This is a genomic window from Streptomyces sp. NPDC102258 (assembly GCF_055584685.1).
The window spans coordinates 56,637-110,187 of sequence record NZ_JBVJLO010000022.1 but is presented as its reverse complement, the minus strand read 5'-3'; the positions used below and the strand labels follow the sequence as shown (position 1 = coordinate 110,187).

General features: G+C 74.4%; 53 protein-coding genes and 1 tRNA gene (2 of these 54 only partly in view). 29 read left to right on the top strand and 25 right to left on the bottom strand.

Features of this window, described 5'->3' with window-relative positions:
* The 10 genes from ACZ6ZT_RS29830 to lgt form a co-directional block, all read left to right on the top strand.
* On the top strand, positions 1-1,250 hold the 3' portion of the coding sequence (locus tag ACZ6ZT_RS29830) for an anthranilate synthase component I (protein ID WP_469723216.1). The gene continues 241 nt to the left of window position 1, outside the view; 1,250 of the gene's 1,491 nt are visible here — the last part of the coding sequence; its start codon lies off the left edge, out of view; its stop codon occupies positions 1,248-1,250.
* Between the two features lie 14 nt (positions 1,251-1,264).
* Positions 1,265-1,918, top strand: a complete 654-nt coding sequence (locus ACZ6ZT_RS29825; RefSeq protein ID WP_469723215.1) for a TIGR02234 family membrane protein — start codon at positions 1,265-1,267, stop codon at positions 1,916-1,918.
* Positions 1,919-2,044: 126 nt separating this feature from the next.
* Positions 2,045-2,296, top strand: a complete 252-nt coding sequence (locus ACZ6ZT_RS29820) for an HGxxPAAW family protein (RefSeq protein ID WP_469723214.1) — start codon at positions 2,045-2,047, stop codon at positions 2,294-2,296.
* Positions 2,297-2,349: 53 nt separating this feature from the next.
* Positions 2,350-2,883: a DUF2752 domain-containing protein gene (locus ACZ6ZT_RS29815; RefSeq protein ID WP_469723213.1), complete on the top strand. Its 534-nt coding sequence runs from the start codon at positions 2,350-2,352 to the stop codon at positions 2,881-2,883.
* 182 nt (positions 2,884-3,065) lie between these two features.
* On the top strand, positions 3,066-3,875 hold the full coding sequence (trpC, locus tag ACZ6ZT_RS29810; protein ID WP_469723211.1) for an indole-3-glycerol phosphate synthase TrpC: 810 nt from the start codon (positions 3,066-3,068) through the stop codon (positions 3,873-3,875).
* Positions 3,876-3,882: 7 nt separating this feature from the next.
* Positions 3,883-4,092 carry a tryptophan biosynthesis modulator TrpM gene (gene trpM / locus ACZ6ZT_RS29805; RefSeq protein WP_469723210.1) on the top strand — a complete coding sequence of 70 codons (210 nt, stop codon included), beginning with the start codon at positions 3,883-3,885 and terminating at the stop codon, positions 4,090-4,092.
* 207 nt (positions 4,093-4,299) lie between these two features.
* The gene (gene trpB, locus ACZ6ZT_RS29800) at positions 4,300-5,574 is read left to right on the top strand and encodes a tryptophan synthase subunit beta (protein WP_469723209.1); all 1,275 of its coding nucleotides are present in this window, start codon (positions 4,300-4,302) and stop codon (positions 5,572-5,574) included.
* The gene (trpA, locus tag ACZ6ZT_RS29795) at positions 5,571-6,407 is read left to right on the top strand and encodes a tryptophan synthase subunit alpha (RefSeq protein ID WP_469723207.1); all 837 of its coding nucleotides are present in this window, start codon (positions 5,571-5,573) and stop codon (positions 6,405-6,407) included. Before trpB ends, trpA begins: the two co-directional genes overlap by 4 nt.
* 131 nt (positions 6,408-6,538) lie before the next feature.
* Positions 6,539-7,483, top strand: a complete 945-nt coding sequence (locus ACZ6ZT_RS29790) for a DsbA family protein (protein ID WP_469723206.1) — start codon at positions 6,539-6,541, stop codon at positions 7,481-7,483.
* A gap of 88 nt (positions 7,484-7,571) precedes the next feature.
* Entirely contained in the window at positions 7,572-8,648 is a 1,077-nt protein-coding gene (gene lgt, locus ACZ6ZT_RS29785) for a prolipoprotein diacylglyceryl transferase (protein WP_469723204.1), read from the top strand.
* A gap of 67 nt (positions 8,649-8,715) precedes the next feature.
* Here lgt and ACZ6ZT_RS29780 read toward each other — a convergent pair whose 3' ends face one another.
* From ACZ6ZT_RS29780 to ACZ6ZT_RS29750, 7 genes are all read right to left on the bottom strand, one after another.
* Complete coding sequence (locus ACZ6ZT_RS29780) at positions 8,716-9,531, bottom strand: HpcH/HpaI aldolase/citrate lyase family protein (RefSeq protein ID WP_469723203.1); 816 nt, start codon at positions 9,529-9,531, stop codon at positions 8,716-8,718.
* Positions 9,528-10,733, bottom strand: a complete 1,206-nt coding sequence (locus ACZ6ZT_RS29775) for a CaiB/BaiF CoA transferase family protein (RefSeq protein ID WP_469723202.1) — start codon at positions 10,731-10,733, stop codon at positions 9,528-9,530. The genes ACZ6ZT_RS29780 and ACZ6ZT_RS29775 overlap by 4 nt, the downstream gene beginning before the upstream one ends.
* Entirely contained in the window at positions 10,730-11,704 is a 975-nt protein-coding gene (gene rbsK, locus ACZ6ZT_RS29770; protein WP_469723201.1) for a ribokinase, read from the bottom strand. The genes ACZ6ZT_RS29775 and rbsK overlap by 4 nt, the downstream gene beginning before the upstream one ends.
* On the bottom strand, positions 11,701-13,191 hold the full coding sequence (locus ACZ6ZT_RS29765; RefSeq protein ID WP_469723237.1) for an ADP-ribosylglycohydrolase family protein: 1,491 nt from the start codon (positions 13,189-13,191) through the stop codon (positions 11,701-11,703). Before ACZ6ZT_RS29765 ends, rbsK begins: the two co-directional genes overlap by 4 nt.
* Before the next feature lie 353 nt (positions 13,192-13,544).
* Positions 13,545-14,690 carry an ADP-ribosylglycohydrolase family protein gene (locus tag ACZ6ZT_RS29760; protein ID WP_469723200.1) on the bottom strand — a complete coding sequence of 382 codons (1,146 nt, stop codon included), beginning with the start codon at positions 14,688-14,690 and terminating at the stop codon, positions 13,545-13,547.
* 7 nt (positions 14,691-14,697) lie between these two features.
* Complete coding sequence (locus ACZ6ZT_RS29755) at positions 14,698-16,293, bottom strand: ADP-ribosylglycohydrolase family protein (protein WP_469723199.1); 1,596 nt, start codon at positions 16,291-16,293, stop codon at positions 14,698-14,700.
* Positions 16,290-17,276, bottom strand: a complete 987-nt coding sequence (locus ACZ6ZT_RS29750) for an ADP-ribosylglycohydrolase family protein (RefSeq protein ID WP_469723198.1) — start codon at positions 17,274-17,276, stop codon at positions 16,290-16,292. The genes ACZ6ZT_RS29755 and ACZ6ZT_RS29750 overlap by 4 nt, the downstream gene beginning before the upstream one ends.
* Positions 17,277-17,544: 268 nt before the next feature.
* On the opposite strand from ACZ6ZT_RS29750, the gene ACZ6ZT_RS29745 reads away from it, so the two are divergent.
* The 3 genes from ACZ6ZT_RS29745 (at position 17,545) to ACZ6ZT_RS29735 (ending at position 24,678) form a co-directional block, all read left to right on the top strand.
* Positions 17,545-18,276: a VIT1/CCC1 transporter family protein gene (locus ACZ6ZT_RS29745; protein WP_469723197.1), complete on the top strand. Its 732-nt coding sequence runs from the start codon at positions 17,545-17,547 to the stop codon at positions 18,274-18,276.
* Between the two features lie 407 nt (positions 18,277-18,683).
* Positions 18,684-23,225 (top strand): glutamate synthase large subunit, encoded by a 4,542-nt coding sequence (gltB, locus tag ACZ6ZT_RS29740; RefSeq protein WP_469723236.1) that lies wholly within the window; start codon positions 18,684-18,686, stop codon positions 23,223-23,225.
* A complete protein-coding gene (locus ACZ6ZT_RS29735; RefSeq protein WP_469723196.1) occupies positions 23,218-24,678 on the top strand; it encodes a glutamate synthase subunit beta in 1,461 nt (486 codons plus the stop codon). The genes gltB and ACZ6ZT_RS29735 overlap by 8 nt, the downstream gene beginning before the upstream one ends.
* A gap of 325 nt (positions 24,679-25,003) precedes the next feature.
* Here ACZ6ZT_RS29735 and ACZ6ZT_RS29730 read toward each other — a convergent pair whose 3' ends face one another.
* The 3 genes from ACZ6ZT_RS29730 to ACZ6ZT_RS29720 all read right to left on the bottom strand — a co-directional run bounded on the left by ACZ6ZT_RS29730 (position 25,004) and on the right by ACZ6ZT_RS29720 (position 26,532).
* Positions 25,004-25,546, bottom strand: a complete 543-nt coding sequence (locus ACZ6ZT_RS29730) for a GntR family transcriptional regulator (protein ID WP_469723195.1) — start codon at positions 25,544-25,546, stop codon at positions 25,004-25,006.
* 57 nt (positions 25,547-25,603) lie between these two features.
* Positions 25,604-26,029: a hypothetical protein gene (locus ACZ6ZT_RS29725; protein ID WP_469723194.1), complete on the bottom strand. Its 426-nt coding sequence runs from the start codon at positions 26,027-26,029 to the stop codon at positions 25,604-25,606.
* Between the two features lie 140 nt (positions 26,030-26,169).
* Positions 26,170-26,532: a cupin domain-containing protein gene (locus ACZ6ZT_RS29720; protein WP_469723193.1), complete on the bottom strand. Its 363-nt coding sequence runs from the start codon at positions 26,530-26,532 to the stop codon at positions 26,170-26,172.
* Between the two features lie 164 nt (positions 26,533-26,696).
* On the opposite strand from ACZ6ZT_RS29720, the gene ACZ6ZT_RS29715 reads away from it, so the two are divergent.
* Positions 26,697-27,986 (top strand): DUF1906 domain-containing protein, encoded by a 1,290-nt coding sequence (locus tag ACZ6ZT_RS29715; protein WP_469723191.1) that lies wholly within the window; start codon positions 26,697-26,699, stop codon positions 27,984-27,986.
* On the opposite strand, the gene ACZ6ZT_RS29710 is transcribed toward ACZ6ZT_RS29715, so the two are convergent.
* From ACZ6ZT_RS29710 to ACZ6ZT_RS29700, 3 genes are read right to left on the bottom strand one after another with little or no spacing between them, the layout of a single operon-like run.
* Positions 27,979-28,497, bottom strand: a complete 519-nt coding sequence (locus ACZ6ZT_RS29710; RefSeq protein ID WP_469723190.1) for a pyridoxamine 5'-phosphate oxidase family protein — start codon at positions 28,495-28,497, stop codon at positions 27,979-27,981. The two genes, ACZ6ZT_RS29715 and ACZ6ZT_RS29710, sit on opposite strands and share 8 nt — an antisense overlap.
* Positions 28,494-29,630 carry an acyl-CoA dehydrogenase family protein gene (locus tag ACZ6ZT_RS29705; protein WP_469723188.1) on the bottom strand — a complete coding sequence of 379 codons (1,137 nt, stop codon included), beginning with the start codon at positions 29,628-29,630 and terminating at the stop codon, positions 28,494-28,496. The genes ACZ6ZT_RS29710 and ACZ6ZT_RS29705 overlap by 4 nt, the downstream gene beginning before the upstream one ends.
* Positions 29,627-31,207: a FadD3 family acyl-CoA ligase gene (locus ACZ6ZT_RS29700; protein WP_469723186.1), complete on the bottom strand. Its 1,581-nt coding sequence runs from the start codon at positions 31,205-31,207 to the stop codon at positions 29,627-29,629. The genes ACZ6ZT_RS29705 and ACZ6ZT_RS29700 overlap by 4 nt, the downstream gene beginning before the upstream one ends.
* Before the next feature lie 167 nt (positions 31,208-31,374).
* Here ACZ6ZT_RS29700 and ACZ6ZT_RS29695 point away from each other — a divergent pair, with 167 nt between their 5' ends.
* Positions 31,375-31,953, top strand: coding sequence for a flavin reductase family protein (locus ACZ6ZT_RS29695; RefSeq protein ID WP_469723185.1), 579 nt, complete (start codon positions 31,375-31,377; stop codon positions 31,951-31,953).
* On the opposite strand, the gene ACZ6ZT_RS29690 is transcribed toward ACZ6ZT_RS29695, so the two are convergent.
* On the bottom strand, positions 31,872-32,477 hold the full coding sequence (locus tag ACZ6ZT_RS29690; protein WP_469723235.1) for a PadR family transcriptional regulator: 606 nt from the start codon (positions 32,475-32,477) through the stop codon (positions 31,872-31,874). The genes ACZ6ZT_RS29695 and ACZ6ZT_RS29690 overlap by 82 nt on opposite strands.
* A 148-nt stretch (positions 32,478-32,625) precedes the next feature.
* Here ACZ6ZT_RS29690 and ACZ6ZT_RS29685 point away from each other — a divergent pair, with 148 nt between their 5' ends.
* Genes ACZ6ZT_RS29685 through ACZ6ZT_RS29675 form a run of 3 tightly spaced genes read left to right on the top strand, consistent with a single transcriptional unit; the run spans position 32,626 to position 35,438 of the window.
* Positions 32,626-33,759 (top strand): LLM class flavin-dependent oxidoreductase, encoded by a 1,134-nt coding sequence (locus ACZ6ZT_RS29685; RefSeq protein ID WP_469723184.1) that lies wholly within the window; start codon positions 32,626-32,628, stop codon positions 33,757-33,759.
* 3 nt (positions 33,760-33,762) lie between these two features.
* The gene (locus ACZ6ZT_RS29680) at positions 33,763-34,491 is read left to right on the top strand and encodes an SDR family NAD(P)-dependent oxidoreductase (protein ID WP_469723183.1); all 729 of its coding nucleotides are present in this window, start codon (positions 33,763-33,765) and stop codon (positions 34,489-34,491) included.
* Complete coding sequence (locus tag ACZ6ZT_RS29675; protein ID WP_469723181.1) at positions 34,488-35,438, top strand: alpha/beta hydrolase; 951 nt, start codon at positions 34,488-34,490, stop codon at positions 35,436-35,438. The genes ACZ6ZT_RS29680 and ACZ6ZT_RS29675 overlap by 4 nt, the downstream gene beginning before the upstream one ends.
* A gap of 30 nt (positions 35,439-35,468) precedes the next feature.
* Here ACZ6ZT_RS29675 and ACZ6ZT_RS29670 read toward each other — a convergent pair.
* Positions 35,469-35,543 (bottom strand) — tRNA-OTHER (locus ACZ6ZT_RS29670).
* Between the two features lie 66 nt (positions 35,544-35,609).
* Here ACZ6ZT_RS29670 and ACZ6ZT_RS29665 point away from each other — a divergent pair.
* From ACZ6ZT_RS29665 to ACZ6ZT_RS29655, 3 genes are read left to right on the top strand one after another with little or no spacing between them, the layout of a single operon-like run.
* On the top strand, positions 35,610-35,942 hold the full coding sequence (locus ACZ6ZT_RS29665) for a hypothetical protein (RefSeq protein ID WP_469723179.1): 333 nt from the start codon (positions 35,610-35,612) through the stop codon (positions 35,940-35,942).
* A gap of 48 nt (positions 35,943-35,990) precedes the next feature.
* Positions 35,991-36,761, top strand: a complete 771-nt coding sequence (locus tag ACZ6ZT_RS29660; RefSeq protein ID WP_469723178.1) for a class I SAM-dependent methyltransferase — start codon at positions 35,991-35,993, stop codon at positions 36,759-36,761.
* The gene (locus ACZ6ZT_RS29655; RefSeq protein WP_469723177.1) at positions 36,761-37,153 is read left to right on the top strand and encodes a YrdB family protein; all 393 of its coding nucleotides are present in this window, start codon (positions 36,761-36,763) and stop codon (positions 37,151-37,153) included. The genes ACZ6ZT_RS29660 and ACZ6ZT_RS29655 overlap by 1 nt, the downstream gene beginning before the upstream one ends.
* Here ACZ6ZT_RS29655 and ACZ6ZT_RS29650 read toward each other — a convergent pair.
* The 3 genes from ACZ6ZT_RS29650 to ACZ6ZT_RS29640 are packed head-to-tail and all read right to left on the bottom strand — an operon-like array spanning position 37,090 to position 40,126.
* Positions 37,090-38,109 carry an acyl-CoA dehydrogenase family protein gene (locus tag ACZ6ZT_RS29650; protein WP_469723175.1) on the bottom strand — a complete coding sequence of 340 codons (1,020 nt, stop codon included), beginning with the start codon at positions 38,107-38,109 and terminating at the stop codon, positions 37,090-37,092. The genes ACZ6ZT_RS29655 and ACZ6ZT_RS29650 overlap by 64 nt on opposite strands.
* Positions 38,109-39,254: an acyl-CoA dehydrogenase family protein gene (locus tag ACZ6ZT_RS29645; protein ID WP_469723174.1), complete on the bottom strand. Its 1,146-nt coding sequence runs from the start codon at positions 39,252-39,254 to the stop codon at positions 38,109-38,111. The genes ACZ6ZT_RS29650 and ACZ6ZT_RS29645 overlap by 1 nt, the downstream gene beginning before the upstream one ends.
* Positions 39,254-40,126 carry an enoyl-CoA hydratase gene (locus ACZ6ZT_RS29640; RefSeq protein ID WP_469723172.1) on the bottom strand — a complete coding sequence of 291 codons (873 nt, stop codon included), beginning with the start codon at positions 40,124-40,126 and terminating at the stop codon, positions 39,254-39,256. The genes ACZ6ZT_RS29645 and ACZ6ZT_RS29640 overlap by 1 nt, the downstream gene beginning before the upstream one ends.
* A gap of 46 nt (positions 40,127-40,172) precedes the next feature.
* Between ACZ6ZT_RS29640 and ACZ6ZT_RS29635 the strand changes: the two genes are divergently transcribed.
* The 6 genes from ACZ6ZT_RS29635 (at position 40,173) to ACZ6ZT_RS29610 (ending at position 46,109) form a co-directional block, all read left to right on the top strand.
* Positions 40,173-41,321, top strand: coding sequence for an acyl-CoA dehydrogenase family protein (locus ACZ6ZT_RS29635; RefSeq protein WP_469723171.1), 1,149 nt, complete (start codon positions 40,173-40,175; stop codon positions 41,319-41,321).
* Positions 41,318-42,106 carry an SDR family oxidoreductase gene (locus tag ACZ6ZT_RS29630; RefSeq protein WP_469723170.1) on the top strand — a complete coding sequence of 263 codons (789 nt, stop codon included), beginning with the start codon at positions 41,318-41,320 and terminating at the stop codon, positions 42,104-42,106. The genes ACZ6ZT_RS29635 and ACZ6ZT_RS29630 overlap by 4 nt, the downstream gene beginning before the upstream one ends.
* Positions 42,107-42,121: 15 nt before the next feature.
* On the top strand, positions 42,122-42,736 hold the full coding sequence (locus tag ACZ6ZT_RS29625; protein ID WP_469723169.1) for a TetR/AcrR family transcriptional regulator: 615 nt from the start codon (positions 42,122-42,124) through the stop codon (positions 42,734-42,736).
* Between the two features lie 17 nt (positions 42,737-42,753).
* Positions 42,754-43,911: an acetyl-CoA C-acetyltransferase gene (locus ACZ6ZT_RS29620; protein ID WP_469723167.1), complete on the top strand. Its 1,158-nt coding sequence runs from the start codon at positions 42,754-42,756 to the stop codon at positions 43,909-43,911.
* Between the two features lie 202 nt (positions 43,912-44,113).
* Positions 44,114-44,320 (top strand): cold-shock protein, encoded by a 207-nt coding sequence (locus tag ACZ6ZT_RS29615; RefSeq protein ID WP_030707191.1) that lies wholly within the window; start codon positions 44,114-44,116, stop codon positions 44,318-44,320.
* A 103-nt stretch (positions 44,321-44,423) separates the two neighbouring features.
* Positions 44,424-46,109: a DEAD/DEAH box helicase gene (locus ACZ6ZT_RS29610; protein ID WP_469723166.1), complete on the top strand. Its 1,686-nt coding sequence runs from the start codon at positions 44,424-44,426 to the stop codon at positions 46,107-46,109.
* A gap of 88 nt (positions 46,110-46,197) precedes the next feature.
* Here the strand turns inward: ACZ6ZT_RS29610 and ACZ6ZT_RS29605 are convergent, their stop codons facing one another.
* The 5 genes from ACZ6ZT_RS29605 to ACZ6ZT_RS29585 are packed head-to-tail and all read right to left on the bottom strand — an operon-like array spanning position 46,198 to position 50,663.
* Complete coding sequence (locus ACZ6ZT_RS29605) at positions 46,198-47,118, bottom strand: tyrosine-protein phosphatase (protein ID WP_469723165.1); 921 nt, start codon at positions 47,116-47,118, stop codon at positions 46,198-46,200.
* A 30-nt stretch (positions 47,119-47,148) separates the two neighbouring features.
* A complete protein-coding gene (locus tag ACZ6ZT_RS29600) occupies positions 47,149-48,207 on the bottom strand; it encodes an NAD(P)H-dependent flavin oxidoreductase (protein WP_469723234.1) in 1,059 nt (352 codons plus the stop codon).
* A 28-nt stretch (positions 48,208-48,235) separates the two neighbouring features.
* A complete protein-coding gene (locus ACZ6ZT_RS29595; protein ID WP_469723163.1) occupies positions 48,236-48,976 on the bottom strand; it encodes a CoA-transferase subunit beta in 741 nt (246 codons plus the stop codon).
* Complete coding sequence (locus tag ACZ6ZT_RS29590) at positions 48,973-49,824, bottom strand: CoA transferase subunit A (RefSeq protein WP_469723162.1); 852 nt, start codon at positions 49,822-49,824, stop codon at positions 48,973-48,975. The genes ACZ6ZT_RS29595 and ACZ6ZT_RS29590 overlap by 4 nt, the downstream gene beginning before the upstream one ends.
* Entirely contained in the window at positions 49,821-50,663 is an 843-nt protein-coding gene (locus ACZ6ZT_RS29585) for an enoyl-CoA hydratase family protein (protein ID WP_469723161.1), read from the bottom strand. Before ACZ6ZT_RS29585 ends, ACZ6ZT_RS29590 begins: the two co-directional genes overlap by 4 nt.
* A 56-nt stretch (positions 50,664-50,719) precedes the next feature.
* On the opposite strand from ACZ6ZT_RS29585, the gene ACZ6ZT_RS29580 reads away from it, so the two are divergent.
* A complete protein-coding gene (locus ACZ6ZT_RS29580) occupies positions 50,720-51,484 on the top strand; it encodes an SDR family oxidoreductase (RefSeq protein ID WP_469723160.1) in 765 nt (254 codons plus the stop codon).
* A 1-nt stretch (position 51,485) separates the two neighbouring features.
* On the top strand, positions 51,486-52,397 hold the full coding sequence (locus ACZ6ZT_RS29575) for an SDR family oxidoreductase (protein WP_469723158.1): 912 nt from the start codon (positions 51,486-51,488) through the stop codon (positions 52,395-52,397).
* 21 nt (positions 52,398-52,418) lie between these two features.
* On the opposite strand, the gene ACZ6ZT_RS29570 is transcribed toward ACZ6ZT_RS29575, so the two are convergent.
* Positions 52,419-52,949 (bottom strand): hypothetical protein, encoded by a 531-nt coding sequence (locus tag ACZ6ZT_RS29570; RefSeq protein ID WP_469723157.1) that lies wholly within the window; start codon positions 52,947-52,949, stop codon positions 52,419-52,421.
* 69 nt (positions 52,950-53,018) lie between these two features.
* Positions 53,019-53,551, bottom strand: the 3' portion of a protein-coding gene (locus ACZ6ZT_RS29565; protein ID WP_469723233.1) for a DUF1062 domain-containing protein. The gene runs 16 nt beyond the window's last position; the window shows 533 of its 549 coding nt (coding positions 17-549); the start codon falls outside the window, past its right edge — the gene reads right to left on this strand; it ends in the stop codon at positions 53,019-53,021.

The window sequence follows — 53,551 nt, the reverse complement described above, 5'->3', positions numbered from 1 at the left end:
CCCCGCCCGTCGGCGTACCCACCGAAGGGGACCCCCTCGACGCGCTGCGCGCCACCGTCGAGGCCCTGCACACCCCCCGCGACCTCGCGGGCGGCATGCCCCCCTTCACCGGCGGCATGGTCGGCTACCTCGGCTACGACATCGTGCGCCGCCTGGAGCGCATCGGCGAGCACACCGTCGACGACCTGCGGCTGCCCGAGCTGACCATGCTGCTCACCTCCGACCTGGCGGTCCTGGACCACTGGGACGGCACGGTCCTGCTCATCGCCAACGCGATCAACCACAACGCCCTCGACACCGGCGCGGACGAGGCGTACGCGGACGCCGTCGCCCGCCTCGACGCGATGGAGGCCGACCTCGCGCGTCCCGCGCCCTACGTGCCCGCCGCGCTCCCGGAGTCCGCGCTGCCGCCCTTCGACGCCCTGTGGGGCGGCGAGAAGTACCAGGCCGCCGTCGAGGACGTGAAGGAGCGCATCCGGGCCGGCGAGGCCTTCCAGGTGGTGCCCTCGCAGCGGTTCGAGACCCCCTGCCACGCCTCCGCGCTGGACGTGTACCGGGTGCTGCGGGCCACCAACCCGTCCCCGTACATGTACCTCTTCCGCTTCGAGAACGGCTTCGACGTGGTCGGGTCCAGCCCCGAGGCGCTGGTCAAGGTCGAGGACGGCCGGGCGATGGTCCACCCCATCGCGGGCACCCGCCACCGCGGGGCCACCCCGCAGGAGGACAACGACCTCGCCGACGAGCTGCTGGCCGACCCCAAGGAGCGCGCCGAGCACCTGATGCTGGTCGACCTCGGCCGCAACGACCTCGGCCGGGTCTGCGAGCCGGGCTCGGTGGAGGTCGTCGACTTCATGTCGATCGAGCGCTACTCCCACGTGATGCACATCGTCTCCACGGTCACCGGCCGCGTCGCCGAGGGCAAGACGGCCTTCGACGTGCTCACCGCCTGCTTCCCGGCCGGCACCCTCTCCGGCGCCCCCAAGCCGCGCGCCATGCAGATCATCGAGGAGCTGGAGCCCTCGCGCCGCGGGCTGTACGGCGGCTGCGTCGGCTACCTCGACTTCGCGGGGGACTCCGACACGGCCATCGCCATCCGCACCGCGCTGCTGCGCGACGGGACGGCGTACGTACAGGCCGGGGCCGGTGTCGTCGCGGATTCGGTGCCGGAGCTGGAGGACCAGGAGTGCCGCAACAAGGCCGCGGCCGTGCTCCGCGCCGTGGGAGCGGCGAACCGCCTCCACCGCGGCTGAGGCCGTAGGGGATAGTGGGGTACGTGAGTGCCGTGCCCCCACCCCAGACCCCCGCCGCACCGGATGACGCCGAGAGCCCCGAGAGCAGGAGCGGCCGCCGCAGCGTGGCCGTCGCCCTGCTGCTCGGCGCGCTCGGCGCCACCGTCGTCCTGCTCGCCTCCGGCCGCGTCTGGGCCCGGGGCAGCGCCGCCGTGGGAGGCGGCTCGCTGCCCCTGACCGCGGACGGCCGGGCCGTGACCGGCCTGCCGGCGGCCCTGGCCATCGTCGGCCTCGCGGCCCTGGTGGCGGTGTTCGCCGTACGCGGCCGGGGCCGGCTGCTGGTGTCCGGGCTGCTCGCGCTGAGCGGGCTCGGCGGGGCGCTCTCCGCGGTCGCCGCCGCCGACGACCACCGGGCGCTCGACGAGCGGGCCGTCACCGCGACGGCCGACACCGCCGCCCGGGTGGGGGAGCTGACCCATACGGCCTGGCCGTACGTCACCGCCTTCGGCTGCGTGCTGATCCTGCTCGCCGGTCTGCTGGCGCTGCGCTTCGGCCGGAGCTGGCCCGCGATGGGGGGCCGCTACGAGCGGGACGGCAGCCCGCGCAGGCGCACGCCCGCGCCGGTGGACCCGGACCGGCCGGAGGACCTGTGGAAGGCTCTGGACCGGGGCGAGGACCCGACCCGCTGAGGAGCCCCTCCGGCGGAGGCCGCCTCCACGAAGGCCCCACCCCCTGGTGAAAGGGCCCGCCCCGTGCGGGACAATGACAGCGAGCGTGCGGCACCGCACGCGAGACAGAGCAACGAGGAGCAACTCATGGCGGGCACGAGCCACGGACACACCCCGGCCGCCTGGACCGGTGTCATCATCGCCTTCATCGGTTTCTGCGTCTCCGGCGCCTTCGTGGTGCTGGCGAACCCGATCGGGTTCTGGGCCGGCCTCGTCGTGGTCGCGCTCGGCGGAGTCGTCGGTCTCGCGATGAAGGCCGCGGGCATGGGCGCCCCGAAGGCCGACCACCGCGACCTCGCCGAGGTCATCGCCGCCAACCGGGTCCCCGCCAAGGTCTGAGCGCGGTACCCGCGGTTCGAAAGGCGCGGCCCGGTCGGGCTGCGCCTTTTGTCATGAGCGGAGACAATCACCCGGTGGAACCCTCTCGCACTCCCGCAGCCCAGGGCCTCGCACCGGTCCACGCGCAGGCTCCCGTACCGGCCCACGCACAGCCCGTACCGCCGCGCGCGCAGGCCCCCGTACCGGCCTCGCGGGCCCGGCGGCTGGCGGCGCCCGCGCTGACGCTGGCCGGGGCCGCGGCCGCCTTCGCGTACGTGGGCGCCGTGGACCCGAACGAGCCCGGCCACTACCCGCTGTGCCCGCTGCGACGGCTGACCGGCGTCCTGTGCCCCGGCTGCGGCGGGCTGCGCAGCGCGCACGCCTTCGCGCGCGGGGACCTGGCGGCCGCCCTCGGCTGCAACGCCGTGGCCGTCGCCGGCTACCTCGTCTTCGCCGGTTTCCTGGCGCTGTGGCTCGTCCGGGCCTTCCGCGGCGGCCCGGTGCCCCGGCTCGCGCTGCGGCCGGCGTACTGGTGGGCGATCGGGGCGCTGGTCCTCGTGTTCTCGATTGTCCGCAATCTTCCCTTCGGTTCCGCTCTGGCCCCCTGAGGCCATGGGGCGCCTCACGCGGGGCTACGGGAAGGCCATATTCCGACTGTCCAGTCCCTGGGACTCGGCGAAGTCAGTGCAGAGGCCTTGGAGACCTGCGGATACCATTTGAGAGTCGACCTTGCAGGGGAACGTGTCCGCAAGGCGGCCGACCGTCATCAACCCGGAAGGGGGCCGCTCGCGTGAGTGTGCTCGACGAGATCATCGAAGGGGTCCGCGAAGACCTTGCCGAACGGCAGGCCCGCGTGAGCCTCGACGAGCTCAAGGAGCGTGCCGCCAAGGCGCCCCAGGCCAAGGACGGTGTCGCGGCCCTGCGCGGCGACAGCGTCAAGGTGATCTGCGAGGTCAAGCGCTCCAGCCCCTCCAAGGGCGCGCTGGCCGCCATCGCCGATCCGGCCGGGCTCGCCGCCGACTACGAGGCGGGCGGTGCGGCGGTCATCTCCGTCCTCACCGAACAGCGCCGCTTCGGCGGCTCGCTGGCCGACCTGGAGGCCGTCCGCGCCCGCGTGGACATCCCGATCCTGCGCAAGGACTTCATCGTCACCGCGTACCAGCTGTGGGAGGCCCGCGCCTACGGCGCCGACCTCGTGCTGCTGATCGTCGCGGCCCTGGACCAGGAGGCCCTCGTCTCCCTCATCGAGCGGGCCGAGTCCATCGGCCTCACCCCGCTCGTGGAGGTCCACGACGAGGAGGAGATCGAGCGGGCCGTCGAGGCCGGCGCCAAGATCATCGGTGTCAACGCGCGTAACCTGAAGGACCTCAAGGTCGACCGCTCCACCTTCGAGCGGATCGTCGGCGAGATCCCGCCCCACATCGTGAAGGTCGCCGAGTCCGGCATCCGCGGACCGCACGACCTGATCGCCTACGCCAACGAGGGCGCCGACGCCGTCCTCGTCGGAGAGTCCCTGGTCACCGGCCGCGACCCGAAGGCGGCCGTCGCCGACCTCGTCGCCGCCGGCGCCCACCCCGCCCTGCGCCACGGCCGGAGCTGACCTTCCCATGCCCCCCTCCCGCCCCTGCGTCCGCACCCGACCGGGCCACGGCCCGGCCGGCGTGCCGACGGCGCACGCGCCCCTGGCGCGCGGCTGCCGCCCCCGCGGCTGCCGCGCCCCGGCCCGGCGCGTGCACGGCCGGCGGGTGCGCTACGTGATCGGCTCCGAGCCCGGACAGGTCAACGGCATGCGATGGCGCGGCGGAGCCGCGCTGTAGACGACGGCCGCCGGCCCGGTACGCACACGTGTACCGGGCGGCAGGCCACGGACGGCCCCCACGCCCGAGCCCCGGCTCGGGCGCGGGCCGCCGCGTCCGCACGGCCACGTACCCCTGGCGGGGCGCGCGGCCCGCGGACCTACGGCGCCCTACGGTGCACCCCAGCCCCCCGTCGCGCATTTCCGCCGTACACGTAGGAGTAGTGGCATGTCCACCAGCTCGTTCTTCATCCCGGACCCGGAGGGTCACGTCCCCAACGCCGAGGGCTACTTCGGTGACTTCGGCGGCAAGTTCATCCCGGAGGCGCTCGTCGCCGCCGTGGACGAGGTCGCCGTCGAGTACGAGAAGGCCAAGGGCGACCCGGCCTTCGCCGCCGAGCTCAACGAGCTCATGGTCCACTACACCGGCCGGCCCAGTGCCCTCACCGAGGTGCCGCGCTTCGCCGAGCACGCGGGCGGCGCCCGGATCTTCCTCAAGCGCGAGGACCTCAACCACACCGGCTCGCACAAGATCAACAACGTGCTGGGCCAGGCGCTGCTCACCAAGCGCATGGGCAAGACCCGGGTGATCGCCGAGACCGGCGCCGGCCAGCACGGCGTGGCCACGGCCACCGCCTGCGCCCTCTTCGGCCTCGACTGCACCATCTACATGGGCGAGATCGACACCCAGCGCCAGGCCCTGAACGTGGCCCGCATGCGCATGCTGGGCGCCGAGGTCATCGCCGTGAAGTCCGGCTCCCGCACCCTCAAGGACGCCATCAACGAGGCGTTCCGCGACTGGGTCGCCAACGTGGACCAGACCCACTACCTCTTCGGCACCGTCGCCGGCCCGCACCCCTTCCCGGCCATGGTCCGCGACTTCCACCGCGTCATCGGCGTCGAGGCCCGCCGCCAGATCCTGGAGCGCGCCGGCCGGCTGCCCGACGCCGTCGCGGCCTGCGTCGGCGGCGGCTCCAACGCCATCGGCCTCTTCCACGCCTTCATCCCGGACGCCGGCGTCCGCCTGGTCGGCTTCGAGCCCGCCGGGCACGGCGTGGAGACCGGCGAGCACGCCGCCACCCTGACCGCGGGCGAGCCCGGCATCCTGCACGGCTCCCGCTCCTACGTCCTCCAGGACGAGGAGGGCCAGATCACCGAGCCCTACTCGATCTCCGCCGGACTGGACTACCCGGGCATCGGCCCCGAGCACTCCTACCTCAAGGACACCGGCCGCGGCGAGTACCGCGCGGTCACCGACGACGCCGCCATGCAGGCCCTGCGGCTGCTCTCGCGCACCGAGGGCATCATCCCGGCGATCGAGTCGGCGCACGCCCTCGCGGGCGCCCTCGACCTGGGCCGGGAGCTGGGCCGGGACGGCCTGATCGTGGTCAACCTGTCCGGCCGCGGTGACAAGGACATGGACACCGCCGCCCGGTACTTCGGGCTGTACGACACCGACGGCGAAGTCGCCGAGGACGAGTTCTCCGAGGGGGACGACAAGTGAGCGCCACGCACGCGAACGGCACCGGCGGCAACATCGAGCTGCTCAGCGCCACCCTCGCCAAGGCGAAGTCCGAGGACCGCGCCGCCCTCGTCGCCTACCTCCCGGCCGGCTTCCCGACCGTGGACGGGGCCATCGAGGCCGTGAAGGCCATCGTCGCGGGCGGCGCGGACATCGTGGAGATCGGCCTGCCGCACAGCGACCCGGTCCTGGACGGCCCGGTCATCCAGACCGCCGACGACATCGCGCTGCGCGGCGGCGTGAAGATCGCCGACGTGATGCGCACGGTCCGCGAGGCGCACGAGGCCACCGGGGCCCCGATCCTCGTCATGACGTACTGGAACCCCATCGACCGCTACGGCGTCGAGCGGTTCACCGCCGAGCTGGCGGCGGCGGGCGGCGCCGGCTGCATCCTGCCCGACCTGCCGGTGCAGGAGTCCGCGCTGTGGCGCGAGCACGCGGCGAAGCACGGTCTGGCGACCGTCTTCGTCGTGGCCCCCAGCAGCCGTGACGAACGGCTGGCGACCATCACCGCCGCCGGTTCCGGTTTCGTCTACGCGGCCTCCCTCATGGGCGTCACGGGCACCCGTGAATCGGTCGGCGACGAGGCGCAGGAGCTGGTGCGCCGCACCCGGGCGACCACCGAGCTGCCGGTCTGCGTCGGCCTCGGCGTCTCGAACGCCGTCCAGGCCAAGCAGGTCGCGGGCTTCGCCGACGGCGTGATCGTCGGTTCCGCCTTCGTGAAGCTGCTGCTGGACGCGCCGGACGAGCGGGCCGGGCTGGACGCCGTACGGGCCCTGGCGGGCGAGCTTGCGGAAGGCGTACGCAGGTCCTGACGCCGGGCGGGCCCCGACGGGGGTTCTGTCGCCCGATCGGGTGGAAACGGGGGCGGGGAGGCACGCGAGTGCCTCCCCGTTTCGTTTGGCCGAACGTGAGCGAGAAGAACGACGGTGCGAACCGCGATGCGATGACGAAACGATCGGCCCGGGAGCGGCTCCAGCAGGAGCGCGAGCGGGAGAAGACCCGGGACAAGCGCCGGCGGACCCTCGTCGTGTCGGCGGCGGTGGTCGGCGTGCTCGGCCTCGCGGCCGTCGTCGGCCTGATCGCCGCCAACGCCGGGTCCGGCGGCAAAGCGGCGAAGAAGGGTCCGGTGGCCGCCCCGTCGGGGGCGACGGGCAAGGACTCGCTCGCCATCCAGGCCGGCCAGGACGGCGCGAAATCCCAGCTGACGATCTGGGAGGACTTCCGCTGCCCGGCCTGCAAGGCCTTCGAGACCGCCTACCGCGACACCATCCACGACCTGGAGGCCAAGGGGCTCCTCAAGGTCGAGTACCACCTCGTCACCCTGATCGACGGGAACATGGGCGGCACCGGCTCGCTCAAGGGGGCCAACGCGGCGGCCTGCGCGCAGGACGCCGGCCGGTTCCCCGCTTACCACGACGTCCTCTTCGAGAACCAGCCCGAGGAGACCAACGACGCCTACGGCAAGAACGCCAAGCTGCTGGAGCTGGCCGGCAAGGTGGACGGGCTGGACACCCAGGCCTTCCGCTCCTGCGTGCAGGACGGCACGCACAACAGCTGGGTCGGCAAGTCGCAGGAGGCCTTCGTGGCGGGCAAGTTCCGCGGCACGCCGACCATCCTGCTCGACGGCAAGGACATCTTCGCCGATCAGGCCGATCCGCTGACCCCGCAGAAGCTGCGGGCGAAGGTCGAGGCCAAGGCGGGCGGGGGCGCCGGGAAGGCGTCGCCGTCTCCGTCCGGGTCGCCGTCGCCGTCCGGGTCGGCATCGGGGGCGGCCGGTTCCGGTTCCGGTTCCGGGTCGGTCAAGGGTTCCGGGAAGGGCACGCCCTCGCCGTCGGGGTCGCCGAAGGGCCTGTCGAAGGGGACCTCGCAGGGGGCCCCGCAGGACTGAGCGGCGCCGTCGCCGGGTGTGGTTTTGGTTTCGGCTTGCCGGGCGGGTTGCGGTCCGTACCGCCCGGCAGGGTAGCGTCAGGTCTGCCATGACCCTTGCCTATATCCCCAGTCCGTCGACCGGCGTGATCCATCTCGGACCGATCCCGCTCCGCGGCTACGCGTTCTGCATCATCATCGGCGTCTTCGTCGCCGTCTGGCTCGGCAACAAGCGATGGATCGCGCGCGGCGGAAAGCCGGGCACGGTCGCGGACATCGCCGTGTGGGCGGTGCCGTTCGGCCTCGTCGGCGGCCGCCTCTACCACGTGATCACCGACTACCAGCTCTACTTCGGCGAAGGCCGCGACTGGGTCGACGCCTTCAAGATCTGGGAGGGCGGCCTCGGCATCTGGGGCGCGATCGCGCTGGGCGCGGTCGGCGCCTGGATCGGCTGCCGGCTGCGCGGCATCCCGCTGCCGGCCTGGGCCGATGCCCTGGCTCCCGGCATCGCCATCGCGCAGGCCTGCGGCCGCTGGGGCAACTGGTTCAACCAGGAGCTGTACGGCCGGGCCACCGACCTGCCGTGGGCGCTGAAGATCAGCGAGGGGCCCAACCGGGTCGCCGGGACCTACCACCCGACCTTCCTCTACGAGTCGCTCTGGTGCCTCGGTGTCGCCGCCCTGGTGATCTGGGCCGACCGGCGCTTCAGGCTCGGGCACGGGCGGGCCTTCGCGCTCTACGTGGCCGCGTACTGCCTGGGGCGCGGCTGGATCGAGTACATGCGGGTCGACGAGGCGCACCACGTCCTCGGCCTGCGGCTGAACGTGTGGACGGCGATGTTCGTCTTCGTCCTCGCGGTGGTCTACTTCGTGCTCTCCGCGAAGCTGCGGCCGGGCCGCGAGGCGGTCGTCGAGCCCGGTGGCACGGTCGAGGGGGCGGATGCCTCCGGCGGTGCGGGCGAGGTGGCGGCCGGGGGTGACCCCAAGGCGGTCGCGGCCAGGGACGCGAAGGGTGCCGACCTCACGAAGCCCGCGGAGGGCGCCGGGGCGAAGGGCGGCCTTGCGAAGCCCGCGCCGGTTGCGGACGCCGCCGGGGCGAAGGCCGCGCCGGTTGCGGACGCCGAAGGGGCGGTCAAGGCCGATCTGCGCAAGGCCGACGGCGCCGCCAACGGGGCCGACAAGAGCTGAACGGATTCCACCGGAGGGGGCGTCGCGCGGGTCGCGGCGCCCCCTCCGGCGTATCCGGTCACAGGGGTCACAGGGAAGCGGCGCGGCGGGACAGGGTCAGGGTGCGGTGGGCGGCGGCCACCACGGCCGGGTCCACGAAGCGGCCGTCGGGCAGGGCCAGGGCGCCCGGGGTGGCCCGGGCGGCGGTGACGATCTCCTCGGCGGCGGTGACCTCCTCCGGCCGGGGGAGATAGGCCTCCTCGATCACCGGGAGCTGGCGGGGGTGGATCGCCGACCGGCCGAGGAAGCCGAGCGCCCGGCCGCGCGCACAGGAGGCGGCCAGCGCCTCCAGGTCCCGGATGTCCGGGAACACCGACTGCGCCGGGGGTGCGAGCCCGGCGGCCCGGGCGGCCACCACCACCCGGGAGCGCGGCCAGTCGAGCCCCGCCTCCGCGCTGACCCCGAGGTCGGCGCGGAGGTCGGCCTCGCCCAGGGTCAGCCCGTGCAGGCAGGGGTGCGCGCGGGCGATCTCGTACGCCCGTTCCACGCCCAGCGCGGTCTCCAGCAGCGCGTACAGGGCCACCCCGCCGGCCCGGTCGGCGACCCGGGTGATCTGCTCCGGGGCGTCGATCTTCGGCAGCCGCAGGCCGGCGAGCCCGTGCAGCCGGGCCAGGGCAGTGAGGTCGGCCCCTGCCCAGGGCGAGCCGAGGGCGTTGACGCGGACGTGGACGGGGACCGGCGGGCGCTCGGTGAGCAGCTCGGCGGTGGCCGCGCGGGCGTACTCCTTGCGGGAGGCGGACACGGAGTCCTCCAGGTCCACGATGACGGCGTCCGCCCCGCAGCGCAGGGCCTTGGCCACCACTTCGGGGCGGTCCCCGGGGGCGTAGAGCCAGGTCAGGATCACAGGGCTCGCTCCGTTCGCAGGGCGGCGATCTCGGCCCAGGTCAGGCCGAGTTCGGTGAGGACGGCTTCGGTGTCCGCACCGTGCGGGCGGCCCGCCCAGCGGATCCCGCCGGGGGTTTCCGAGAGCCGGAAGAGGACGTTCTGCATCCGGATCGGGCCGAGTTCGGGGTCCTCGACCTCGGTGACCGTGTCCAGGGCGGCGAACTGCGGGTCGGCCAGTACGTCCCGGACGTCGTAGACCGGGGCCACGGCCGCCTCGGCGTCCTCGAAGGCGGCGATCACCTCGTCGGCCTTGTGCCGGGCGATCCAGCCGCCGACGGCCTCGTCGAGCACCTCGGCGTGGGCGGCCCGGCCGGAGCCGTCCGCGAACCACGGCTCGGCGATCAGCTCGGGCCGGCCGACCAGGCGCAGCACGCGCTCGGCCACCGACCGCGCCGAGGCCGACACCGCCAGCCAGCGGCCGTCCGCGCTGCGGTAGGTGTTGCGGGGCGCGTTGTTGGCGGAACGGTTGCCGGAGCGGGGCTGGACGTAGCCGAGCTGGTCGTACCAGAGCGGGTGCGGGCCGAGCGCGGTGAGGATCGGCTCGATGATGGCCAGGTCCACGACCTGCCCCTGCCCGGTGCGGTCGCGGCCGGCGAGGGCCGTCATCACGGCGTACGCGGTGGTCAGCGCGGCGATGGAGTCTGCGAGACCGAAGGGGGGCAGGGTCGGCGGGCCGTCCGGCTCGCCGGTGATCGCCGCGAAGCCGCTCATCGCCTCCGCGAGGGTGCCGAAGCCGGGGCGGTGGGCGTACGGGCCGTACTGGCCGAAGGCGGTGACGCGGGCCAGCACCAGCCGGGGGTTGGCGGCCGACAGCTCGGGCCAGCCCAGGCCCCACTTCTCCAGGGTGCCGGGGCGGAAGTTCTCGACGACCACGTCGGCGGTGGCGGCGAGGCGCAGCAGGGTGTCCCGGCCGCCGGGGGTGGACAGGTCGAGGGTGATCGTCCGCTTGTTCCGGCCCAGCAGCTTCCACCACAGCCCGACGCCGTCCTTGGCGGGGCCGTGGCCGCGGGAGGGGTCGGGGCGGCCGGGGTGCTCGACCTTGACCACCTCGGCGCCGAAGTCTCCGAGCAGGGTGGCGGCGAGCGGCCCGGCGAAGAGGGTGGCGAGGTCCAGTACGCGCAGCCCCTCCAGCGGGCCCGGGGAGGCGGCCGCGGGGCTCATGCGGTGCCCCCGGGCCGCGGCAGGGCCCCGGCGCCGACGTCGCGGGCGCCGGCTTGGGGGTCGGGGTTGGGTCCGGGTTCGGGCTCAGGGGCGGCGTCCAGTTCGGCGCGGGTGGGCATCGAGGGCTGGGCGCCGGGGCGCTGGACCGAGAGGGCGGCCGCGCGGGCGGCCCAGGCCAGGGCCTCCGGCATCGGGCGGTCCTCGCCGAGCGCCACCGCCAGGGCCCCGACGAAGGTGTCCCCGGCCGCCGTGGTGTCCACGGCCCGGACCCGGGGCGCGGGCACCGTCAGCGGCTCCCGTCCGCGCGCCGCGTACAGGGCTCCCGCCGCGCCCAGGGTGACCACCACCTCCGGCACCTCCCGCAGCAGCGCCTCGGCCGCCGCGCGGGGATCGGTGAAGCCGGTGAGGGTGGCGGCCTCGTGCTCGTTCGGCACCAGCAGGTCGATGAGCTCCAGCAGATCCCGGGGCAGCGGTCGGGCGGGGGCCGGGGTGAGCACCGTACGCACCCCGTGGGCGCGGGCGGCCGTCGCGCCCGCGACGACGGCTTCCAGGGGGAGTTCGAGCTGGAGCAGGAGGCAGCCGGCGGCGCCGATGCGGGAGTCGTCGCCCGGCTCCAGGCCGGTGACGTGCCCGTTCGCGCCGGGTACGACGACGATGCTGTTGCCGCCGTCGTCGTCGACGGTGATGTGGGCGGTGCCGCTGGCGCCCTCGACGGTGCGCAGCGCCGCCGTCTCGACCCCGGCGGCGGTGAGCGCGGAGCGCAGCCGTACGCCGAAGTCGTCGGTGCCGACCGCGCCGATCATCACCACCTCCCCGCCGAGCCGGGCGGCGGCCACCGCCTGGTTGGCGCCCTTGCCGCCGGGGACGGTGCGGAACTCCCGTCCGGTGACCGTCTCCCCGAGGCGGGGTGCGCGGGGCACGTAGGCGACGAGGTCCATGTTCGTACTGCCGAGCACGGCGATGGCCGTCATGAGCGGGCTGCCTCCTGGGCGGTGAGGTGGGCGAGGGTGTCGAAGCCGATGCCGTCGAAGCCGGCGACGGTCGTGGCGAGGCGGTTCTTCAGCGGAGCGGTCCAGCGCTCCGGAATGCGGTCGGGGGACCCGGCCAGGATCCCGGCGATCGAGCCGGCCGTGGCGCCGTTGGAGTCGGTGTCCCAGCCGCCGGACACCGCCCGGCACACGGAGTGGGTGAAATCGCCGTCGGCGTGGGTGAGGGCGGCGGCGATCAGGGCGGTGTTGGGGAGGGCGTGCACCCAGTGGTAGTGGCCGTAACAGGCGTGCAGCCGGTCCACGACCCGGTCGAAGTCGGCCTCCTCGCGGGCGGTACGGATACCGAAGCGCACGGCGTCGGCGAGGCGCGAGCGGGGCGGTACGACGGACAGGCCGGCCCGCAGCGCGCCGTGCACGTCGGCGCGGCCGCCGGCGGCCTCGGCGATGGTGGCGGCGGCGAAGAGGGCGGCGTAGACGCCGTTCGCGGTGTGGGTGAGGGCGGCGTCGCGGTAGGCCTGCTCGGCGGCAGCGGCGGGGTCGCCGGGGTGGGTCCAGCCGTGGACGTCGGCGCGGATGAGGGCGCCGATCCACTCCCGGAAGGGGTTGTGGTGGGTGGCGGTCTCCGGGGGCTCCAGACCGAGGAGCAGGTTGCGGTACGCGACGCGCTCGGCGGTGAAGGTGCGGCCGGCCGGGAGCTCGTCGAGCCAGAGGCGGGCGAGGTCGTCGGTGGTGAAGCGCTTGCCGTGGCGCTGGAGGAGGAGCAGGCCGAGGAGGGGGTGGTCGAGGTCGTCGTCCTCGGGGGCGCCGTCGATGTTCTCGGCGAGGGAGGTGGTGGCGGAGCGGCGGTTCCAGGGGTACCGGGCGAGTAGCTCCGGGGGGACGTGCCGGGCGGTGAACCAGTCGGCCAGCGGCCAGTTGCCGGCGGCGCGGGCGAGGGCCCGGATCCCCTCCAGCGGCAGCTTCTCCACGGGCTTGCCGAGCACACACCCCACGGCCCGCCCCACCCAGGCCGCCTCCAGCCGCCGCACCAGCCCGGCGTCCGCCTGCGGCGCGGGAGCGGGGTGGGGCGCGGCGGGGTGGGGCTCGGCGGGGTGGGGCGCGGCGGGGTGGGGGTGCGGGGTGGGACCGGCCCGGGGCGCGGGTGCGGGGCGCGGCGTGGGGTCGGTCTGCGGCGGGGACGCGGCGTGCGGCGCGGATCCGGGGTATGGCGCGGACCGGGTGGGTGGCGCGGGATCGGTCGGCTGCGCGGGTGCGGCGTGTGGCGGGTGTCCGGGGGGTCCGGGGTGCGGGGTGGCGGCCGGGCGGGGGCCGGGCGCGGGGTGGGGCGCGGGGGCCGCGTGGCGTCCGGGTGCGGGGTGTGGGGCGGCGGCCGCGTGGCGTCGGGGTGCGGCGTGTGGCGCGGGTTGTGCGTGCGGCCCGGGATCGGCCTGGGGCACGGGTGCGGTGCGCGGCGTGGGGCCGGCCGGCAGGGCGGATGCGGGGTGGGGCTGGGGGGCCGGCCCCGGTGCGGTGGTCGGGTCTGGTCGAGGGGCCCGGTGCGGGTCCGGGGCGGGGGGCCAGGTGGATTTGATGGCCGGCCAGGCGGTGGGTTCCGTGGCGGCCGTGGGGACCGGGAGGGCGGCCAGGTCGGACAGCAGGCGGGTGGCCAGGGCGCGCAGTCCGGGGCGGGGCGGGGCGGGGGAGGCGCCGGCGCGGGCCGGGGCCGGGTGGCCGCCCGCCGCCGTCCAGGCGCGCAGCGCCGGCCCGGCGTCCCGGCCGTCCTCGGCGGCCTGCCGCAGCTCGTGCCCGATCAGGTCCTCCGGCTGCGCCCAGCTGAGCCGGATCACCGCGGGGACACGAGGGCCGTGAAGGCCGCCTCGTGGGCGCGCCGGCGGGACCGGTCCAGGGCGAAGACGTCCCGGGCCACCGCGGCCAGCGTCACCGCCGGGCCGTGCAGGTCGAGCCGGCTCGCCTCGGCGACCTGCTTCGCCCAGCCCTCCGGCACGGCCCCGGCCCCGCCCAGCGCCCCCGCGACCGCGCCCGCCATGGTGGCGATGGAGTCGCAGTCGCGGCCGTAGTTGACGGCGCCGAGCACCGAGGCCTCGTACGCCCCGTCCGCGACGAGCAGCATGCCGAGCGCGACCGGAAGCTCCTCGATGGAGTGCAGCCGGGAGGGCCGGCGGGCGCCGAGGGAGGGCGCGCGGTAGTCCGGGCCGACCGAGTCGTAGGGGGCCACCGCCTCCCGGAGCGGGACCAGGGCCGATTCGAAGTCCCGGTGGCGGACGGCCACGTCCCGTACGGCGGCGATGGCGGCGCGGGTGCCGTCCTTGGCGAGGGACAGCGCGGTGTCCACCACCGACGCGGCGGTCGCGCCCGGCACGCACGCCGCCGCCACGGCCGCCGCGAACACGCCCGCCGCCTCCCGTCCGTACGAGGACTGGTGCGCGCCGGTGATGTCCAGCGCCTCGGCGTACGCGGCGGCCGGATTGCCCGCGTTGACCAGCCCGACCGGCGCCATGTACATCGCCGCGCCGCAGTTGACGATGTTGCCGGTGCCGGCCTCGCGGGGGTCGGCGTGCGCGTAGTGCAGCCGGGTCACCATCCACTTCTCGGCGAGGAAGACCCGCTGGAGGGGCAGGGCCTCGGCCTCCAGCTCCGGGATCCAGCGCGGGACCGTCATCAGGTCCGGGACGAGGTGGTCGGCGACCGCGTACGCGTCGAGGTGGTCCCGTACGGCGGCGTAGACGCGGATCAGCGCGTGCGTCATCAGGGTGTCGTCGGTGACGTGTCCGTCGCCCTTGTGGTACGGGGCGATGGGACGGGCGGTGCGCCAGTCCTCGTGCCAGGGGCCGACGACGCCGTGGACGCGGCCGCCGTGCCGTTCGACGATCTGGTCCGGGGACCAGCCCTCCACCGGGCCGCCGAGCGCGTCGCCGACGGCGGCTCCGACGAGGGCGCCGGTGACCCGGTCCTCCAGTGTGAGCGTCATGTCCGAATCATCCCTTGGGTGAGGTGAGTTCCGTACGGGTGAGCAGGGCGGCCAGTTCGACGAGGTCGGTGCCGGCCAGGCGGGGCAGGGCGCAGCCGGAGAGGGTGCGGCAGGCCGCGCGCCAGGCGGCGGGGAGGCAGTCGCCGCCGCCGAGGGCGCCGGTGAGGGCGCCGACGAGGGCGGGGGCGGAGTCCGCGACGCGGGAGAGGCAGGCGGCGGCGGGGACCGCCTCGGCGATGCGGCCGCGGGCGGCGGTGGCGAGGGCGAGGGCGACCGGGACGGTCTCGGCGGCGGCGATGCCGTAGCTGTAGACGTGGTCCACGATCTGGTGCTCCAGGAGCGGGACCAGGGCGAACGCCCCGGCCGTGTCGCCTCCGGCGCGGGCGAGGTGGACGGCGTGCCGGGCGTTGCGGCCGATCTCGGTGGCGGCGGGGAGCTGGGCGAGGGCGGCGTCGACGGCCGTGTCGGTGTCCGCGCCGGCCAGGGCGGTGGCGAGGGCGGCGGCCATGGCGCGGGCGCCGTGGACGCCATCGCCGTCCTGGGTGTAGCGGGCGTCGAACTCGGCGAGGTCCGCCGCCGCGCGGGGGTCCCCGGGGTGGACGACGGCCAGGACGCAGGCGCGGACGCAGGCGGCGTCGTCGAAGTAGTGCGGGTTGTCGTGGCCGGTGGCGGGCGGGCGCAGGCCGGCGGCGAGGTTGCCGAGGCCGGCCCGGACGGAGATGCGGGCGCGGAGGGGGAGCACGGCCGACTCGACTTCCGGGGCCCGCTCGGCGGCGGCGGCGACCTCGCTGGCCAGGGCGTTCCAGGCGAGGTCGATGGCGGCGCGCATCCGCCGGGACCGGGAGAGGTCGCTGAGCAGGGCCCCGGCGGCGGTGAGGACGGACTCTGCGGCGAAGGCGGCCCACTCGGCGTCGTCGGAGGGGCCGAGGCGCAGGGGTTCGGGGGGCTGGTTGAGGGCGATGGGGACGGGGAGGGTGGTGGTGGCGTTCTGCTCCGCGAAGGTGTCGAGCTCGCGGGTGAGGCGGCGGGTCCACTCGGGCATCCGGCTGGCCCGGTGCCGCGCGGCGGGCCACCCGGCCGCGTCCCCGGCGGCGAGCCCGAGCAACAGCCCTTCGATCCGCCGCTCGCCTCCGGCGGCTGGGGTACCGGGTGCCGTGCCGGTGCCGTCGGCGGGTGCGGTGGTACGGGGTTCCGTGCGGGTGCCGCCGGCGGGTGCGGCGGTGGCCCGGTACTCCGTGCGGGTGCCCGGGGTGGGCTCGGCGGTGCGGATCCCGCCGCCGGGTGCGGAGGCGGTACGGGGCGCGGCGGGGGTGCCTGCGGCGGCTTTGGTGGTACCGGGCGCCGTGCGGGTGCCGCCGGCGGGTGCGGCGGTGGCTCGGTGCTCCGTGCCGGTGCCGACGGCGGGTGCGGCGGTGGCCCGGTGCGCCGTGCGGGGGCCTGCGGTGGGCTCGGCCGGACGGGTCCCGTCGGCCGGTGTGGTGGTCGTACGGGGGCCCGTGCGGGGGGTGTTGGCGGCGGGCTCCGTGGGGGTGGTGGGGGGTGTGGGGCGGGGTTCGGGGTGGGTGGTCGGTGGGGGTGGGGCGGGGGCAGGGTCCGGGGTCATCGGGCGGGCTCGGCGTCGGGGGTGAGGAGGTCGGCGATGTCCAGGACGTGGTAGCCCCGCATCGAGGGGAGGCAGCTGCCCCGGACCGGGCCGATGGCCGCCGCCCAGGGGGCCGGGATCGCCGCCGCCCCCGACAGGGCACCGGCCAGGGCGCCCGCCACGGCGGCGGTGGTGTCGGCGTCCCGGCCCATGTTGACGGCCGTCAGGACGGAGGCGGGGAAGTCCCCCGCGCAGGCGGCGAACGCCCCGAAGGCGAGGCCCACCGCCTCGGGGGCGAGGTCCGTCCAGGGGTAGCCCCCGATGACCACCGCTGAGCGCACCGCCCGCTCGCCGCGCGGGGCGGCGGTGACGGCGCGGCGCAGGGAGCGGGCCGTCCAGGAGTCGGACGGGATGACCGACAGGGCCGCCGAGATCACGGAGGCGGGGGAGCCGCCCCCCATCGCCGCCGCGACCCCGGCCGCGACGGCCTGGCCGCCGTAGATGCCCTCCCCGTCATGGCTGACCGTGCCGTCGATGGCGACGAGCCGGGCCGCCTCCGCCGGACGCCCCGCCGCGAAGACGCCGAACGGGGCCGCCCGCATGGCCAGCCCGTCGGACCAGGCGTGCCGGTGCTGCGCCGAGATCGGGGCGGCGAGGCCGCGCCGGAGGTTCTCCAGGGTGCCCCGCTCGGAGAACCCGGCCCCGCGGAAGGGGCCCTCGTCCAGGTCGGCGATCCAGTGGTGCCAGGCCCGTTCGACGTGCGCGACGGTGAGCGCGGAGCCGTGCCGGGCCAGCAGCAGGCCGGAGAAGATGGCGTACTCGGTGTCGTCGGTGCCCGCCGGGTCGTCCGACACGAAACCCTCGATGCGGCCCCACTTCGCCCGGATCTGCGACGGCTTCATGTTCTCCGCGGGGGCGCCCAGCGCGTCACCCACCGCGAGGCCGAGAAGAGCGCCCCTGGCCCGTTCGAGGAGGACCTGCGGATTGCATGCAATCAGCTCCATGGCGCGCCTCTCCACTTGATGGGACTCATGATGAGCCCTTGGGGGATTTGTGCCACGGCATGTGGTTTGTCGCTCGCCGCGAAACACCCCCCGAACGCCCCCGTCACCCGGTCGCCGAGCCGCGAAAGCCCAGGTAAGTACGGCCTTCCTTGCTGGCGGGCAGCTCGAATCGTGCGTACTTTCGAGGTGTCAGGGGGAGTGCTCCGGGTGGGGCACGGCTGCGCGTGCTTTCGCGTACCCACTCGCGTCAAACGGGGAGATACGCCGCATGTCCATCATCGACACCGAAGCGCCACTGCACACCGCCCACCGCGACAACCACACCCACCGCGACGTCAACGGCGGATGGCTGAGGCCGGCCGTGTTCGGCGCGATGGACGGGCTCGTCTCCAACCTCGCCCTGATGACCGGCGTCGCGGGCGGCTCCGTCGCCACGCAGACCATCGTGATCACCGGCCTGGCGGGCCTGGCGGCCGGCGCCTTCTCGATGGCCGCCGGCGAGTACACCTCCGTCGCCTCCCAGCGCGAGCTCGTCCTCGCCGAGCTGGACGTGGAGCGCCAGCAGCTGCGCAAGCACCCCGTCGACGAGATGGAGGAGCTGGCCGAGCTCTACGTCTCGCGCGGGGTCGAGCCCGCCCTCGCCCGCGAGGTGGCCATGCAGCTCTCCCGCGACCCGGAGCAGGCGCTGGAGATCCACGCCCGCGAGGAGCTCGGCATAGACCCCGACGACCTGCCGTCGCCGCTGGTCGCCGCGGTGTCCTCGTTCGGCTCCTTCGCCCTGGGCGCGCTGCTGCCCCTGCTGCCGTACCTGCTGGGCGCGACCGCCCTGTGGCCGGCCGTGCTGCTGGCGCTCGTCGGGCTGTTCGGCTGCGGCGCGGTCGTCGCCCGGGTGACGGCCCGGTCCTGGTGGTTCAGCGGCGTCCGCCAGCTGGCCCTGGGTGGCGCTGCCGCGGGTGTGACGTACATCCTGGGAACCTGGATCGGCGGCGTCGTAAGCTAACCCCCGCAGGAGTGGGACACTATGCGGTAGGCCACATAAGTACTCCGTTACCCGGCGGTTTCGATTCGATGACCACGGGGCATCACACCAGGGCGCCCGGGCAATGATGCCCGCCTCGCGCCGGACCTCCGCCCCGTGTCGCATCCTGCAAGGGCCTCGCGAAAGGCCTTGTGGGAGCCCCGCAGCACAGCGAAGGTCCTCTCTTTCCCCCTTCGTGACATGTCCGCATGCTGGAACGCCGTATCCGCTTCTCGGGATTGGCGTCATCATGTAACCTGCACGAAATTTCGCAGAGGGCCAACGTCGTCCCTCGGCTATGCACATATGCCACGACGACGACGGGAGAGCCGATGCGTTCCGCGTCCACGCACTCCGCGACCGGCCCCAGCACCACCGCCTGGTCGCCCATGGACGGTCGCCCCGCCCAGCAGGGCATGTACGACCCGCGCAACGAGCACGACGCCTGCGGCGTCGGCTTCGTGGCCAACCTCAGCGGCGAGGCCAGCCACACGCTGGTCGAGCAGGCGCTGACCGTATTGCGGAACCTCGAACACCGCGGCGCCACCGGATCCGAGCCGGACTCGGGCGACGGCGCCGGAATCCTGTCCCAGGTACCGGACGCCTTCCTGCGCGAGGTCGTCCCCTTCGAGCTCCCCGAGGCCGGCGCGTACGCCGTCGGCATCGCCTTCCTCCCCGCCGACGGCCCCGCACAGGCCGTCGCCGTGGAGCGCATCGAGGCGATGGCCGCCGAGGAGGGCCTCACCGTCCTCGGCTGGCGCGAGGTCCCGGTCACCCCCGACCTGCTCGGCAACGGCGCCCGCGCCACCATGCCGGCCTTCTCGCAGTTGTTCGTCAGCGGGGGCGGCAGCACCGGCATCGAGCTGGACCGCAAGGCCTTCGTACTGCGCAAGCGCGCCGAGCGCGAGGCCGGGGTCTACTTCCCCTCGCTCTCCGCCCGCACCATCGTCTACAAGGGCATGCTGACCACCGGGCAGCTGGAGCCCTTCTTCCCGGACCTCTCCGACCGCCGCTTCGCCTCGACGCTGGCCCTGGTCCACTCCCGGTTCTCGACGAACACCTTCCCGTCCTGGCCGCTCGCCCACCCGTACCGCTTCGTCGCGCACAACGGCGAGATCAACACGGTCAAGGGCAACCGGAACTGGATGAAGGCCCGCGAGTCCCACCTGGCCTCCGGCGCCTTCGGCGCGGGCGCCCTGGAGCGCATCTTCCCGATCTGCACCCCGGACGCCTCCGACTCGGCCTCCTTCGACGAGGTCCTGGAGCTGCTCCACCTCGGCGGCCGGTCGCTGCCGCACAGCGTGCTGATGATGATCCCGGAGGCCTGGGAGAACCACGCCTCCATGGACCCGGCCCGCCGCGCGTTCTACCAGTACCACGCCACGATGATGGAGCCCTGGGACGGCCCGGCCTGCGTCACCTTCACCGACGGCACCCAGGTCGGCGCGGTCCTCGACCGCAACGGCCTGCGCCCCGGCCGCTACTGGGTCACCGACGACGGCCTCGTCGTCCTCGGCTCCGAGGTCGGCGTCCTCGACATCGATCCGGCCAAGGTCGTCCGCAAGGGCCGCCTCCAGCCCGGCAGGATGTTCCTCGTCGACACCGCCCAGAAGCGGATCATCGAGGACGACGAGATCAAGGACGGGCTGGCCGCCGCCGCCCCCTACGCCGAATGGCTGGAGACCGGCGAGATCGAGCTGACGGACCTGCCCGAGCGCGAGCACATCGTCCACACCCACGCCTCGGTCACCCGCCGCCAGCAGACCTTCGGCTACACCGAGGAAGAGCTGCGCGTCATCCTCGCGCCCATGGCCGCCACCGGCGGCGAGCCGCTGGGCTCCATGGGTACGGACTCGCCGATCGCGGCCCTCTCCGAGCGGCCCCGGCTGCTCTTCGACTACTTCACGCAGCTGTTCGCGCAGGTCACCAACCCGCCGCTGGACGCCATCCGCGAGGAGCTCGTCACCTCGCTGCTGTCCTCGCTGGGCCCGCAGGGCAACCTGCTGGAGCCGACCGCCGCGTCGTGCCGCAGCGTGACCCTGCCCTTCCCGGTGATCGACAACGACGAGCTCGCCAAGCTCATACACATCAACGCCGACGGCGACATGCCGGGCCTGAAGGCCGCCACCCTCTCGGGCCTGTACCGGGTCTCGGGCGGCGGCGAGGCCCTCGCCGCGCGGATCGAGCAGATCCGTACCGAGGCCGACGCGGCCATCGAGGCCGGCGCCCGTCTCATCGTCCTGTCGGACCGCCACTCGGACGCCGAGCACGCGCCGATCCCCTCGCTGCTGCTCACCTCCGTCGTGCACCACCACCTCATCGCCACCAAGCAGCGCACCCAGGTGGGGCTGCTGGTCGAGGCCGGCGACGTCCGCGAGGTCCACCACGTCGCGCTGCTCATCGGCTACGGGGCGGCCGCCGTCAACCCGTACCTGGCGATGGAGTCCGTCGAGGACCTGCTGCGCGCCGGCACCTTCCTGTCCGGCCTGGAGCCGGAGCAGGCCATCAAGAACCTGATCTACGCGCTCGGCAAGGGCGTCCTGAAGGTCATGTCCAAGATGGGCATCTCCACCGTCGCCTCCTACCGCGGCGCCCAGGTCTTCGAGGCCGTCGGCCTCGACGAGGAGTTCGTCGGCACGTACTTCAGCGGCACCGCCACCAAGATCGGCGGCGCCGGCCTGGACGTCATCGCCAAGGAGGTGGCCGCCCGCCACGCCAAGGCGTACCCGGCCTCCGGCATCGCCGCCACGCACCGCGCGCTGGAGATCGGCGGCGAGTACCAGTGGCGCCGCGAGGGCGAGCCGCACCTGTTCGACCCGGAGACGGTCTTCCGCCTCCAGCACGCCACCCGCAACCGCCGGTACGACATCTTCAAGAAGTACACCGAGCGGGTGAACGAGCAGTCCGAGCGGCTGATGACGCTGCGCGGCCTGTTCGGCTTCAACTCCGACCGGCCCTCGATCCCCGTCGAGGAGGTCGAGTCCGTCGCCGACATCGTCAAGCGCTTCTCCACCGGTGCCATGTCGTACGGCTCCATCTCCAAGGAGGCGCACGAGACCCTCGCCATCGCCATGAACCAGCTGGGCGCCAAGTCCAACACCGGTGAGGGCGGCGAGGACCCGGACCGCCTGTACGACCCGGCGCGGCGCTCCTCGATCAAGCAGGTCGCCTCCGGCCGCTTCGGCGTCACCTCCGAGTACCTGGTCAACGCGGACGACATCCAGATCAAGATGGCGCAGGGCGCCAAGCCCGGCGAGGGCGGCCAGCTGCCCGGCCACAAGGTGTACCCGTGGGTCGCCAAGACCCGGCACTCCACCCCGGGCGTCGGCCTGATCTCCCCGCCGCCGCACCACGACATCTACTCCATCGAGGACCTGGCCCAGCTGATCCACGACCTCAAGAACGCCAACCCGGCCGCGCGCATCCACGTGAAGCTCGTGTCCGAGGTCGGCGTCGGGACCGTGGCCGCCGGTGTCTCCAAGGCCCACGCGGACGTCGTCCTCATCTCCGGCCACGACGGCGGAACGGGCGCCTCCCCGCTCACCTCGCTGAAGCACGCGGGCGGACCCTGGGAGCTCGGCCTCGCCGAGACCCAGCAGACCCTGCTGCTCAACGGGCTGCGCGACCGCATCGTGGTCCAGACGGACGGCCAGCTCAAGACCGGCCGCGACGTCGTCATCGCCGCGCTGCTCGGCGCCGAGGAGTTCGGTTTCGCGACCGCGCCGCTCGTCGTCTCCGGCTGCGTCATGATGCGCGTCTGCCACCTGGACACCTGCCCGGTCGGCATCGCCACCCAGAACCCGGTCCTGCGCGACCGCTTCTCCGGCAAGCCCGAGTTCGTCGTCAACTTCTTCGAGTTCATCGCGCAGGAGGTGCGCGAGCTCCTTGCCGAGCTGGGCTTCCGCACCATCGAGGAGGCCGTCGGCCACGCCGAGCTCCTCGACACCAGCAAGGCCGTCACGCACTGGAAGGCGCAGGGCCTCGACCTGGAGCCCCTCTTCTTCGTGCCCGAGCTGCCCGAGGGCGCGGTCCGCCACGCCCTGATCGCGCAGGACCACGGCCTGGAGAAGGCCCTCGACAACGAGCTGATCAAGCTCGCGGCCGACGCGCTGAACGCGGAGACCGCCGAGGCCGCCCAGCCGGTCCGCGCGCAGGTCGCGATCCGCAACATCAACCGGACCGTCGGCACCATGCTCGGCCACGAGGTCACGAAGAAGTTCGGCGGTGCGGGCCTGCCCGACAACACCATCGACCTCACCTTCACCGGCTCGGCCGGCCAGTCCTTCGGCGCCTTCCTGCCGCGCGGCGTGACGCTGCGCCTGGAGGGCGACGCCAACGACTACGTCGGCAAGGGCCTCTCCGGCGGCCGTGTGGTGGTCCGCCCGGACCGCGGCGCCGACCACCTCGCCGAGTACTCCACCATCGCCGGCAACACCATCGGCTACGGGGCCACCGGCGGCGAGATGTTCCTGCGCGGCCGCACCGGCGAACGCTTCTGCGTCCGCAACTCCGGCGCCCTGGTCGTCTCGGAGGGCGTGGGCGACCACGGCTGCGAGTACATGACCGGTGGACACGCCGTCGTCCTCGGCGAGACCGGCCGCAACTTCGCGGCCGGCATGTCGGGCGGTGTCGCGTACGTCATCGACCTCGACCCGCGCAACGTCAACGTCGGCAACGCCGGGGCCGTCGAAGCCCTCTCGGACGCCGACGAGCGGTGGCTGCACGACGTGGTGCGCCGCCACGAGGAGGAGACCGGCTCGACCGTGGCCGCGAAGCTCCTGGCCGACTGGGCCACCGCCGTGGGCCGCTTCAGCAAGATCATCCCGACCACGTACAAGGCAGTGCTCGCCGCCAAGGACGCCGCTGAGCTCGCTGGACTCTCGGAGTCCGAGACCACCGAGAAGATGATGGAGGCGGCGACCCATGGCTGACCCGAAGGGCTTCCTCACCACCCCGCGCGAGACCGCCTGCTCCCGTCCCGTGGCCGACCGGCTGAAGGACTGGAACGAGGTCTACGTCCCGGGCTCGCTGCTGCCGATCATCAGCAAGCAGGCCGGGCGCTGCATGGACTGCGGCATCCCGTTCTGCCACAACGGCTGTCCGCTCGGGAACCTGATCCCCGAGTGGAACGACTTCGCGTACCGCGAGGACTGGTCGGCCGCCTCGGAGCGGCTGCACGCCACGAACAACTTCCCGGAGTTCACCGGGCGGCTGTGCCCGGCGCCGTGCGAGTCGGCGTGCGTGCTCGGCATCAACCAGCCGGCCGTCACCATCAAGAACGTCGAAGTCTCGATCATCGACAAGGCCTGGGACCGGGGCACCGTCACCCCGCAGCCGCCGGAGCGGCTGTCCGGCAAGACGGCCGCCGTCATCGGCTCCGGCCCGGCGGGTCTCGCCGCGGCCCAGCAGCTGACCCGGGCCGGGCACACCGTGGTGGTGTACGAGCGCGCCGACCGCGTCGGCGGGCTGCTGCGGTACGGCATCCCCGAGTTCAAGATGGAGAAGGTGCACATCAACCGGCGCATCGAGCAGATGCGCGCGGAGGGCACCAAGTTCCGTACCGGTATCGAGATCGGCCGCGACCTGACCGCCACCGACCTGCGCAAGCGGTTCGACGCGGTCGTCATCGCGGCCGGCGCGACGGTCTCCCGCGACCTGCCGGTCCCGGGCCGCGAGCTCAAGGGCATCCACTTCGCGATGGAGTACCTGCCGCTCGCGAACAAGGTCCAGGAGGGCGACTTCCTGGCCCCGCCGATCACCGCCGAGGGCAAGCACGTGATCGTCATCGGCGGCGGCGACACCGGCGCGGACTGCGTGGGCACGGCCCACCGCCAGGGCGCGGCCTCGGTCACGCAGCTGGAGATCATGCCCAAGCCGGGCGAGGACCGCACCGCCAGCCAGCCCTGGCCGACCTTCCCGATGCTGTACAAGGTCACCTCCGCGCACGAGGAGGGCGGCGAGCGGATCTACTCCGTCTCCACCACCCACTTCGAGGGCGACGAGGACGGCAACGTGCAGTCGCTGCACCTGATCGAGGTGGAGTTCAAGGACGGCAAGCTGGAGCAGAAGCAGGGCACCGAGCGCGTCCTGCCCGCGCAGCTGGTCACCCTGGCGATGGGCTTCACCGGCACCGACCAGGCCAACGGGCTGGTGGAGCAATTCGGGCTGGAGCTGGACGAGCGGGGCAACATCGCCCGCGACGCCTCGTACGCCACCAACGTCGACGGCGTCTTCGTCGCCGGCGACGCGGGCCGCGGCCAGTCCCTGATCGTCTGGGCCATCGCGGAAGGCCGCTCGGCCGCCCGCGGCGTCGACCGCTTCCTGACCGGCACCAGCGCCCTCCCGTACCCGATCAAGCCGACGGACCGCTCCCTGATGGTGTAACCCGGCCCCGCCCTCCGGGGCGGAGCCCCTCATACGGTCCGTACAACGAAGTACGGAAACCCGACACCCCGCCCGCCATGACCTTTCTTGGATGCCGGGCTCGCACCGCTCGGCCGCAGGCGGCCTCCCGGGCTTCGCCCGGCTGCGCCGACCTCCGGCCGTCGGTGCCGCAACCCCCGCCCTCCGGGGTGGGACCCCTCATACGGTCCGTACAACGGTGTGCGGAATTCTGACACCGCGCCCGCCATGTCCCCGACCAGGGATGGCGGGCGCGGTGGCGTTCGGGGGCGGGGGCGTTCGTGGGTGGGCCGGGCGCAGGGCGCGTTCATCCGATCCTGATCTCGTACCGGAGCTGCTGGCGGGTGGCGGGCATGAGCATGACGTCGGCCTGGATCGGCCGGTCCCGCGCGTCGTAGGTGGTGCGGGAGAGCTGGAGTACGGGTTCTGCCTCGGCGAGGTGCAGGTGCGCGCGCTCGGGGCCGTCCGGCATCCGCGCCGTCACGTTCTCGACGACGCGTACGCCGGTGTGCCCAAGGGCCGCGAGCAGCGTCACGGCGCCGCCGCGGATCTTTCCCGTGGCGGAGAGGGGAGTGCCGGAGGCGATCGCCGACGGGTAGTAGGTGTCCGTCAGTTCGGTGGGTGCGCCGTCGAGTTCGATGACCCGGCGGCGTACTACGACGGGGCTCCCGTCCGGCAGGCTGAGCATCAGCGCCACGGCCGGCGGGGCCGCGACCTCGCCCGCGTGCACGATGCGCTGGCTTCCCCGCCGCCCGGCCCCCGCGGCTTCCTCGCTCCAGGCATCGGTGGCGCCGGGAGCGCGGGGTGTCAGGTACGGCATCGACGTGCTGGTCCACTTGCTGCCGCTCACGATGCCTCCCGGCGTCCGGTGCGCTGCCTCGGCCCCACGGTATGCGACCCCTCGGCGCTACTCGGGCTGGGTGACCGTGGCGGACCAGCGGGTGGTGGGGGTGGAGGCGGTGACCGTGGCGCCGAAGCCGCCCTTCAGGTTCGTGCCCAGGGGGACGGTCACGGTCGCCGGGGTGCCCGTGGGGCAGTCCAGGGTGAAGGGGGCCGGGTTGCGGTCCGGGTAGGAGTCCAGGCGGAAGGCGACCTCGATGGTGCCGCCGCCCTCGCAGGCGAAGGTGGTGAAGGTGTCCAGGTTGGAGTTGAGGCCGCCCGAGACGAAGCCGCTGGATCCGATGGCCTCGGGGACCCAGATCACGCCGTCGGGGCCCGGGTGGGGGAGGAGTTCCGCCGCCGACGCGGAGGCCTGGCCCGGCCCCGCGAGGAGGGTGAGGGCGGCGGCCGCCGCGGTGAGGGCGGCTTTGGCGTGGGTGTGCGTGAGCTTCATGGTTCCCCCGGAGTTCCGTGATCGCGTAGACCCCGTTCACGGTAGGGGGCGGCACTGACAACGGCCGCCGAGCCTTTCGGGGTGAGCACTCCGGGGAGCCGGCCGGGCCTGCCCGTCCTGGGCGGTCCCGCCGCGTGCGGTCAGCCCTGGGACCTCAGGTGGTCGAGGACGGTCGCGAAGGCTTCCGTGGGGGAGAAGTCCACGTACTCGCAGTCCTCAAGGGCCACGGGGGCGTGTCCGGGCGGCCAGTAAAAGGCCTGGCCCGCTTCGTAGATCTCCTCCCCGTCCTTCGTCACCATCTTCAGCCGCCCCTTGAGCATGTAGCCCCAATGGGGGCAGGCGCACAGCCCGTCGGGCAGTCCGGTCAGGGCCGGTCTCAGGTCGGTGCCCTGCGGGAACCGGACGAAGGCCACGGACAGGTCTTCCCCGATCACCCGCGTACGGAGCTCGACGCCTCCCCCCTCGATCGCGACCGGCGTGTCATCGCGCGTCACAGCCGTCATGGCCGCCTCCATTCGCCAGGGCCGAGGGGAGTGTCCTCCCTCCATGCTCGCCCCGGCGGCCGGACCCCGCCACGCCACCGGCGGGGGTGGCTGCGGGGCCGGTTGGCGTAGCGGGGGTATGGGGTCGGGGAGTTGCGGAGGCAACGGGTGTAGCAGTGGGGGTCATGTCTCCCCGAACGCTGCTGCGGTGCCTGCTCGGTGCCGCCCTGCTCGTGCCCGTGGTCTGCCTGTCGCCCGCCGTCGCCGCCGACGGCGGGCGGAGCGTCGAATACCGGGGGCTGCGCATCGCCCTCCCCGCCGGGTGGCGGGTCGTCGACCTCGACCGGCATCCCGGCGCCTGCCTGCGCCTGGACCGCCCCGCGCTCTACCTCGGGCACGCCGGCACCCAGTCCGAGTGCGCCTCCGGCCGGGCCGTCGTCACCCGCGCCGACACCCTGCACCTGGAGCCCCTGGCCGGCGCCCCGGCGCGCGCCGACATCCCGACCCACCCCGTGGAACCCGGCGCCGCGCTCCCGCCCGCCCGGGGGGCCAGCGGCGAGGTGCGGTACGCCCTGCGCGGTACGGGGGTGATGGCCACCTTGTCGTACGGGGCGGACCCGGCCCCCGTACGGGAACTCCTCGCCCGCGCCGCCACCCCCGGGGGCCCGGCCCCCGCCCCGGCCGCCCCCGCCCCGGGCCCGCCGCCGGTGCCCCGCGCCGGCCAGGAGGCCTTCACCGGCACGGGCTTCGACGCCTGCACCGCCCCGACGCAGACGGCGATGGACGCATGGCGGGACGGGTCCCCCTTCGGCGCGGTCGGCGTCTACATCGGCGGCCGCGCCCGGGCCTGCGCCCAGCCGCAGCTGACGGCGGACTGGGTCCGCAGGCAGACCGGGGCGGGCTGGCACCTGATGCCGATCTGGGTCGGCCCGCAGCCCTGGAGCAGCTCCAGCACCGGGCTGTCCACCGACCCCTCCGATGCCAACGACCAGGGCCGGGAGGCCGCCGAGGGCGCGGCCGAAGCCGCCCGCTCACTCGGCCTGGCCCCCGGTACGGCGCTCTACAACGACCTGGAGAACTACTCCGACCGCGCCACCTGGGACGCCCCCGTCGTCGCGTACCTCACCGCCTGGACGGTCCGGCTGCACGAGCTGGGCTACCGCTCGGCGGCGTACGTCTCCGCCGGCTCGGGGGCCAAGGCGCTCAGCGCCCACTACGAGCAGGCCCCCGAGGCCATGCCGGACGTGCTGTGGGTGGCCCGCTGGAACCAGTCGGCCTCCGTCACCGACGCCGACCTCGGCCTGCCCGAGGGCACCGCGCAGTGGGCCGGGCCGCGCCGGGCCCACCAGTTCCGGGGGGACCACGACGCCTCGTACGGCGGGGTGACGATCAACATCGACCGCAGCTGGGTCGACGTGGACCCGGCCGCCACCGCCCTCGCCCCCGCCGGCCGCCCGGCGGCGCCGCTCAGCTGACGGGGTCCTCGCGGGCCGGCTCGTCGTCGTTGCCCCGGCGCAGGGTGCGCAGCCCGCGCGCCGGGGTCCACGTCCGCAGCACCAGCTCCTCGCCCTCCACCTCGGTGCGCACGACCTCCGCCAGCTCGGTGCGGAACAGGTGGAAGGGGTGCGGCGACCGCGTCTCCTCGGCCTCCTCGGCGTACCGGTGCAGCTCGGGCGGGTCCACGACCTCCACCGCCCGCCCCGAGACCCGGACGTCCCCGCCGGACATGGCCTCGCCCTCCCCGGGGTTGGTGTGCAGGGCGAAACGCGGATCGCGCCGCAGGTCCCGGGCCTTCAGCGACCCCGGCATCATGCCGAGCCACAGCTCACCGCCCCGGATGTCGACGTTGAGCCCGGTGAGGCGGGGCGAGCCGTCCGCGCGCAGGGTGGCCAGGACATGGTGCGGGAACCGCGCGAAGCGTTCCCGCACGACTGCCGCGAACTCCGGCTCGGCCTTCTCGAACGCTGCCCAGTTGTTCGTCGTCATCCCCCCATCAAACCGTCTGCGGGGCCGCCGCCGCCCGGCTCGTAGCCCAGGTGGGCGGACAGCCGGCGGCGGTGGGCGGTCGGGGGGCCGAAGAGGTGGGTGGAGGCGTGGGCGCGTTTGAAGAAGGTGTGGGCCTCGTGTTCCCAGGTGATGGCGATGCCGCCGTGCAGCTGGATCATCTCGCCCGCGACGTGCGTGAACGCCTCCGCGCAGGCCGACGCGGCCGCCGCCGCCAGGGGTGGGGCGGCGTCGGCGGCGGCTGCCGCCAGGGCGAGGGCGCGGGCCGTCTCGACGGCGGTGTACAGGTCGGCGAGGCGGTGCTTGACGGCCTGGAAGGAGCCGATGGGCCGGCCGAACTGGACGCGCTCCTTCACGTACCGGACCGTCACCTCCAGGGCCCGCGCGGCGGCCCCCGCCTGTTCGGCGGCCAGCGCGGTGCAGGCCAGGTCCCGGACCCGGCCGAGGACGGACGCGCCGTCGGGGGACAGCAGCCGGGCCGGGGTGCGCGCCAGGGTCAGCGAGGCCAGCGGGCGGGTCTGGTCCATGGTGGCGCGTACGGTGAACTCCGCCGGCGGGGCGGTGAGTTCGTAGAGGGCGAGGCGGCCGGTGTCCGCCGCCCGGGCGAAGGCCAGCAGCAGCCCGGGGCGCCCCGGGCCGGTCAGGACGTACCGCTTGGCGCCCGTGAGCAGCCAGCCGGTACCGGCGCGCTCGGCCCGGGTCATCAGGTGCCCGGCCTCCCAGCCGCCGGGGCCGCACCGGCCCTCCTCCGCCCAGGCCAGCGCCCCCACCAGCGAGCCGTCCGCCAGCCCGGGCAGGTGCCGGGCGCGGGCCTGCGCGTCCCCGGCCGCGAGCAGCGCCTGCACGGTCAGCACCGCCGACCCCAGGTACGGTACGGGGCTCAGCGCGCGGCCCAGCTCCGCCAGCACCACCCCCGTCTCGGCGGGTCCGCAGCCCAGCCCCCCGTACTCCTCGGGGACGGCCAGCGCGGCCACCCCGACGCGCTCCGTCAGCGGCCCCCAGGCCGCCGCGCCGGGGTGCCGCGCCAGGACCGCGCGTACCGCGTCGCGCAGCGCGTCCTGCTCGGCGGTCGCCGCCAGGGACACCGGGGGCGCGGCGGCAGCCGGACCGCTCATGCCGACTCCCCCCGGGCCGCCCGGCGCAGCGGGGCCTTCAGCAGCTTGCCGCCGGCGTTGCGCGGAAGTTCCTCCAGCACGGTGAACCTACGGGGCACCTTGAAATTGGCCAGCCGCTCCCGCGCCCAGGCGGTCAGCTCCTCGGCGGTGACCGGCGCGGTGGTGACCAGGTAGGCGACCCCGACCTCGCCGAGGCGTTCGTCCGGGGCCCCGACCACGGCCGCGTCCGCGACGGCGGGGTGCGTGAGCAGGACGTTCTCCACCTCGGCGGGGTAGGCGTTGAAGCCGCCGACCACGTACATGTCCTTCAGCCGGTCGGTGATGGAGAGGTAGCCGCGCCCGTCCAGCACCCCCACGTCCCCGGTGCGCAGCCAGCCGCCGGGCAGGATCGCCTCGGTGGTGGCGGCCGGGTCGTCGAGGTAGCCGGAGGTGACGTGGTAGCCGCGCACCTGCACCTCGCCGGGCTCCCCGGCCGGCAGCACCGCGCCGAGCGGGCCGGCGATCCGTACCTCGGTGCCGGGCAGCGGCGGCCCGACGGTAGCGGCGAGCGTCGCGGCGTCCGCGTCGGTGGGGCAGACGGAGACGACCCCGCCCGACTCGGTCAGCCCGTACGCGGTGAACACGTCGGGCGCGCCCAGCGCGCTGCGGATCTCCGCCACGAGGGAGGCGGGGACGCGGGCCGCGCCGGTGCCGGCCAGCCGCAGGGCGGAGAGGTCGTGGGCGGCGCGGTCCGGGTGGCGGAGCAGGCCGTGGAAGACGGTCGGCGGCCCCATCAGGCAGGTGACGCGCTCCTCGGCCATGCGCCGCAGGATGCGGTCGGCGTCGTAGCGGGCCTCGGGGAGCATGGTGACCCCGCGCAGCAGGCAGGCGAGGACGCCCGCCTTGTAGCCGAAGGTGTGGAAGAACGGGTTCACCAGCAGGTACCGGTCGCCGGGGCGCAGGGTGACCAGGTCGGCCCAGGAGGCGTAGAGCCGCAGGGTCTGGCCGTGGGTGTACGGGACGCCCTTGGAGCGGCCGGTGGTGCCGGAGGTGTAGAGCACGTCGGCGATGTCGTCGGGGCGGACCCCGGCGGCCCGCTCCGCCCGCTCGGCGTCCGGGACGCGGTCTCCGGCGCGCAGGTACGCCTCCCAGGACTCGGCTCCCGCTCCGCCGCGCAGGAGCACGGTGGAGGCGAGGGCCCCGAGGTCCTCGCCGGAGGCGTGCAGGTCGCGGGCGAGGTCGGTGCCGAGGAAGCCGCGTTCGGTGAACAGCACGCGGGCGCCGCTGCGGCGGATGACGTCGGCGGCCTCGGCGGGTTTGTAGCGGGTGTTCACCGGGACGAGGACGGCGCCGACGCCGACGGCGCCGAGCGCGGCGGTGATCCACTGGCGGCTGTTGGGGGCCCAGAGGGCGACCCGGTCGCCGGGCCGGATGCCGTGGGCGAGGGCGGCCCGGGCGGCGGCGGCGACCTCGTCGGCGAGCCGGGCGAAGCTCCAGCGGACCTCACCGTCGGCGAGGGCCTCGCGCTCCCCGTACGCGGCGGCGGCGTACGCGGGGAGCAGGGCGAGGGTGGCGGGCGCGGCCGGCGACGCGGGCACCGGCGATGGGACCAAGGGCGGGGGAGGCGGGGGCACTTGCGGGGTCTGGCGGGGGCTGGTCACGAACCCTCCCTACTTGACGAGCGAGCGTGGGCGGTATCCAATCACAGCTGTTTCGGTTAGGCATATACCTAGTAGGAACAACTTCCTGGATCCCGGAGGTCCCCGTGCCGATCCCCCGCGCCACCGCCGCCGTCACCGCCACTGCGTCCGCCGACGCCATGAAGGAGGTCCTGTCGAGTTACTGCACCGGAGTCGCCGTCGTCACGGCGCCCGGCAGCGGCGGCGACGACCGCCCCGCCGCGATGGCCGTGCAGTCGTTCTCGTCCGTCTCGCTCGACCCGCCCCTGGTCTGCTTCTGCCCCGCCCGCACCTCCACCACCTGGCCGCGGATCCACGCCGCGCGGGCCTTCGCCGTCAACGTCCTGGCGGCCGGTCAGGTGGAGCTGTGCCGCCGGTTCGCCGTCACGGGCGGCGACAAGTTCGCGGGCGTGCCCTGGCGGCCGGGCGCGAACGGCGCGCCGCTGCTGGACGGGGTGCTCGCCACCGTCGAGTGCGTACTGGAGGACGTGCTGGACGGCGGCGACCACCTCATCGCGCTCGGCCGGGTCACCGCCGCGACGGCGCACCGCGAGGGAGCGCCGCTGCTCTACTTCCGCCGCGGCTACGGGCGCGGGCCGGGCTCCGCCGCGAGCGCCTCGATGTCCGCCAGCATCGCGGCGGTCAGGTCCCGCTCGGAGGCGTAGTACCGCTCGGCCCACTTGAGGGTGAGCGTGGGGTACGCCCACGCCGCCTCGTCCTGGGCGCCCGCCACGTCCGCCACCGCGCGGCGGCGCATCTTCTCGGCGAACTCCTGGTGCTGGAGCAGGACTTCGCGCATCTGTTCCGGTTCCAGCAGATGGCCCAGCCACAGCCGGAGCATCGGCCCGTGCTTGAGCACCGGCGGGTCGACCGGCGCCTCGCGCGCCCAGGTGCGTACGGCGGCCATGCCCGTGTCCGTGATCCGGTAGACGCGCTTGTCGCGGGTGCCGGTGTCCTGGGCGACCATCCGGGACGAGGCGTAGCCGGCCTTCTCCAGCCGCTTGAGCTCGCTGTAGATCTGGCTGAAGGACGGGCTCCAGTAGAAGAAGCGCAGCGACCAGTCCGACCACTTCTTCATGTCATAGCCGGACAGTTCCTCGCCGAAGGAGAGCAGCCCGAGCACCGCCCAGCTGGTCGCCGGGAGCGCGCGCGGGTTCGTCTCGTCCTTCTCGTCTGCCACGCCCCGCAGTCTACGACCGGGACGACCGGTCCCGGCGGTCCCCTTCCCTCCGCTAGGTATGACTGCTAGAAGTATTTCTATTAGAAATACACCTCACCTAGAGGTACACCTCACCTCACCCGCCGCCCACCCGATCCCCGGATGGAGGGACCGCACCGTGAAGTTCTCGATGATCTTCGAGGCGCAGCTCGTCGACCCGACCCCCGCACGCGAACGCCAGGTCATCCACGACTGCGTCGAACAGGCCGTGTTCGCCGAGGAGATGGGCTTCGACCGCATCTGGGCGGTGGAGCACCACTCCCTGACCCAGTACGCGCACATGAGCGCCTCCGAGATCTTCCTGACCTGGGTCGCCGCCCGGACCAGGAAGATCCGCATCGGCCACGGCGTGGTCACGATGCCCTTCGGCTACCAGCACCCCGTCCGCGTCGCCGAACGCGCCGCCATGCTCGACGTGCTGTCGGGCGGACGCGTGGACGTCGGCGCCGGGCGCGGGGCCACCCGCCAGGAGATGTCCATGTACGGGGTCCGGCCCGAGGACACCTACCCGCAGATGGAAGAGGCCCTGCGGATCTTCGCCGCGGCCTGGCGGGAGCCCGAGTTCGAATGGCACGGCACCCTCGACATCGGCCCCGGCGCGATCCTGCCCCGCCCGGTCCAGGAGCCGCACCCGCCGCTCTTCATGGCCTGCTCCAAGCACGACACCCTCAAACTCGCCGCCGAACTGGGCATCGGCGCGCTGGTGATGGGCTTCGCGGGAGCGGACGACGTCCGCACCATGCGCAAGGTGTACGACGAGGCCATCGCCACCCGCACCGGCGAACGGTTCGTCTCGGACCGGGCCAACGACCACCTCTCCGCGCTCTGCCCCACGATCGTCCTCGACGACGCCGGGCGCGCCCTGCGCCTGGGCACGCGCGGCCAGCGCTTCTTCGCCGAGTCCATCGCCCACTGGTACGGGAACGGACCCGTGCCCACCGGTCACGCCGAGGACGAGGACCACGCGGGCGCGCTCGCCCGGGGCCGCGAGGAGCTCGTCGCGCGGCTGCACGAGGCGAACATCCCGGCCCGGCCCGTGGATACCGGCACCTACAACGCCGAGCACGCCTACGGCAGTGCCGAGACGGCCATCGCCTACGTCGAGCAGCTGCGCGAGATCGGCGTCGACGAGGTCATGTGCCTGATCCAGATGGGCACCGTCCCGCAGGAGGTCTGCATGGAGACCATCCGGCAGTGGGGCGAGAAGGTCATCCCGCACTTCCGGGCGCTGGAGCGGGACGGGGAGGCCTGAGCCGTGATCGCACTCGACGGGAAGGTCGTCGTCATCACCGGCGCCGGCCGCGGACAGGGGGCCGAGGAGGCCCGGCTGTGCGCGGCGGCGGGCGCGCGGGTCGTCGTCACCGACATCCGGGAGGAGGAGGGCCGGGGGGTCGCCGCCTCGCTCGGCGGCCAGGGGCTCTACGTACGGCACGACGTGGCCGACGCCGACAGCTGGGCGGCGGTGGTACGGGAGGCGGTGGCCGCCTTCGGGACGGTCTCGGCGCTCGTCAACAACGCCGCCCTGTGGCGCACCGCGCACGTGGAGCGGCAGAGCGCGGAGGGATTCGAGGAGCTGCTCCGGGTCAATCTGCTGGGGCCGTTCCTCGGCATCCAGGCGGTGGCGCCGGTGCTGCGGGCGGCCGGGGGCGGCTCGGTCGTCAACATCTCCTCGACGGCCGGCCTGGTCGGCATACCGGGCCACGCGGCCTACGGCTCCACGAAGTTCGCGTTGCGCGGGCTGACCCGCTCGGCGGCGCTCGACCTCGCGGCGGACGGCATCCGCGTCAACTCGGTCCACCCCGGGGCGATCGACACCCCGATGGTGGCCGACGCGGTGGCCGGCCGGGACTGGTCCCACGTGCCGCTGGGGCGGATGGGCGAGCCCCGGGAGGTCGGGGAGCTGGTGCTGTTCCTCTGCTCGGACGCGTCCTCGTACGTGACGGGCACCGAGTTCGCGGTCGACGGGGGGATGACGGCCGGATGAGCGGAACACACTCCGATGCCCGGGACGGCCACGAAGCCCCGGGCGGCGCCCCGGGCGATGGCCCCGCCGCGGACGCGCTCTCGCCCGGGGCGCGGCGGCTCTGTGACGCCATGGCGGCCGGGTTCCCCGGGCCCGGGGACGTGGCCGCCCTGCGGGCCGCGGCCGTGCCCGGGCCGCCCGGGCCCGAGGTGGCCTCGGTGCGCGACACCGTCGCGGCCGGGGTCCCGGTCCGGGTGTACGACCCCGCGCCGGGGGGCGCCGGCCGGCCGCTGGTGGTGTACCTGCACGGTGGCGGCTGGGTGATGTGCGGGCTGGACACCCACGACGCCACCTGCCGCGCTCTGGCCGCCGCCTCCGGCGCGGTGCTCGTCTCGGCCGACTACCGGCTGGCCCCGGAACACCCCTGGCCGGCCGCCCGCGACGACGCCCTCGGGGTGCTGCTGTGGGCGCGGGCCGAAGCCGCGGCCCTGGGCTGCGACCCGGCGCGCGTGGTGCTGGCCGGGGACTCCAGCGGCGGCAACCTCGCGGCGGTCACCGCCCTGCGCGCGCCCGAACTCCTCGCCGGACAGCTGCTGGTGTACCCGCCGCTGGACGCCGCCATGGACTCCGCGTCGGTGACCGCGTACGGCCGGGGCCACTTCCACACCGCCGCGCACATGGCCTGGTACTGGGAGCAGTACGGCGGCGACCCCGCCCATCCGCACGTCTCCCCGCTGCGCGCGCCGGACGCCGCGCTGCCCGCACTGCCGCGCACCCTGGTCGTCCTCGCCGACTGCGACCTGCTCCGCGACGAGGGGCTGGCGTACGCGCGGCGGCTCGCGCGGGCGGGCGTGGACTGCGAGGTCCGGCTCTACCCGGGCGTCTTCCACGGCTTCCTGGGCCTGCCGCTCCCGGCGGGCCGCGCGGCCCTGACGGCGGCGGCGGCCTGGCTGGCGGCCACGCCGTAGGGGGCAGCCGTAGCGGGAAGAAGAGAGAGGGGCGGGGCGGCCGGATTCGAACCGGCGTCCTCCTCCATGTTGTGTAGGCGCACTACCTCTGTGCTACGACCCCGCCTTGCGGTGGATCTTACGGGCGCCGCGGGCGGGTGCGCACGCGGGTTTCCCCGGCATGATGTGCCCATGCCCGGCTTCCTGTTGCGCGCCAGCCTGCTGCTCCTCGTCGAGGCGGCCGCGGCCCTGCTGCTGACCGGGGCCGGAGCGCCCTGGATCCCCGTACTCCTCGGGGTGTTCGTCCTCGGATCCGCCGTGCCCCACGGCACCCGGGCGGAGTTCGGGGGACGCTTCCTCGTCGCCTGCGTGGCGGTGGGGGCGGCCCTCGCGGGGGCGGCGGCCTGGGACGGATACGGACAGACGGGCACCGCTCTCGCCGACTGGCCGGTGCGCGGCGCGACGGCGGTACTGCTCCTCTTCCAGACCGCCGTCCTGCTGCGCCTGGCCCGCGCCGGCCGCTGACCCCATAAGGGCTGGTCAGGGGGGAGGGGAAGCGCAAACAATGACCGCATGACGACACGCGCCCGCTCCTTCGACTCGGCCGCCTCCCTGTACGCGGCCCACCGCCCCGGCTACCCCGATGCCCTGTACGACGCCGTCGAGGAGCTGTCCGGGCGGCCGCTGGAGGGGGCCAGGGTGGCCGACGTGGGGGCCGGGACCGGGCTCGGTACCGGGCCGATGCACCGGCGCGGGGCCCGGGTCGTCGCCGTCGAGCCGGGGGACGGGATGGCCGCGGAGTTCCGGCGGGCGCTCCCGGGCGTCCCCGTCGTGCGCGGTGACGGGGACCGGCTGCCGCTGGCCACCGCCGCCTTCGACCTCGTCACGTACGCCCAGGCCTGGCACTGGACCGACCCCGCGCTGGCCGTCCCGGAGGCGCTGCGCGTGCTGCGGCCCGGAGGCTCCCTCGCGATCTGGTGGAACGACACCGACGGGTCCGTCCCATGGGCCGCCGCGCAGGACGAGCGGATCCGCACCTTCTTCGCGGCGGCCGAAGCGGCGGGCGACCCGGCCGGCGGCGCCGTGGCCGGCGCCGCCCACTTCCGCACCCTCCCGCAGGGCCTCCCCTCGGGCTTCACCACCCGCACCGTCGCCTGGTCGCGCCGCATCCCGCTCGACGCGCACCTCGCCAACCTCTCCAGCCACTCGGCGTTCCTGCTCCTCGGCGCCGACCGCACGCGCGCCTTCATGGACGCCGAACGCGCCCACCTGGCCCGGGTCTTCCCCGACGGCACGGTCGAGGAGCCGTACACCGTCAGCCTGCACGTCGCCCGGACCGGCTGATGGCCACCGTGCTCCGCGTGCTGAACGACCTCCTCGCCTTCGTCCTGGAGGTGACCGCCCTGGTCGCGCTCGCCCTCTGGGGTTACGACTGGGGCGGCCGCCTGGTCATCGGCGCGCTGATCGGAACGGTGGTGGCGGGCGCCGCCGCCGTCCTGTGGGGGGCCTTCGCCGCCCCGCGCGCCCGCTACCGGGTGCCGTTGCCGGCGGTGCTCGCGGTGAAGGCCCTGGTGTTCGGCTGCGCCGCGCTCGCCATCGCCGGGCTGGGGCGCGGGCACGAGGCCCTGTGGTTCGCCGCTCTGGTGCTCGTCAACACCGCCGCCGTCACCCGCTACCGCTCCGCAGGCCGCTCCGAGGACCGCTCGCCGGACCGCTCCGCCGACCGCAGCACCTGAGCCCGGCACAGCGCCGGCGTCCCCCACGCGTCGCGCAGCGGGCGGGCCTTGCGCAGCCACAGCGACAGGTCGAGCTCCTGCGTGTAGCCGACGGCCCCGTGCACCTGGAGCGCGGTCAGCGCGGCCGCGTACGCCGCCTCGCCCGCGGCCAGCTTCGCCGCCGCGACCTCGCCGGGCTCCAGGGACAGCGCCGCCGCCCACAGCAGCGGCCGGGCGAACTCCAGGCCGAGCAGGGTGTCCGCCAGCCGGTGCTTGACCGCCTGGAAGGCGCCGATCGGCGATCCGAACTGGGTGCGCTGGCGCGCGTACGCGACGCTCTGCCCGAGCAGGGCCTCGCCGACGCCCAGGCACTGGGCCGCCGTCAGCAGCCGGGCCCACTCCAGGGCCTCCCGGGCCGCCGCCGTGACGGCGGGCCCGGCCGCGAGCAGCTCCCCGCCCGCCACCGGCCGGGACAGCGCGCGGGCCGGGTCGAGGGAGGCCAGCGCGCCGCCCCCGCCCGGCGCGAGGCGCAGTTCCCCGGCCGCCGACACCGCGAAGCGGTGCTCCACCGCGTCGGCGTCCAGGGCGTACGGGGAACCGCCGGGCAGCGTCAGCGTGGCGAGCGCGGCGCCCGACGCCAGCCCCGGCAGGAACCGCTTCGCCGGCGCCCCGTCCCCCAGCCGCGCCAGCAGGACGCAGACGGCCGCGGTCTCCACCACCGGCCCCGGCACCCCGGCCCGGCCCAGCTCGACGTAACCGAGGGCCAGTTCCACCGGGAGCGGCCCCACTCCCTCGTACGCCTCGGGCACGGCCAGCGCGGCCAGCCCGGTGCCGGCGAGCCGCGCCCACAGCGCCCGCCCGGGCCCGTGGTCGCCGTCCGCCCAGGCCCGTACGGTCCGCGGCACCCCGGCTCCGGCGAGCAGGGAGCGCAGGCCGGCGACGTAGTCCGACTGTTCCGCGGTCGGCAGGAAGCGCATCAGCGGCGGCCCTTCGGGAGGCCGAGCAGCCGCTCGGCGATGATGTCGCGCTGGATCTCGTTGGTGCCCGCGTAGATCGGCCCGGCCAGGGAGAACACCCACGGCTCGGCCCAGTCGCCGTCCGCCAGTTCGGCGTCCGCGCCCAGCAGGTCGAGGGCCGTCTCGTGCAGGGCGATGTCGTACTGGGACCAGAACACCTTGTTCAGGCTGGACTCGGCGCCGATGGCCGTCCCCGCCGCGAAGCGGGAGGCGTTGGTCCAGGTGAACAGCTCGTAGGCGCGGGCCCCGACCAGTGCGTCCGCGACCCGGTCGCGCAGCGCCGTGTCGGCCGGGTCGCCGCGCTCGCGCCACAGGGCGAGCAGCCGGTCGGCGCAGGCCAGGAACCGGCCGGGGGAGCGCAGGGTCAGCCCGCGCTCGTTGCCGGTTGTCGACATGGCGATCCGCCAGCCCTGGCCCGGTTCGCCGATCACGTCGGCGTCCGGTACGAAGACCTCGTCGAGGAAGAGTTCGGCGAAGGCGGGCTTCCCGTCGAGGCGGCCGATGGGCCGCACCGTCACCCCGGGCGCGCGCAGGTCGAACATCAGGTACGTGAGCCCGTGGTGGGGCCGGGCCGCGCCGGGATCCGTACGGAAGATGCCGAACGCCCGGTCGGCGAAGGCGGCCCGCGAGGACCAGGTCTTCTGCCCCGACAGCAGCCAGCCGCCCTCGGTGCGCACGGCCCGGGACTTCAGCGAGGCCAGGTCGGAGCCGGCCTCCGGTTCGGACCAGGCCTGGGCCCAGATGACCTCGCCGCTCGCCATCGGGGGCAGGACGCGGGCCCGCTGCTCGGGGGTGGCGTGGTCGAAGAGGGTGGGGGCGAGCAGGCTGACGCCGTTCTGCGCGACCCGGCCGGGGGCGCCCGCCGCCCAGTACTCCTCCTCGAAGACCAGCCACCGCTCGATGTCGGCGCCCCGGCCCCCGTACTCCTCGGGCCAGGACACCACCGACCAGCGGCCGGCGTGCAGCCGGGCCTCCCATTCCCGGTGCGCGGCGAAGCCCTCGGCGGTCTCCAGCGAGGGCAGGGGCCGGGCCGGGACGTGGGCGCGCAGCCAGTCCCGGGCCTCGGCCCGGAAGTCCTCCACGTCCGCCGCGTGGTCGAGGTCCATCAGCGGTTCGCCTCCTTCATGGCCGCCACGTCCATGCCGCCGAGCGGGTCGGCCGCCGTCTCGGCGTTGTGCGCGTGCGCGAGGTGGTGCAGGCCGAAGGCGGAGTCCATGCCGCTGTGCAGGCCCTGGAGGTCCTCGGCCTGGTTCACGGCCCGTTTGGTCAGGGCCAGTCCGAAGGACGGCATCTCCGCGACGCGCAGGGCCAGCAGCTCGGTGGCGGCGTCCAGGCCGGCGGGGTCGACGACCCGGTTGACCATGCCGATCTCGTACGCGCGGCGGGCGGACATACGGTCGCCGGTGAAGAGGAACTCCTTGGCGACGCGGGGCGGCATCACCCACGGGTGGGCGAAGTACTCGACGCCGGGGATGCCCATGCGGACGACCGGGTCGGCGAAGAAGGCGTCCTCGCTCGCCACGATCAGGTCGCAGACCCAGGCCAGCATCAGCCCGCCCGCCACGCAGGCCCCCCGCACGGAGGCGATGACCGGCTTGGGCAGCTCCCGCCAGCGGCGGCACATGCCGAGGTAGACCTCCGACTCGCGGGCGTAGCGGGACTCGGCGCCCGTGCGCCGGGAGTGGTCCCACCACAGTCCGGCCCGGCGCGGGAAGGGGAGGTGGGCGTCGCGGGCGGGGGTGCCGATGTCGTGGCCCGCCGAGAAGTGGGCGCCGGCCCCGGCGAGGACGACCACCTTCACCCCGGGGTCGTCGGCGGCCCGGTAGAAGGCGTCGTCCAGGGCGTAGGTCATCGCGCCGTTCTGGGCGTTGCGGTAGCGGGGGCGGTTCATGGTCACGTACGCGAGGGGGCCGCGGCGCTCGTAGAGCACCACGGGCTCCTCCTCGCGGGCCTCGTCGGAGGCGGGGTGAGCAGGCATCCACGGATCCTTCCCTAACAAGTGTTTGGTAGGTTAACGTACGGCCATGAGCAGCGTCGAGGAGTTCCGCAGCGAGGTCCGCGCGTGGCTCCGCACCCACCTCACCGGGGAGTTCGCCGCCCTCAAGGGCCGCGGCGGACCCGGCCGCGAACACGAGGCCTTCGCCGGACGCCTCGCCTGGGAACGGCACATGGCGGACCACGGCTGGACCTGCGTCGGCTGGCCGGTCGCCCACGGCGGACGCGGCGCGAGCGTCGCGGAGCAGATCGCCTTCCACGAGGAGTACGCCCTCGCCGACGCCCCCGCCCGGGTGAACCACATCGGCGAACAGCTCCTCGGCCCCACCCTCATCGACCACGGCACCGAGGAGCAGAAGGCCCGCTTCCTCCCGCCGATCCGGGCCGTCGAGGAACTGTGGTGCCAGGGCTACAGCGAACCGGGCGCCGGCTCCGACCTCGCCGCGGTCCGCACCCGGGCCGCCCTCCGCGACGGGCACTGGGTGCTCGACGGCCAGAAGACCTGGACCTCCCTCGCCCACGAGGCCCACTGGTGCTTCGTCCTCGCCCGCACCGAGCCCGGCTCCCGCCGCCACCGGGGCCTGTCCTTCCTGCTCGTCCCGCTCGGCCGGCCGGGCGTCGAGATCCGGCCCATCGTCCAGCTCACCGGCACCTCCGAGTTCAACGAGGTCTTCTTCGACGGCGCCCGCACCGACGCCGCCCACGTCGTCGGCGCCCCCGGCGACGGCTGGGCCGTGGCCATGGCCACCCTCGGCTACGAACGCGGCGTCTCCACCCTCGGCCAGCAGGTCGGCTTCCGCCGCGAACTCGAAGCCCTCGCCGCCCTCGCCCGGGCCAACGGAGCCCTCGACGACCCCCTCGTCCGCGACCGCCTCACCCGCGCCTGGACCGGCCTGGAAGCCATGCGCGCCCTCGCCCTGCTCCCCGGCACGCCGCCCTCCCTGGCCAAGCTGTACTGGGCCCGCTGGCACCGCGACCTCGGCGAACTGGCCATGGACGTCCGCGGCGCCGCCTCGCTCCTGGCCGCCGGCGCGCACGGGGACCCGTACGACCTCGACGACTGGCAGCGCCTCTTCCTCTTCTCCCGCGCCGACACCCTCTACGCCGGGTCCGACGAGATCCAGCGCACCATCGTCGCCGAGCGGATCCTCGGCCTTCCCAAGGAGGTACGGGCATGAGCGCCACCGCACCCGCCCGCGTCCCGGCCCACGGCCTGCTCGACGGCCGCACCGCCGTCGTCACCGCCGCCGCCGGAGCCGGAATCGGCGGGGCCACCGCCCGCCGGTTCCTGGAAGAGGGCGCCCGCGTCCTCATCGGCGACGCCCACGCCCGCCGCCTGAAGGAGACCGAGCACGCCCTCGCCGAGGAGTTCGGCGCCGGCCGGATCGCCTCCCTGCCCTGCGACGTCACCGACGAGGACCAGGTACGGGCCCTGTTCGCGCGGGCCGGGGAACTCCACGGCGGCCTCGACGTCGTGGTCAACAACGCCGGGCTCGGCGGCACCGCCGACCTCGTCGACATGAGCGACGAACAGTGGACCCGCGTCCTCGACGTCACCCTGAACGGCACCTTCCGCTGCACCCGCGCCGCCCTGCGCTCCCTGAAGGCGGCCGGACGCGGCGGCGTCGTCGTCAACAACGCCTCCGTCATCGGCTGGCGCGCCCAGCGGGGCCAGGCCCACTACGCCGCCGCCAAGGCCGGGGTCATGGCCCTGACCCGGTGCGCCGCGTTGGAGGCCGCCGCCTTCGGCGTACGGGTCAACGCGGTCGCCCCGAGCCTGGCCATGCACCCGCACCTGGTGAAGGTCACCAGCGAGGAACTGCTGACCGAGCTGACCGCTCGCGAGGCCTTCGGCCGCCACGCCGAACCCTGGGAGATCGCCAACGTCATCGTCTTCCTGGCCAGCGGCTACTCCTCGTACATGACCGGCGAGACCGTCTCGGTCAGCAGTCAGCACGCCTAGCCGCAGAATGGGCCCGTGCCAACGAACAAGAAGAAGACGCAGGTGACGGCCTCGCCCGAGCGCCGTCGCGAACTCCTCGACACCGCCGCCGAGGTCTTCGCGGCCCAGGGGTACAACGCTACCACCGTCCGCAAGATCGCCGACGCCGCCGGGATGCTCGCCGGGAGCCTCTACTACCACTTCGATTCCAAGGAATCGATGCTGGACGAGATCCTCTCGGCCTTCCTGAACGAGCTGTGGGCGGGCTACGACACCGTCCTCGCCGCCGGCCTCGGCCCCCGGGAGACCATCGAGGCCCTCGTCACCGAGTCCTTCCGGGAGATCGACCGGCACCGCGCCGCCGTCGCCATCTACCAGAAGGAAGCCCGGACCCTGTCCGCGCAGCCCCGCTTCCACTACCTCTCCGACTCGCAGGTCAAGTTCGAGAAGGCCTGGCTCGGCACCCTGGAGCGCGGGGTCGACGCCCGGGTCTTCCGGGCCGACCTCGACATCCGCCTCACCTACCGCTTCGTCCGCGACACGGTGTGGGTCGCCGCCTCCTGGTACCGGCCCGGCGGCCAGCACAGCCCCGAGGAGATCGCCCGCCAGTACCTGTCGATGGTGCTGGACGGGATCGCCGTACGCACGTAACCCCCAGAGGAGTCCCGATGCCCGAGGCCTACATAGTCGATGCCGTACGCACCCCGGTGGGGCGGCGGGGCGGCGGCCTGTCCGCCGCGCACCCCGCCGACCTCGGCGCGCACGTACTGAAGGCGCTGGTCGAACGCACCGGGATCGACCCGGCCGCCGTCGAGGACGTGGTCTTCGGCTGCCTCGACACCGTCGGGCCGCAGGCCGGGGACATCGCCCGGACCGCCTGGCTGGCGGCGGGCCTGCCCGAGGAGGTGCCGGGCGTCACCGTCGACCGCCAGTGCGGCTCCTCCCAGCAGGCGGTCCACTTCGCGGCGCAGGGCGTCCTGTCCGGCACCCAGGACCTGGTCGTCGCGGGCGGCACCCAGAACATGTCGATGATCCCCATCGCCTTCGCCTCCCGGCAGGCCGCCGAACCCCTCGGCCTCACCGAGGGCCCCTACGCCGGCTCCGCGGGCTGGCGCGCCCGCTACGGCGACGCCCCCGTCAACCAGTTCCACGGGGCGCAGCTCATCGCCGAGAAGTGGGGCATCACCCGGCGGGACATGGAGGAATTCGCGCTGCGCTCGCACCAGCGGGCGCAGCGGGCCATCGACGAGGGCCGCTTCGCGCGCGAGTGCGTCCCGTACGGGGACGTACGCGCCGACGAGGGGCCGCGCCGGGACACCACCCTGGAGAAGATGGCCGCCCTGAAGCCGGTCGTGGCGGGCGGCACGATCACCGCGGCCGTCTCCTCCCAGGTCTCCGACGGCGCGGCGGCGATGCTCATCGCCTCCGAGCGGGCGGTCGCCGCACACGGCCTCACCCCCCGGGCCCGGATCCACCACCTCTCCGTCCGCGGCGAGGACCCCATCCGGATGCTGTCCGCGCCGATCCCCGCGACCGCGTACGCCCTGAAGAAGACCGGCCTGCCCCTCTCCGCCATCGACCTGGTCGAGATCAACGAGGCCTTCGCCCCGGTCGTCCTGGCCTGGCTGAAGGAGACCGGCGCCGATCCCGACCGGGTCAACGTCAACGGCGGCGCCATCGCCCTGGGCCACCCGCTGGGCGCGACCGGCGTCAAGCTGATGACCACGCTCCTGCACGAGCTGGAGCGCACGGGCGGCCGGTACGGCCTCCAGACCATGTGCGAGGGCGGCGGCCAGGCCAACGTGACGATCATCGAACGGCTGTAACCGCAGGTCAGCGGGCCCGGACGAAAATCGGTACCCCGTCCGGGCAGCGCGCTCCGGGGGAGGTGTGCTAGCTTTGGGGGCGTTGCAGTTGTGGTACCCATGAACTTTATGTGCGCCTGACGGGAATGCTCCGACAGGCGCTTTAATTGTTTTTACCGGGATCTCCGGATGGGGCCCTTGCCGCCTATTCAGGAGATTCAACATGGCACTTGGCACCGTGAAGTGGTTCAACTCGGAAAAGGGCTTCGGCTTCATCGAGCAGGACGGTGGCGGCCCGGACGTCTTCGCCCACTACTCGAACATCGCCACCCAGGGCTTCCGTGAGCTCCAGGAGGGCCAGCGCGTGTCCTTCGACGTGACCCAGGGCCAGAAGGGCCCCCAGGCGGAGAACATCCTCCCCGCCAACTAAGTACGTCAGCATGCCGGGGTCCGCGCCGCGAGGTGCGGGCCCCGGCTTGTCTGCTGTTTCACCCGTTTGTCGTACCTGCCGGTTTCAGGAGGGCTTTTTCCGCATGACCAGCTCCAGCTCCGCACGACCCAGCCGCCGCCCCACCCGGGGCCGAGGTGCGGCCCAGGGACGTCCGAAGGCTGGCGCGGGACGGCAGAAGTCCGCCCCCGCCCCCCGGCCGCAGGAATTCACCATGCCCGAACCGCTGACCCCGGCCCTCCCGCCGGTGACCGCGTTCGAGGACATGGACATGCCCGAGGCGCTGCTGAAGACCCTCGCCGCCCAGGGCGTGACCGAGCCGTTCCCCATCCAGGCCGCCACGCTGCCTAACTCCCTCGTCGGCCGTGACCTGCTCGGCCGCGGCCGCACCGGCTCCGGCAAGACGCTGGCCTTCGGCCTGGCGCTGCTGGCCCGCACCAGCGGCCGCCGCGCCCAGCCGAAGCAGCCGCTCGCGCTGGTCCTCGTACCGACCCGCGAGCTGGCGCAGCAGGTCACCGACGCGCTGGCCCCGTACGCCACGTCGGTCAACCTGCGCATCGCCACCGTCGTCGGCGGCATGTCGATCAACCGGCAGTCCGGCGCCCTGCGCCGCGGCGCCGAGGTGCTCGTCGCCACCCCCGGCCGGCTGAAGGACCTCATCGACCGCGGCGACGCCGACCTCTCCCAGGTCGCCGTCACGGTCCTCGACGAGGCCGACCAGATGACCGACATGGGCTTCATGCCGCAGGTCACCGCGCTGCTCAAGCAGGTCGCGCCCGGCGGTCAGACCATGCTCTTCTCGGCCACCCTCGACAAGAACATCGACAAGCTCGTCAAGATGTTCCTGACCGACCCGGTCGCCTTCTCCGTCGACCCGTCCGCCGGCGCGGTCAGCACGATGGAGCACCACGTCCTGTACGTCATGGACGAGACCGACAAGAAGGCCGTGGCCACCCGCATAGCGGCACGCGACGGCCGGGTGATCATGTTCGTCGACACCAAGCGCGGGGTCGACCGCATGGTCAAGAAGCTCCTCGCGGACGGCGTCCGCGCCTCCGGCCTGCACGGCGGCCGCTCGCAGCCGCAGCGCAACCGCACCCTGGACTGGTTCAAGACGGGCGAGGTCACCGCGCTGGTCGCCACCAACGTGGCCGCCCGCGGCATCCACATCGACGACCTCGACCTGGTCGTCAACGTGGACCCGCCGACCGACCACAAGGACTACCTGCACCGCGGCGGCCGTACCGCCCGCGCGGGCGAGTCCGGCAGCGTCGTCACCCTGGTCCTGCCCGACCAGAAGCGCGACATGACCCGGCTGATGTCCGACGCCGGCATCACCCCGCGCACCGCGCAGATCAAGTCCTCCGACGCGGAGCTCGCCCGCCTCACCGGCGCCAAGGAGCCCTCGGGCATCCCCGTGGTGCTGGAGGTGCCGCAGGCCACCCCGCCGAAGGCGCGCTCCGGCTCGGGCTCCGGTTCCGGTTCGGCGCGCCGCCGCTCGGGCGGTCCGCGCACCGGCTCCGCCACGGGCGGCGCCCCGGCGGGCGGCGGCCGTGGCCGCCGCACCGGCGGGGGCGGTGCTTCCGGGCAGGCTCCCGCCGCCTCCGGCTCGGGCCAGGCCCGGCGCGGGCAGGGCGGCCAGGGCGGCTCCGGTTCCGGCGCCGCCGGCCAGGGCCGGCGCACCGGTGGCGGTGCCTCCGGCGGCGCCGCCGCGGCTTCCGCGCGCAGCCGCGTCGGCACCGGCGGCCAGGGCCGCCGCCGCGCCGTCTGAGCGGTCGCGCGAGGACGTACGTACGAAGGAGCCGGGCGGCGCGTCATGCGCCGCCCGGCTCCTTCGTTTTCCGCCCGCCGCCGGTGGCTCAGCGGACCATCTTGGACTGGAGCCGCGCCAGCGTCCCCAGGTCCAGGCCGAGGCCCTTCGTCAGGTAGCCGTAGAAGCTGCCGTAGTCGGTCTCCATCCGCGCGGTCGCCGCGTCCAGGTAGTCCTGGCGGACCTCCTGGAGCGGGATCAGCAGGTCCGGGTCCTGCATCCGGCCCGACTGCTTGAGGGCCGCCCGGACCTGGGCGTCGTAGGCCCCCCGGAAGGTGTTCGACGCCAGGTAGTCGGACGCGGCGCTCCGCTCCGGCACGCCCAGCGCCCGCAGCAGTACGTAACTCATCCAGCCCGTACGGTCCTTGCCGGACGTGCAGTGGTACAGCAGCGGGCCCTGGCGGCCGTCCGCGATCTCCCGCAGCGTCGCCGCGAACCGCTCCCGGTTCTCGGGGCTGCTCACGAAGGTGCGGTAGATGTCGCGCATGTAGGCCTCGGCCCGGCCGCCGCCGAGCATCTGCTCCTGCTGGACGGGGTCACCGCTGCCGATCACGGTCAGCAGGGTCCCGTACAGGCCCAGGTCGCTGACCGGGCGGGCGGTGGCGGAGAGGCCGGGCGGCAGCCGGTCGGCGCCGTCGTACTGGACCTCCATCGGGATGCGGAAGTCGACGGCCTTGGTGAGGCCGAGCCCCGCGACGGTGGTGAGGTCCGCCGGGGTCAGCTTGCCGAGCGCGTCCGAGCGGTAGACGAGCCCCTGGCGGACCGTGCCGCCGGTGTACGTGGAGTAGCCGCCGACATCGCGGACGTTGACGGCTCCCTGGAGGGGGATCTGGCGGATCGCCCGGACGGCGGGCTGTCGGCTTGCCGCCGTGGGGGCCGCCGTGGCGGGGGCGGCGGCGGGCAGGGCGGTGGCGAGGGCCAGCGAGGCGACGGCCGCCGCGGTCGCCAGGCGGGTTCGGGCACGGCTCATGGATACGACTCCCGTGACGGAGAAGGGGGATCACCCTGGTGGTGGCAGGGTGCGGAGCGTGTGCAGTACCGCGTGTGCCTCGGCCATGACGCGGCCGACGAGCTCCGCACAGGACGGCAGATCCTCGATCACCCCCGCGACCTGGCCGGATGCCATGACTCCGAGGTCCGTACGGCCCTCGACCATGGACGCCTTCAGGAGCATGGGGGTGTTGGCGGCGAGCAGGACCTGGCTCCAGGACAGGTCCTTGCCGTGCTTCATGGCCAGCCCGTCGCGCACCATCCGCGACCAGGACAGGCCCGACAGCTTCCGGAACCCCGCCGCGTGCCGCACCGCCCGCGCCAGAGCCCGGGCGCGGCCCGCCCGCTCCAGGGCCTCGACCAGCTCGGTGCGCAGCATCCGGTGCGGCAGCCCGTCGACGGCGGTGGTGACGGTGACGTCCCGGACGCCCGCCTTCAGGTACTCGGCCTTCACCGCGTCCGGGACGGTGGAGTCCGAGGTCAGCAGGAAACGGGTGCCCATGGCGATGCCCGCCGCGCCGTACGCCAGCGCCGCGACCAGGCCGCGGCCGTCGTGGAAGCCGCCCGCCGCGACCACCGGGATGTCCACGGCGTCGACCACCTGCGGCAGCAGCACGGTGGTGGCCACGTCGCCGGTGTGGCCGCCGCCCTCGCCGCCCTGCACGATCACCGCGTCCGCGCCCCAGGCCGCGACCTTCTCGGCGTGCCGGCGCGCCCCGATGGAGGGGATCACCACCACGCCCGCGTCCTTGAGGCGGGCGATCAGCTCCCGGGAGGGGGCGAGGGCGAAGGACGCCACCCGTACGCCCTCGTCGATGATCAGCCGGGCGCGCTCGGCCGCGTCCCCGGCGTCCGCGCGCAGGTTGACCCCGAAGGGCGCGTCCGTACGGGACTTCACCTCGTGGACGGCCGCCCGCAGCTGGTCCAGGGTCATGGTCGCCGAGGCGAGGATGCCGAGGGCCCCGGCGTTCGCCGCCGCCGACACCAGGCGCGGGCCGGCCACCCAGCCCATGCCGGTCTGGACGAGGGGGTGGCGGACGCCGACGAGTTTGGTGAAGGCCGTCTCCAGGGCGGGTGCCTGTGTCCCTTCCGCCATGTCAGGCCCGCACTTCGCGTGCGCGCAGGCCCTCGGGGTCGATCACCTCGCGGATCAGCCGCAGTTCGCCGGCGGTCGGCTCGCGGGTGTACGGGACCTGCCCGCCGTCGGGCAGCGCGAGGGCGAACCCGGTGGCCGCCCGGACCTGGTCCAGGGTGACGCCGGGGTGCAGGGAGACCAGCCGCATGGTGTGCTCCGGGCCGCCGAAGTCGAAGACGCCGAGGTCGCTGACCACGCGCGGCAGGCGGTGGAAGCGGGTGACCCCGGCCGCCCCGGCGCGGTCGTAGCCGACGCCGCTGACCATGTCGACGCGCTCCACGAAGACCCGGGGGGAGTGCTTGGGGATCCAGTAGCTCACCGGGTTGTTCAGGGTGTTGACCGGCGCCCCGCGGACGCCCAGGAGCTGGCGGGCGGGCCGCTCCCAGTCGCCGATGCAGGAGATGTTCTGGTTGCCGTACCGGTCGATCTGGCTCGCCCCCATCATCACGTGCCGCCGCCCGCCGGTGACCATCGTCAGGTGCCTGCGGTACGGGATCCAGCCCTCGGGCGTGCCGTCCAGGCCCACCAGGGTGGCTTCGCCGTCGGTGAGCAGCAGGTCGGGGGAGAAGGTGCGCTTGGCGAGGCGGGCGCCGAAGGCGGGGATCAGGCCCATCGGGCTGGCGAGGACCTCGCCGTCGCCGCGCCAGGCCTCGGCGCAGGCGATCACGCAGTACTCCGGGCGGCTGACGGTGGGGGCGCTCACTTCTGCTCCTCGTGCCAGGTGCGGACAGCGCTCTGGTAGTCGTGCTCGCCCGCGCCGGAGAGGAAGCGGGCGGCGAACTCGGGCCAGGGGGTGGTGGCGTAGAGCTTCTGGAAGGCCTCGTCGCGTTCGTAGTCGGGCACGCAGGAGGTGAAGTGCGCGCCGTTCGGGGTCTCCACGACCCCGCTCACCGAGTGGCGGCTGACGAGGAGGGACTGCAGCGGGCCCGTCTTCGCCAGCTCGGCGCTCTCCACGAGCTGCTCGCAGGAGACGTACGCGGTGTCGGCGGCCTCGCAGAACAGGTCGTCGAAGTAGGGGTCCGGGCCGAGGTACTGGCCGTTGCCGAGGCGGTCGGCGCGGTTCAGGTGGACCAGGGCCGCGTCCATGCGCAGGGCGGGGACGGCGACGAACTCCTCGCCGTCGGCGTAGGGGGAGGTGACGGTGCGCAGCTCGGGATTGACCCGCATCACGTCGGAGCCGAGGCCGGCCCGGACGGGCAGGAAGGGCAGCCGGTTCGCGGCGGCGTGCAGGCCCCACATGAACATGGCCTCGTCGTACTCGGTCAGGGCGAGGGCGCCGCTCTCGCGGGCGGCCCGGAAGTGCGGCTCCAGCGGGATCGAGTCGAGGGTGACGAAGGGGCTGACGAGGCGCCGGATGCGGCCCGCGGCGGCGAGCAGGCCGACGTCGGGACCGCCGTACGAGATCACGGTGAGATCGGTGATCCCGGACCGGAGCAGCGCCCGGACCAGGGCCATCGGCTTGCGCCGCGAGCCCCAGCCGCCGATGCCGAGGGTCATGCCGCTGCGCAGCCGGCCGGCCACCTCGTCGGGGGTCATGGTCTTGTCGGTCACGGGGTGCCGCCTTCCTTTCCGGTGCTGCCCTTTCCGGTGCTGCCCTGTCCGGTGCTGCCCTGTCCGGTGGAGCCCTGGCCGGTGCTGCCGTGCCCGGTGCCGCCCTGGCCGAAGGTGTCGCGGACGCGGTCGGCGACGCCGCTGAGGTTGGCCTCGAAGGTGAAGCCCTGCTCGAAGCGGTAGCTGCGCCGGACGTCGACGGGGTCGATGCCGTTGATCGCGGCCTTGGCCAGCCGCAGCAGGTAGCCGTCCTTGCGCGCGATCTCGGCGGCCAGCTCCAGCGCGGCGCCCCGCAGCTCCGCGCCCGGGACCACCTTCCAGACCGAGCCGTGCGCGTGCAGTTCGGCGGCGGTGGCGGTGCGGGAGGTGTAGTAGAGGGTGCGCATCAGGTGCTGGGGGACCAGCCGGGCCAGGTGGGTGGCCGCGCCGAGGGCGCCGCGGTCGAGCTCGGGGAGGCCGAAGACGGCGTCCTCGGAGGCCACGATGGCGTCGGCGTTGCCGACCAGGCCGATGCCGCCGCCCAGGCAGAACCCGTTCACGGCCGCGACGACCGGGACCTCGCACTCGTAGACGGCGGCGAAGGCCTCGTAACAGCCCCGGTTGGCGCCGATGAGGGCGGCGTGCCCGGTGTCGCGCTGCATCTCCTTGATGTCGACGCCCGCGTTGAAGCCGCGGCCCTCGGCGGCCAGGACCAGACAGCGGACCTCGGGGTCGCGGCCCGCCGTGCGCAGCGCGTCGGCGAGGTCGTACCAGCCCCGCACCGGGAGGGCGTTGACGGGCGGGAAGTCGACTGTGACGAGTGAGACGCCCTTGTCGGGGCTGGAGGTGGAGACACCCATGAGCGGATCAGCTACCTTTCCACCAAACATTTGTTAGGTGAGGAAGGTAGCAGCCGATGGAGCTCAAGGGGAGGGTCGTCGTCGTCACCGGCGGAACCCGGGGCGTGGGCGCCGGGATCGCGCGGGCGTTCCTCGCGGCGGGCGCCGAGGTCGTCGTCTGTGCCCGCCGGCCACCGGAGCGGCCGGTGGCCGCCGACGGGCGCGAGGCCGTCTTCGCCGCCGTCGACCTGCGTGAACCCGCCGCCGTGGAGGGGTTCTTCGCGGAGGTGGCCGCGCGCCACGGGCGGCTGGACTGCCTGGTGAACAACGCGGGTGGCGGCCCGTACCGGCTCCTGGCCGACGGCGGGGCCGAGCGGCACGCCCGGGTCCTCGCGCTGAACCTGGTCGCCCCGATGACGGCCTCGCTCGCGGCCTACCCGTGGCTGCGGGCGGCCCGGGGCTCGGTGGTGATGATCGGCAGCGTCAGCGGCACCCGCCCCTCGCCCGGCACCGCCGCCTACGGCGCGGCCAAGGCGGGGCTGGAGCACCTGGCCCGCTCGATGGCCGTGGAGTGGGCGCCCGAGGTACGGGTCAACTCGCTGGTGCCGGGCATGGTGCGGACCGAGCTGGCGCACCTGCACTACGGGGACGCGGCCGGGGTCGCCGCCGTCGGCGCGACCGTCCCGCTGGGCCGGCTCGCCGAACCCTCGGACGTCGGGGAGGCGGCGGTGTTCCTCGCCTCCGACCGGGCGGCCTACATCAGCGGGGCGAGCCTGCTGGTGCACGGGGGCGGGGAGCGGCCGGCCTTCCTCGACGCGGCAACCGTCAACAAGGAGAACTGAGATGGGCATGGCGGACGGACGAGTGGTCGTCGTGACCGGCGCGGGCCGGGGCCTGGGCCGGGCGCACGCCCTGGCCTTCGCGGAGCAGGGGGCGCGGGTCGTCGTCAACGACCTCGGAGTGGGCCTGGACGGGCAGCCCGGGCCGGACGGCCCGGCGGCGCGGGTGGTCGAGGAGATCCGGGCGGCGGGCGGCGAGGCGGTGGCCCACGGCGGGGACATCGCCACCGCCGAGGGCGCGGCCTCGCTGGTGGAGCGGGCGCTCTCGGCCTTCGGCCGGCTGGACACCCTGGTCAACAACGCCGGGTTCCTGCGCGACCGGATGCTCGTCAACCTGGAGGAGGACGACTGGGACGCGGTGATGCGGGTGCACCTGAAGGGGCACTTCCTGCCGCTGAAGCACGCCGCCGCGTGGTGGCGGGCCGAGGCGAAGGCGGGCCGGCCGGTGGCCGCGCGGGTGGTCAACACCTCGTCGGGGGCGGGCCTGCTGGGCTCCGTCGGGCAGGGCAACTACAGCGCGGCGAAGGCGGGGATCCTCGGCCTGACCCTGGTGGCGGCGGCGGAGATGGGCCGGTACGGGGTCCAGGTCAACGCCATCGCCCCGGCGGCCCGGACCCGGATGACGGAACGGACCTTCGCGCAGACCATGGCGGCCCCCGCGCCGGGCGCCTTCGACGCGATGGCCCCGGAGAACGTCTCCCCGCTGGTGGTCTGGCTGGGCTCGGACGCCTCGGCGGGCGTGACGGGCCGCGTCTTCGAGGCGGAGGGCGGCCGCATCACGGTGATGGAGGGCTGGCGCCCCGGCCCCACCGCCGCCCGCGCCGGCCGCTGGACCCCGGCGGAAGCAGGCGAAACCGCCGCGAAACTCCTGGCGGCCTCGGAACCCCCGGGGGCGGTGTACGGGGCCCGGGGGTAGCGGGGGAGGCCGGTCGGCCCCTCAGGCCCCGTCGGGCCACAGGGGTCGGGCTTGGAGGGCCGCCGTGCGGATTGCGGTGCCGTCCAGGGTGAGTTCGGCTTCGGTGAAGCCGCGCCGGGGCCACGCGCACGACAGGGTGAGCGGTCCGGGTGGCGGCAGCGGCCACGCCCACAGGGTCAGGCGTACGTGTTCGCCGCCGTCCGGGCCGCCCCAGCCGCTCTCGGCCCGGCTCGTCACCAGCACGGGCCCGCGTCCGTCGCGCAGCCCGGCCTCGTCGTCCGCCGCCGCGCCCCGGCCATCCGCGAGCCGGAGGCGGAATCGCGGCTCCGCCAGCCCGGTGGTGTCCGCCGGGTCGGGCGGCGGCCCGCCGGGCGAGGCCCCACGGGCGTGGGCCTCCACCTCCATCTCGAAGCCGACGGGGTAGGCGAGCACCTGCCGGACCACCACCACGGCCCCGCCCGACCGGCCGACGAGCAGCGAGCCGGCGACGTGTCCGCCGGTCATCGGCGGGGGCGCGTACCACGCGGGCAGTTCTTCGACGTTGTCGGCCACGCGTCGAGCGTACGCGCGACGGCCCCGCGCCGGACAGAGCGCGGGACCGTCGCGTGGGGGCCTTGCGGGTCAGCGCTTGAGGGTGAAGGTGAAGTCCCCGGAGAGCTTGCCGGTCAGGCGGACCGCCGAGACCAGGCTCCCCTCCGCGACCAGCCGTTCGGCCTCGGCCCGCGTGAGAGCGCAGCCTTCGGCGATCAGGCGCAGCGGCCGGACCGGGATCCGCGCCGCGAAGCGGACCGAGACGTCGATGACCTCGCGGTCCAGGTGGTCCGAACCGCCGGTGTCGAGCCGCCAGGCGCCGTCCCAGTCGAGGGCGACGCGGTTGCGGCGCAGCACGGCCGGCTCCCGGAGCAGCTCGGCCGCCAGGCCGGGGTCGTTGGCGTGCAGCCGGTCGAGCAGCTCCGGCCGTACGGAGCGGACGTTCGCCCGCTCCAGGACGGACAGCTTCGCCGTGTCACCGCAGCCGGTGCACAGGACGAGGAGCCAGGCGTCGAGGAGCTTGTGGTGGGCGTTGACGCGGAACTTGCCGTGGGACCGGAAGCGCTCGGCCGCGCAGCTGTGGCAGCGGCGGAGGACGACGGGCAGGCAGGTGGGCATGACGA

What these genes read in the sequence shown, in the direction of transcription:
- lgt (WP_469723204.1), top strand. Translation starts at nt 7,572, where the DNA reads ATGACCCTTGCCTATATCCCCAGTCCGTCGACCGGCGTGATCCATCTC.
- ACZ6ZT_RS29650 (WP_469723175.1), bottom strand. Translation starts at nt 38,109, where the DNA reads ATGCGCTTCCTGCCGACCGCGGAACAGTCGGACTACGTCGCCGGCCTG.
- ACZ6ZT_RS29630 (WP_469723170.1), top strand. Translation starts at nt 41,318, where the DNA reads ATGAGCGCCACCGCACCCGCCCGCGTCCCGGCCCACGGCCTGCTCGAC.
- ACZ6ZT_RS29705 (WP_469723188.1), bottom strand. Translation starts at nt 29,630, where the DNA reads ATGAGCGGTCCGGCTGCCGCCGCGCCCCCGGTGTCCCTGGCGGCGACC.
- ACZ6ZT_RS29675 (WP_469723181.1), top strand. Translation starts at nt 34,488, where the DNA reads ATGAGCGGAACACACTCCGATGCCCGGGACGGCCACGAAGCCCCGGGC.
- ACZ6ZT_RS29585 (WP_469723161.1), bottom strand. Translation starts at nt 50,663, where the DNA reads ATGGGTGTCTCCACCTCCAGCCCCGACAAGGGCGTCTCACTCGTCACA.
- ACZ6ZT_RS29645 (WP_469723174.1), bottom strand. Translation starts at nt 39,254, where the DNA reads ATGGACCTCGACCACGCGGCGGACGTGGAGGACTTCCGGGCCGAGGCC.
- ACZ6ZT_RS29655 (WP_469723177.1), top strand. Translation starts at nt 36,761, where the DNA reads ATGGCCACCGTGCTCCGCGTGCTGAACGACCTCCTCGCCTTCGTCCTG.
- ACZ6ZT_RS29640 (WP_469723172.1), bottom strand. Translation starts at nt 40,126, where the DNA reads ATGCCTGCTCACCCCGCCTCCGACGAGGCCCGCGAGGAGGAGCCCGTG.
- ACZ6ZT_RS29745 (WP_469723197.1), top strand. Translation starts at nt 17,545, where the DNA reads ATGTCCATCATCGACACCGAAGCGCCACTGCACACCGCCCACCGCGAC.
- ACZ6ZT_RS29790 (WP_469723206.1), top strand. Translation starts at nt 6,539, where the DNA reads ATGACGAAACGATCGGCCCGGGAGCGGCTCCAGCAGGAGCGCGAGCGG.
- rbsK (WP_469723201.1), bottom strand. Translation starts at nt 11,704, where the DNA reads ATGACGGCCATCGCCGTGCTCGGCAGTACGAACATGGACCTCGTCGCC.
- ACZ6ZT_RS29575 (WP_469723158.1), top strand. Translation starts at nt 51,486, where the DNA reads ATGGGCATGGCGGACGGACGAGTGGTCGTCGTGACCGGCGCGGGCCGG.
- trpB (WP_469723209.1), top strand. Translation starts at nt 4,300, where the DNA reads ATGTCCACCAGCTCGTTCTTCATCCCGGACCCGGAGGGTCACGTCCCC.
- ACZ6ZT_RS29820 (WP_469723214.1), top strand. Translation starts at nt 2,045, where the DNA reads ATGGCGGGCACGAGCCACGGACACACCCCGGCCGCCTGGACCGGTGTC.
- ACZ6ZT_RS29775 (WP_469723202.1), bottom strand. Translation starts at nt 10,733, where the DNA reads ATGAGCCCCGCGGCCGCCTCCCCGGGCCCGCTGGAGGGGCTGCGCGTA.
- ACZ6ZT_RS29620 (WP_469723167.1), top strand. Translation starts at nt 42,754, where the DNA reads ATGCCCGAGGCCTACATAGTCGATGCCGTACGCACCCCGGTGGGGCGG.
- ACZ6ZT_RS29720 (WP_469723193.1), bottom strand. Translation starts at nt 26,532, where the DNA reads ATGACGGCTGTGACGCGCGATGACACGCCGGTCGCGATCGAGGGGGGA.
- ACZ6ZT_RS29760 (WP_469723200.1), bottom strand. Translation starts at nt 14,690, where the DNA reads ATGACGCTCACACTGGAGGACCGGGTCACCGGCGCCCTCGTCGGAGCC.
- ACZ6ZT_RS29665 (WP_469723179.1), top strand. Translation starts at nt 35,610, where the DNA reads ATGCCCGGCTTCCTGTTGCGCGCCAGCCTGCTGCTCCTCGTCGAGGCG.
- ACZ6ZT_RS29660 (WP_469723178.1), top strand. Translation starts at nt 35,991, where the DNA reads ATGACGACACGCGCCCGCTCCTTCGACTCGGCCGCCTCCCTGTACGCG.
- trpM (WP_469723210.1), top strand. Translation starts at nt 3,883, where the DNA reads ATGCCCCCCTCCCGCCCCTGCGTCCGCACCCGACCGGGCCACGGCCCG.
- ACZ6ZT_RS29755 (WP_469723199.1), bottom strand. Translation starts at nt 16,293, where the DNA reads ATGACCCCGGACCCTGCCCCCGCCCCACCCCCACCGACCACCCACCCC.
- ACZ6ZT_RS29735 (WP_469723196.1), top strand. Translation starts at nt 23,218, where the DNA reads ATGGCTGACCCGAAGGGCTTCCTCACCACCCCGCGCGAGACCGCCTGC.
- gltB (WP_469723236.1), top strand. Translation starts at nt 18,684, where the DNA reads ATGGACGGTCGCCCCGCCCAGCAGGGCATGTACGACCCGCGCAACGAG.
- ACZ6ZT_RS29635 (WP_469723171.1), top strand. Translation starts at nt 40,173, where the DNA reads ATGAGCAGCGTCGAGGAGTTCCGCAGCGAGGTCCGCGCGTGGCTCCGC.
- ACZ6ZT_RS29715 (WP_469723191.1), top strand. Translation starts at nt 26,697, where the DNA reads ATGTCTCCCCGAACGCTGCTGCGGTGCCTGCTCGGTGCCGCCCTGCTC.
- ACZ6ZT_RS29580 (WP_469723160.1), top strand. Translation starts at nt 50,720, where the DNA reads ATGGAGCTCAAGGGGAGGGTCGTCGTCGTCACCGGCGGAACCCGGGGC.
- ACZ6ZT_RS29605 (WP_469723165.1), bottom strand. Translation starts at nt 47,118, where the DNA reads ATGAGCCGTGCCCGAACCCGCCTGGCGACCGCGGCGGCCGTCGCCTCG.
- ACZ6ZT_RS29710 (WP_469723190.1), bottom strand. Translation starts at nt 28,497, where the DNA reads ATGACGACGAACAACTGGGCAGCGTTCGAGAAGGCCGAGCCGGAGTTC.
- ACZ6ZT_RS29750 (WP_469723198.1), bottom strand. Translation starts at nt 17,276, where the DNA reads ATGGAGCTGATTGCATGCAATCCGCAGGTCCTCCTCGAACGGGCCAGG.
- ACZ6ZT_RS29815 (WP_469723213.1), top strand. Translation starts at nt 2,350, where the DNA reads ATGAGCGGAGACAATCACCCGGTGGAACCCTCTCGCACTCCCGCAGCC.
- ACZ6ZT_RS29610 (WP_469723166.1), top strand. Translation starts at nt 44,424, where the DNA reads ATGACCAGCTCCAGCTCCGCACGACCCAGCCGCCGCCCCACCCGGGGC.
- ACZ6ZT_RS29725 (WP_469723194.1), bottom strand. Translation starts at nt 26,029, where the DNA reads ATGAAGCTCACGCACACCCACGCCAAAGCCGCCCTCACCGCGGCGGCC.
- ACZ6ZT_RS29615 (WP_030707191.1), top strand. Translation starts at nt 44,114, where the DNA reads ATGGCACTTGGCACCGTGAAGTGGTTCAACTCGGAAAAGGGCTTCGGC.